The sequence below is a fragment of the Deltaproteobacteria bacterium genome, assembly GCA_012522415.1.
Classification (GTDB): domain Bacteria; phylum Desulfobacterota; class Syntrophia; order Syntrophales; family JAAYKM01; genus JAAYKM01.
In genome coordinates this window covers 1-50342 of sequence record JAAYKM010000044.1, presented here as the reverse complement: position 1 = coordinate 50342, position 50342 = coordinate 1, and the positions used below count along the sequence as shown (strand labels likewise).

38 protein-coding genes, 2 tRNA genes and 1 pseudogene are annotated in these 50342 nt (G+C 54.0%); 13 read left to right on the top strand and 28 right to left on the bottom strand.

The window, feature by feature from the left end; genetic code table 11:
• Positions 1–270: 270 nt before the first annotated feature.
• The 9 genes from GX147_04110 to miaB form a co-directional block, all read right to left on the bottom strand.
• Complete coding sequence (locus tag GX147_04110) at positions 271–1479, bottom strand: argininosuccinate synthase (protein NLN59882.1); 1209 nt, start codon at positions 1477–1479, stop codon at positions 271–273.
• Between the two features lies 1 nt (position 1480).
• Positions 1481–2401 carry an ornithine carbamoyltransferase gene (argF, locus tag GX147_04105; protein ID NLN59881.1) on the bottom strand — a complete coding sequence of 307 codons (921 nt, stop codon included), beginning with the start codon at positions 2399–2401 and terminating at the stop codon, positions 1481–1483.
• A complete protein-coding gene (locus tag GX147_04100) occupies positions 2398–3600 on the bottom strand; it encodes an acetylornithine transaminase (GenBank protein ID NLN59880.1) in 1203 nt (400 codons plus the stop codon). Before GX147_04100 ends, argF begins: the two co-directional genes overlap by 4 nt.
• A 170-nt stretch (positions 3601–3770) precedes the next feature.
• Complete coding sequence (gene argB, locus GX147_04095; GenBank protein ID NLN59879.1) at positions 3771–4664, bottom strand: acetylglutamate kinase; 894 nt, start codon at positions 4662–4664, stop codon at positions 3771–3773.
• A gap of 41 nt (positions 4665–4705) precedes the next feature.
• Positions 4706–6091 carry an ATP-dependent protease ATPase subunit HslU gene (gene hslU / locus GX147_04090; protein ID NLN59878.1) on the bottom strand — a complete coding sequence of 462 codons (1386 nt, stop codon included), beginning with the start codon at positions 6089–6091 and terminating at the stop codon, positions 4706–4708.
• A gap of 5 nt (positions 6092–6096) precedes the next feature.
• Entirely contained in the window at positions 6097–6693 is a 597-nt protein-coding gene (gene hslV, locus GX147_04085) for an ATP-dependent protease subunit HslV (protein NLN59877.1), read from the bottom strand.
• A gap of 32 nt (positions 6694–6725) precedes the next feature.
• On the bottom strand, positions 6726–7667 hold the full coding sequence (locus GX147_04080; GenBank protein NLN59876.1) for a tyrosine recombinase XerC: 942 nt from the start codon (positions 7665–7667) through the stop codon (positions 6726–6728).
• Between the two features lie 97 nt (positions 7668–7764).
• Positions 7765–8268 (bottom strand): bifunctional nuclease family protein, encoded by a 504-nt coding sequence (locus tag GX147_04075; protein NLN59875.1) that lies wholly within the window; start codon positions 8266–8268, stop codon positions 7765–7767.
• On the bottom strand, positions 8262–9608 hold the full coding sequence (gene miaB, locus GX147_04070) for a tRNA (N6-isopentenyl adenosine(37)-C2)-methylthiotransferase MiaB (GenBank protein ID NLN59874.1): 1347 nt from the start codon (positions 9606–9608) through the stop codon (positions 8262–8264). The genes GX147_04075 and miaB overlap by 7 nt, the downstream gene beginning before the upstream one ends.
• A gap of 260 nt (positions 9609–9868) precedes the next feature.
• Between miaB and GX147_04065 the strand changes: the two genes are divergently transcribed.
• From GX147_04065 to GX147_04045, 5 genes are all read left to right on the top strand, one after another.
• Positions 9869–10075 carry a zinc ribbon domain-containing protein gene (locus GX147_04065; GenBank protein ID NLN59873.1) on the top strand — a complete coding sequence of 69 codons (207 nt, stop codon included), beginning with the start codon at positions 9869–9871 and terminating at the stop codon, positions 10073–10075.
• A gap of 113 nt (positions 10076–10188) precedes the next feature.
• Positions 10189–10866 carry an adenylate kinase gene (locus tag GX147_04060; protein ID NLN59872.1) on the top strand — a complete coding sequence of 226 codons (678 nt, stop codon included), beginning with the start codon at positions 10189–10191 and terminating at the stop codon, positions 10864–10866.
• Positions 10867–10980: 114 nt separating this feature from the next.
• Positions 10981–12777: an elongation factor 4 gene (gene lepA / locus GX147_04055; protein NLN59871.1), complete on the top strand. Its 1797-nt coding sequence runs from the start codon at positions 10981–10983 to the stop codon at positions 12775–12777.
• A gap of 127 nt (positions 12778–12904) precedes the next feature.
• Positions 12905–14044, top strand: coding sequence for a radical SAM family heme chaperone HemW (gene hemW, locus GX147_04050; protein NLN59870.1), 1140 nt, complete (start codon positions 12905–12907; stop codon positions 14042–14044).
• Positions 14045–14363: 319 nt separating this feature from the next.
• Complete coding sequence (locus GX147_04045) at positions 14364–15566, top strand: M48 family metalloprotease (protein ID NLN59869.1); 1203 nt, start codon at positions 14364–14366, stop codon at positions 15564–15566.
• A gap of 205 nt (positions 15567–15771) precedes the next feature.
• Here the strand turns inward: GX147_04045 and GX147_04040 are convergent, their stop codons facing one another.
• Both GX147_04040 and uvrC read right to left on the bottom strand, forming a co-directional pair.
• On the bottom strand, positions 15772–17667 hold the full coding sequence (locus tag GX147_04040) for an ATP-binding cassette domain-containing protein (protein NLN59868.1): 1896 nt from the start codon (positions 17665–17667) through the stop codon (positions 15772–15774).
• A gap of 121 nt (positions 17668–17788) precedes the next feature.
• Positions 17789–19621: an excinuclease ABC subunit UvrC gene (gene uvrC, locus GX147_04035; GenBank protein ID NLN59867.1), complete on the bottom strand. Its 1833-nt coding sequence runs from the start codon at positions 19619–19621 to the stop codon at positions 17789–17791.
• A gap of 89 nt (positions 19622–19710) precedes the next feature.
• Between uvrC and GX147_04030 the strand changes: the two genes are divergently transcribed.
• Positions 19711–20340 carry a nitroreductase gene (locus GX147_04030; GenBank protein NLN59866.1) on the top strand — a complete coding sequence of 210 codons (630 nt, stop codon included), beginning with the start codon at positions 19711–19713 and terminating at the stop codon, positions 20338–20340.
• Here the strand turns inward: GX147_04030 and GX147_04025 are convergent.
• From GX147_04025 to galE, 5 genes are all read right to left on the bottom strand, one after another.
• Complete coding sequence (locus GX147_04025) at positions 20337–20510, bottom strand: hypothetical protein (protein NLN59865.1); 174 nt, start codon at positions 20508–20510, stop codon at positions 20337–20339. The genes GX147_04030 and GX147_04025 overlap by 4 nt on opposite strands.
• Positions 20507–21004: a hypothetical protein gene (locus tag GX147_04020; GenBank protein NLN59864.1), complete on the bottom strand. Its 498-nt coding sequence runs from the start codon at positions 21002–21004 to the stop codon at positions 20507–20509. The genes GX147_04025 and GX147_04020 overlap by 4 nt, the downstream gene beginning before the upstream one ends.
• Positions 21005–21262: 258 nt before the next feature.
• Positions 21263–22543 carry a nucleotide sugar dehydrogenase gene (locus tag GX147_04015; GenBank protein ID NLN59863.1) on the bottom strand — a complete coding sequence of 427 codons (1281 nt, stop codon included), beginning with the start codon at positions 22541–22543 and terminating at the stop codon, positions 21263–21265.
• Positions 22544–22594: 51 nt separating this feature from the next.
• Positions 22595–23602: an NAD-dependent epimerase gene (locus tag GX147_04010; GenBank protein ID NLN59862.1), complete on the bottom strand. Its 1008-nt coding sequence runs from the start codon at positions 23600–23602 to the stop codon at positions 22595–22597.
• A 53-nt stretch (positions 23603–23655) separates the two neighbouring features.
• Positions 23656–24636, bottom strand: a complete 981-nt coding sequence (galE, locus tag GX147_04005; GenBank protein NLN59861.1) for a UDP-glucose 4-epimerase GalE — start codon at positions 24634–24636, stop codon at positions 23656–23658.
• Between the two features lie 566 nt (positions 24637–25202).
• Here galE and GX147_04000 point away from each other — a divergent pair.
• Positions 25203–26018, top strand: a complete 816-nt coding sequence (locus GX147_04000; protein ID NLN59860.1) for a dihydrodipicolinate reductase — start codon at positions 25203–25205, stop codon at positions 26016–26018.
• A 90-nt stretch (positions 26019–26108) separates the two neighbouring features.
• Here the strand turns inward: GX147_04000 and GX147_03995 are convergent.
• The 3 genes from GX147_03995 to GX147_03985 form a co-directional block, all read right to left on the bottom strand.
• A tRNA-Met gene (locus GX147_03995) sits at positions 26109–26185 on the bottom strand.
• 75 nt (positions 26186–26260) lie between these two features.
• Positions 26261–26959, bottom strand: coding sequence for a hypothetical protein (locus tag GX147_03990; GenBank protein ID NLN59859.1), 699 nt, complete (start codon positions 26957–26959; stop codon positions 26261–26263).
• 96 nt (positions 26960–27055) lie between these two features.
• The gene (locus tag GX147_03985) at positions 27056–29143 is read right to left on the bottom strand and encodes an elongation factor G (GenBank protein NLN59858.1); all 2088 of its coding nucleotides are present in this window, start codon (positions 29141–29143) and stop codon (positions 27056–27058) included.
• Positions 29144–29470: 327 nt separating this feature from the next.
• Between GX147_03985 and GX147_03980 the strand changes: the two genes are divergently transcribed.
• The 3 genes from GX147_03980 (at position 29471) to pckA (ending at position 32900) form a co-directional block, all read left to right on the top strand.
• The gene (locus tag GX147_03980; protein ID NLN59857.1) at positions 29471–30412 is read left to right on the top strand and encodes a methyltransferase domain-containing protein; all 942 of its coding nucleotides are present in this window, start codon (positions 29471–29473) and stop codon (positions 30410–30412) included.
• Positions 30413–30738: 326 nt separating this feature from the next.
• A complete protein-coding gene (locus tag GX147_03975; GenBank protein ID NLN59856.1) occupies positions 30739–31011 on the top strand; it encodes a YkgJ family cysteine cluster protein in 273 nt (90 codons plus the stop codon).
• 287 nt (positions 31012–31298) lie between these two features.
• Positions 31299–32900 (top strand): phosphoenolpyruvate carboxykinase (ATP), encoded by a 1602-nt coding sequence (pckA, locus tag GX147_03970; protein NLN59855.1) that lies wholly within the window; start codon positions 31299–31301, stop codon positions 32898–32900.
• A gap of 89 nt (positions 32901–32989) precedes the next feature.
• Here the strand turns inward: pckA and hisF are convergent, their stop codons facing one another.
• From hisF to GX147_03950, 4 genes are all read right to left on the bottom strand, one after another.
• Positions 32990–33754: an imidazole glycerol phosphate synthase subunit HisF gene (hisF, locus tag GX147_03965; protein ID NLN59854.1), complete on the bottom strand. Its 765-nt coding sequence runs from the start codon at positions 33752–33754 to the stop codon at positions 32990–32992.
• Between the two features lie 321 nt (positions 33755–34075).
• Positions 34076–34705 (bottom strand): response regulator transcription factor, encoded by a 630-nt coding sequence (locus GX147_03960; GenBank protein ID NLN59853.1) that lies wholly within the window; start codon positions 34703–34705, stop codon positions 34076–34078.
• Between the two features lie 2 nt (positions 34706–34707).
• Positions 34708–36021, bottom strand: coding sequence for an HlyD family type I secretion periplasmic adaptor subunit (locus GX147_03955; protein NLN59852.1), 1314 nt, complete (start codon positions 36019–36021; stop codon positions 34708–34710).
• Between the two features lie 61 nt (positions 36022–36082).
• Positions 36083–38260, bottom strand: coding sequence for a type I secretion system permease/ATPase (locus tag GX147_03950; GenBank protein ID NLN59851.1), 2178 nt, complete (start codon positions 38258–38260; stop codon positions 36083–36085).
• Between the two features lie 187 nt (positions 38261–38447).
• On the opposite strand from GX147_03950, the gene GX147_03945 reads away from it, so the two are divergent.
• Positions 38448–38780 (top strand): hypothetical protein, encoded by a 333-nt coding sequence (locus tag GX147_03945; protein NLN59850.1) that lies wholly within the window; start codon positions 38448–38450, stop codon positions 38778–38780.
• 109 nt (positions 38781–38889) lie between these two features.
• Here the strand turns inward: GX147_03945 and GX147_03940 are convergent, their stop codons facing one another.
• From GX147_03940 to GX147_03920, 5 genes and pseudogenes are all read right to left on the bottom strand, one after another.
• A complete protein-coding gene (locus tag GX147_03940; GenBank protein ID NLN59849.1) occupies positions 38890–40860 on the bottom strand; it encodes an EAL domain-containing protein in 1971 nt (656 codons plus the stop codon).
• A gap of 14 nt (positions 40861–40874) precedes the next feature.
• A pseudogene (locus GX147_03935) lies at positions 40875–41384 on the bottom strand (sulfate adenylyltransferase).
• Between the two features lie 395 nt (positions 41385–41779).
• Positions 41780–43174, bottom strand: coding sequence for a TolC family outer membrane protein (locus tag GX147_03930; GenBank protein NLN59848.1), 1395 nt, complete (start codon positions 43172–43174; stop codon positions 41780–41782).
• A 234-nt stretch (positions 43175–43408) separates the two neighbouring features.
• A tRNA-Leu gene (locus tag GX147_03925) sits at positions 43409–43496 on the bottom strand.
• 164 nt (positions 43497–43660) lie between these two features.
• A complete protein-coding gene (locus GX147_03920; protein NLN59847.1) occupies positions 43661–46363 on the bottom strand; it encodes a glycosyltransferase in 2703 nt (900 codons plus the stop codon).
• 141 nt (positions 46364–46504) lie between these two features.
• Here GX147_03920 and GX147_03915 point away from each other — a divergent pair, with 141 nt between their 5' ends.
• Together GX147_03915 and hrpA are read left to right on the top strand one after the other, a co-directional pair.
• Entirely contained in the window at positions 46505–47458 is a 954-nt protein-coding gene (locus GX147_03915; GenBank protein NLN59846.1) for a patatin, read from the top strand.
• Between the two features lie 24 nt (positions 47459–47482).
• Positions 47483–50179, top strand: a complete 2697-nt coding sequence (gene hrpA, locus GX147_03910; GenBank protein NLN59845.1) for an ATP-dependent RNA helicase HrpA — start codon at positions 47483–47485, stop codon at positions 50177–50179.
• Positions 50180–50342: the final 163 nt, after the last annotated feature.

Genomic DNA, 50342 nt, shown 5'->3' with positions numbered 1-50342 from the left:
TTTTCCATGTCACTTCGAACGAACGTGAGAAGTCTTGAACGTAACGCCGCCTCCTAAACCTCAGGGGTTAAGATTTCTCCCCGGCATCCGCCGGGTCGAAATGACATGGGAGGCAACTCCTCGAAATGACCTGGGACGTTCCTTGCAATGGCCTGGGGCGTTCCTCCCAATGACCTGGGGCGCTCCTCGCAATGACTTGGGGCGTTCCTTGCAATGACATGGGAGCGTTCCTCGCAATGTCCGGCGTGGTCGCAATAACAACCTTTCCCGTCATTTCCCCTTCATGGCCTCGATGCGCAGGCGCAGGGCGTTGAGGCGGATGAAACCCGTCGCGTCCATCTGGTTGTAAACCTCGTCCTCCTCGAACGTCGCAAAATCCTCACGGTACAGGGAATGAGGCGACTTCCTGCCGACCAAGATGGCGTTGCCCTTGTAGAGTTTCATCCTGGCTGTGCCTGTCACGTTTTCCTGGGTCTGGTCGATGAAGGTCTGAAGCGCCTTCATCTCCGGAGCGTACCAGAAACCATTGTACACGAGCTGCGCGTATTTGGGGATCAGGGAATCGCGCATCAGCATCACTTCGCGATCCATCGTGAGGGATTCGATGCCCCGATGGGCCGTCCACAGGACGGTGCCGCCGGGGGTTTCATAAACCCCGCGCGATTTCATGCCGACGAAGCGGTTCTCCACGAGATCGATCCGGCCGACCCCGTTTTCTCCGGCGATCTTGTTGATCCGGTCCATCAGGTTCGCCGGACTGAGACGTTCTCCGTCGATGGCCACGGGATTGCCCTGTTCAAAGTCGATTTCGACATAGGTCGGTTTGTCCGGGGCATTTTCCGGTGAGGTCGTCAGAACGAAAATGTCCTCCGGCGCTTCCGCCCAGGGATCTTCGAGAATGGCCCCCTCGTGGGAGATATGGAGCGAATTGCGGTCGCTGCTGTAGGGCTTGTCCCTGGTCAGGGGCAGCGGAATGCCGCGCTTCTCCGCGTAATCGAACATGGCGTCCCGGGAATGGAGGGTCCACTTCGGGTCCTTCCAGACGGAAATGATCCGGATGTGCGGGTTGAGGGCCATGTAGGTCAGTTCGAACCGCACCTGGTCGTTCCCCTTGCCGGTGGCGCCGTGACAAACCGCGTCCGCCCCTTCGAGGGCCGCGATCTCCACCTGCCGCTTCGCGATGAGGGGCCGGGCCAGGGATGTCCCGAGCAGGTAGGTGCCCTCGTAGATGGCATTGGCCCGCAAGGCCGGGAAGATGAAATCCCGGGCGAATTCTTCCTGGAGATCGTCGATGTAGATCTTCGACGCCCCCGTTTCAATGGCCTTCTTTTCGAGACCGTCCAGTTCCTCCTTTTGTCCCACATCAGCGGCGAAGCAGATGACTTCGCATCCGTAGGTTTCCAGCAGCCAGCGCACCATGACCGAGGTATCCAACCCGCCCGAATAGGCGAGAACCACCTTCTTTACTTCATCCTTCACTTTAACTTCCTCCTGACATCAGTATTTCCATGACGGCTTTTTGTACATGCAGCCGGTTTTCCGCCTGATCGAAAACGATGGAATGGGGCCCGTCGATGACCCCGGCCGTGATTTCCTCACCGCGATGGGCGGGCAGGCAATGCATGACCATGACATCCCGGGCGGCCCGGCCGACCAGTTGTTCGTTGATTTGATAGTCCTGAAAGCGCTTCACCCGCTCTTCGTGCTCGTCTTCCCGGCCCATACTGGCCCAGACATCCGTGTAGATCACCTCCGCGTCGCGGACGGCTTCCACGGGATCGCGGTGAAGGGTCATACCCAGCCTTGCTTCTTCCAGCCCCCTGGCCAAAATCTCCGGATCGGGATCGTATCCCTCGGGACAGGCCAGGGAGAGTCTGAGGGGCAACTTAGCGGCCGCGTTGATCCAGGAATTGGCGATATTGTTCCCGTCCCCGACGTAGGCGACCCGGATTCCCTCATAAGTTCCCTTTTTTTCAAGAATCGTAAAAATATCGGTGAGTATTTGACACGGATGCAGGAGATCTGTCAAACCATTTATCACCGGGATGGGGGCGTTCAGGGCAAACTCCTCCACCATCTCCTGGCTGAAGGTCCGGATCATGATGCCGTCTAGGTACCGGGACATGACACGGGCCGTGTCGGCGACGGTTTCCCCCCTGCCGATCTGGGTGTCCCGGCCGCTCAGAAACAGCGCCATGCCGCCAAGCTGGTACATGCCGACCTCGAATGACAGGCGGGTCCTCGTGGAAGCCTTGTCGAAGAACATGCCGAGCACCTTTCCCGCAAGGGTCGCCGGGTGACGCCCGTTCCGGTGCAGGTCCTTCAGGACGGCGGCCCGGTCGAATATCCGGTCGAAATCGGCTTTTTCCAGTTCATATTCAGAAAGAAGGTCCTTTTTCATGCGTCCTCCAAAATCCTGTCCAAGGTGGTGATGAGGTGGTCCACATCCCGCGGTTCAACGATCAGGGGAGGCAGGAAGCGCAGTACGTGCGTCCCCGCCGAACCGATGAGGATCCCTTCGTCAATGCAGCGGCCGATGATGGGAGCCGCTTCCCGATCCAGTTCGACCCCGACGAGCAATCCCCGTCCCCGTATCTCCCTGATGCAGGCATGCCGGTTTTTGAGGGTGATCAATTTTTCTTCGAGGTAAAGGGCCGTACGGGCGCCCTTCTCGATGACCCCCTCCTCCGTCAGGGTTTTGAAAACCGCTTTCCCCGCGGCCATGGCCAGGGGGTTGCCCCCGAAGGTGGAGGCGTGATCACCCGGCGAAAAAACCGAGGCGACCCGGTCCGTCGCCAGCATCGCCCCGACGGGGAAGCCGTTCCCCAGGGCTTTGGCGAGGGTCATGACGTCCGGGGCGACCCCCTCGTGCATGTGCCCGAAAAGCTTTCCCGTTCTGCCCATCCCGGTCTGCACCTCGTCCAGGATCATGAGGAGGTTGTTTTCGTCACAGATCCGCCTGACCCCCTGCAGGTAGGTTTCACGGGGCACCCGGACCCCGCCCTCCGCCTGGATGGGTTCGAGGAGGACGGCGCAGGTTTTTTCGTTCACCGCGTTTTCCAGAGCCTCGAGGTCGTCGAAGGGGACATGGACGAAACCGTCTGGCAGGGGGGCGAAGCCTCTCTGGAACTTTTCCTGGCCCGTGGCCGTGACCGTCGCCAAGGTCCGTCCGTGGAAGGAATTCTTCATGGCGATGATTTCGTACTTTCCGCCCAGGATGTCGCAGCCGTACTTCCGGGCCAGCTTGATGGCCCCCTCGTTCGCTTCGGCGCCGCTGTTGCAGAAAAAGACCTTGTCGGCGAAGGAGTTCTCCACCAGGAGCCCGGCCAGTTCAATCTGGGGGGGGATGTTATACAGGTTCGATACATGGGCCAGGGCCGCCGCCTGGGCCTGTATCGCTTCGACGACCCTCGGGTGACAGTGCCCCAGGGCGCAGACCGCGATACCACCGATGAAATCGAGATACGCTTTCCCGTCACAATCCCAGAGCCGCATTCCCGACCCGTGGGTCAGGACGAGGGGGAAGCGTTTGTAGGTCGCCATCACATACTTTTCGCCCAGGGCGATCCATTCCTCTGTTGGTCTGTCCGATCTCTCCATGTCCTCTCCTTCGTCGCGTTTTGATGAACCCGTGAAAAGTCACTTCAGTCGTCACACCAGCGAGGGCCCGTATCCGGAGCATGTTGCTGCACTGGATTCCCCATCGGGTCCGGCATGACGAAAAGGTTGCTTTCCGGCGTATCAAGGGATCGCCGGTTCCGGATACGGGGTCACGCCTCCACGATTTCCGTTCCGATACCCCGGTCCGTGAACATTTCCAAAAGGACGGCGTGCTTCAGCCTGCCGTCGATGATATGGGATTTGCCGACCCCGCCTTTCAGGGCCTTCAGGCAGCACTTCACCTTCGGGAACATGCCCCCCCCGATCACCCCCTCGTCGATCAAGCGCAGCCCCTGGAGCCGGTCCATCGTGTTGATCAGTTCGTTCTTCTCGTCCATGACGCCGGGGACGTCGGTGAGGAGAACGAGCTTTTCCGCCTTCAGGGCCGCCGCGACGGCCCCCGCCACGAGATCGGCGTTGATGTTGTAGGTTTCTCCCCCGGCGCCGACGCCGGTGGGGGCGATGACGGGTATGAAACCGTCACGCACCAGGGAACGGATCAGTTCGGCGTTGATGGAGGTCACCTTCCCGACCAGCCCGATGTCGATGATCTCCGGCGGCGTATCCTTCGCCTTTTCCTCGCTGAGGTAGTACTTTTCCGCCTCGATCAGGTTGCCGTCCTTGCCGCTCAGGCCGACGGCCTTGCCGCCGTGACGGTTCATCATCCCGACAATTTCCTTGTTCACGGACCCCACGAGGACCATTTCCACAATGCTCATGGTCTCTTCGTCGGTGACCCGCATCCCCCGGATAAACCGCGAATCCTTCCCGACCTTTTTCAAAAAATCCCCGATCTGCGGCCCCCCTCCGTGAACGACCACGGGGTGGATGCCGATATACCTCATCAAAACCAGGTCACGGGCGAAGCTGTCCTTCAGGACATTGTCAACCATGGCATGGCCGCCGTACTTGACGACGATGGTCTTGTTGTAAAAACGCCGGATATAGGGAAGCGCCTCGAGCAGAATGTCGGCCCGCTCCATCGATATTTCAACATTGTTCATCGTTTCTTCTCCCTCTCATGTTTCGCCGCGCCCCACCCCGCCTACAGGATGTACCGGCTCAGATCCTCGTCCTCGATGACGTCCCCCAGTTTTTCAGCGACGTACTGCTCGTCGATGACCAGTTCCCTTATCTCCAGGTCGGGGGCGTCGAAGGAAATATCCTCCAGGAGGGTCTCCATGATCGTGTACAGCCGGCGGGCGCCGATATTTTCCGTGCGTTCGTTGACGAGGGTCGCATATTCAGCGATTTCCGCGATGGCCTCTTCCGTAAACGACAGGACGACATGCTCCGTCGCCATCATCTCGATATACTGCTTGATCAGGGCGTTGTTCGGCTCCTGCAGGATCCTGATGAACTCCTCCTTGCCCAGGGAATTGAGTTCCACCCGAATGGGGAAACGCCCCTGCAGCTCCGGAATCAGGTCGGAGGGTTTGGAGGCGCTGAAAGCGCCGGCGGCGATGAACAGGATGTGGTCCGTTTTCACCATGCCGTATTTCGTGTTGACATTCGAACCCTCGACAATGGGCAGCAGGTCCCGCTGGACCCCCTCACGGGATACATCGGGCCCCTGGGGATTGTCGGCCCCGACGATCTTGTCGATCTCGTCCAGGAAGATGATACCGGACTGTTCCACCCGATCCAGGGCGATCCGGGTGACCTTTTCCATGTCGACCAGATGCTGGGCCTCCTCCTCCTTGAGAACTTCCATGGCCTCAGGAACCTTCATGCGGACCTTTTTTTTCTTCTGGGGGAAGAAGTTCCCGAACATCTCCTTGATGTTCAAACCCATGTCCTCCACGCCGGAGGAGGAAAAGACCTCGATCATCGGTCCCTGACGGGCCTCGACCGTTTCGATGTCCACCAGCCGGTTGTCGAGACGCCCGTCGTGGAGGAGTTTTCGGAGTTTCTCCCGGGTCGTGTCCGACATGGGCAGCGATTCCGCCGTGGCGAAGTCTCTGGAATCCTGCATGGCCGGGACGGCGCTCTCCGGTTTTTCCGCCTGCCTGAGGGGCAAGAGGATGTCGAGAATCCGCTCCTCCGCGTTCTCGGCGGCCTTGGCCCGGACCTTTTCCTGTTCCTCCACCCGGACCATGCCGATGGTCGTATCCACGAGATCGCGGATCATCGACTCGACGTCGCGCCCCACATAACCGACTTCGGTAAACTTCGACGCCTCGACCTTCAGAAAGGGCGAATTGTCGAGCTTCGCCAGGCGGCGGGCGATCTCGGTCTTGCCGACCCCGGTGGGGCCCATCATGATGATGTTTTTCGGTGATATTTCCTCCGCCAGATCCTTCCGTACATTCTGCCGCCTCCAGCGGTTGCGAAGGGCGATGGCGACGGCCCGTTTGGCCTCGTCCTGGCCGATGATATGCTGATCCAGTTTCTCCACGATCATTCGTGGCGTCAATACGTTTGATGACATTATACCTAACCCTGCGATCCTTTCTTCCTGTTCCTGAGGTTTTTGACGTTCTGAGGCGGTTCCTCCGACAAGTCCAGTTCCTCAATCGTGATGTTGTCGTTCGTATAGATGCAGATCTCCGCGGCGATTTTCATGGCCGCCAGAGCGATTTCAGAGGACGACAGGTCCGAATGGCGGATGAGAGCCCTCGCCGCGGCCAGGGCGTAAGGGCCGCCGGAACCGATGGCCATGACCTCGTCGTCCGATTCGATGACATCACCGTTTCCGGAGATCATGAGAAAATGATCCCGGCTCACGGCGATCATGAGCGCTTCCAGATGGCGCAGAACCCGGTCGGTCCGCCAGTCTTTCGTCAATTCCACGGATGCCCTCAGAAGATTCCCCTTGTACTGTTCGAGTTTCTGATCGAAGCGATCGAACAGGGTGAAGGCGTCCGCCGTCGCGCCGGCGAAGCCGACGATGACCTGGTCGTTGTAAAGGCGGCGCACTTTCCGCGCCCCGTGTTTCAAAACCGTTACATCGAACGTCACCTGCCCGTCACCTGCCACGGTGACCCGTCCCTCCCCGCGCACCGCCAGGATGGTCGTCCCTCTTATCTGCATGATTTCAACTCCCCGCGCCGGTACGGCGTCTGCTATTCATTTTTCTTGCCATCCCTCCTCGATCGGGGATGGGCCGCGTCGTATATTTTCACGAGTTTCGCCACGCTCACGGATGTGTACTTCTGTGTCGTGGACAGGCTCTCGTGGCCCAGCATTTCCTGGATCACCCGAAGATCGGCCCCCCCGTCCAGGAGGTGTGTGGCGAAGGTGTGGCGGAATACGTGAGGCGTGATTTTCCGATTCACCCCTCCCCGGGCGGCCACGTCATCGACGATACGGGAAATCGTTCTCGGGCTCAGACGCCGTCCCTTCGGGTTTGTGAAAAAGGGATCCTCCGGACCCCGCGACTCCTCCGGCAGGGGTTCCACGCGCTCCCGATCCCGATAAGCGGCCATGGACTCCAGGGCCTCGGCCCCGACGGGAACGATCCTTTCCTTTTTACCCTTCCCCCTGACCTTCAGCAGAGCCCCGTTGAAATCGATATCGGCGCAGTTCAGTCCGACCAGCTCGGCGCGACGAATGCCCGAGGTGTATAAAAGCTCGATCATGGCCCGGTTTCGCAGGGCCGCGCGTCCCTCGGGCAAGGGTTTGTCCAATATGGCGAAGACCTCGTCCACTGTCAAGAAGACGGGAACGTGCTTTTCCTTTTTGGGGGTCCCGATGAATTCAGCGGGGTTCCGCTCCAGAAGACCCCTCTTGGCCAGATACCTGAAAAAGGACTTGAGGGCCGCCAGTTTTCGCCCGATCGACGTCCTCTTCAACTTGTCCCGATGGAGCTGGGCGAGGTACTTCCTGATAGCGACGGGATCGATCCCCCGGGTCCTTCCCAGACCGTCAAGCTCGACGGCCCAGCCGTTTTTTCCCAGAAAAGCCTGAAATTGCAGGAGATCGGATCGGTAGCCTTCCACCGTCCGGGGGGAATAGCCCTTTTCCAGATCGATATATCGAATGAATTCTTCCAGTTCCCTGTTCAGCATGGCATCGGCCCGACTACCGCCCTCCCCTTCAAAAACAAGAACCGCGAAAGCAGGGTGTCGATCTCGCGGCCCTTGGAGAGGATAGTGGAGCAATCTACATTTTATACTTTCCGAAATCCTCGAGAGGCAGGTTTTCGAGAAATTCCTTCAGCTTTTCATCCGTCAATTTGTCCTTTTCCATCAGGTTGACTTCGAAATCGATACTCCGTGATTTTTCGATCACTTTCTCCTCGATAAAGATCGGGGAGTCCATGCGCAGCGCCAGGGCGATGGCGTCGCTCGGGCGCGCGTCCACCGTGCGGGTCTCGCCGTCCTTCCCTTCCATAAAAATACAGGCAAAAAACGTGTTGTTTCGCAGATCCTGAATTTCGATCCGCGAAATTTTCACCTCCATCGCCTGGAGCATTTCCTTCAGCAGATCGTGGGTCATGGGTCGGGAAAACCTGATCTTCTCCAGTTCCGTGGCAATCGCGCTGGCCTCGAAGATACCGATCCAGATCGGAATGGCTTTTTTCTCCTGCAAGTCCTTCAGGATAACAATCGGCATGCCCGTAATGGGGTCAAGCGTCAATCCGGAAACCTTCATCTCTATCAACATGATCCCTCTCCTGCAATCTTAAACCTTTCTCCGTGAAGCGAGTGAAGGTAGGCTCCGGTTATTCTGACCGGAACGACCTTCCCGACCAGTGACGCTTCCCCCGGGAAATTCACGATCCGGTTGGTTGTCGTTCTTCCGGACATGTCTTCCCTTGCGTTTTTACTGTGCCCCTCCACCAAGACGAGAACATCCCGTCCCAGCATGGTCCTGTTCTTCTCCAGGGTATGTTCGTCCTGGAGTTTCTGGAGAAATCGCAGCCGCTCCCTCTTCCGGTGATCGGGCACCTTCCCCTGCAAAGCCGTGGCCGCCGTCCCCTCCCGTTCGGAATACTGAAAGGAGAAGAGGGCGTCAAAGCGAACCCGGCGCATCAGGTCGAGGGTCTGTTCGTAATCCGCCTCGGTCTCCCCCGGGAAACCCACAATCATGTCGGACGTGATGCTGATCTCCGGACAGGCCGACCGCAATTTTTCCACCTTTCCCATGTAATCCTCCCGGGTGTAACGCCGGTTCATCCTCTTCAGGATCCGGTTCGAGCCCGACTGAACAGGCAGGTGTATGTGCGGGCAGAGTTTGGCCTCGGAAGCAAAACACCCGATCAGGTCGTCGGACAGATCCTTGGGGTGAGAGGTGGTGAAGCGGATCCTCATGAGCCCGTCGATCCGGTTGATTTCCCTGAGGAGGCGGGGGAAACCGGCGCCGTCGTCCAGGGTTGATCCGTAGGAATTCACATTCTGTCCCAGGAGGGTGACCTCCCGGATGCCCCGGTCAACAAGCCACCGGATCTCTTCGAGGATCGCCCCGGTCCGCCGGCTCTCTTCCCTGCCCCGAACATGGGGGACAACACAGAAGGAACAGAAGTTGTTACACCCCTGCATGATCGTCACGAAGGCGCTGACGGCGTCCCTGTCCGGTTCCGCCGGAAACCCGATGGACGGCACGCTTTCCCTGAATGCCGTCTCGACCACGGCGGATCGTCCCGCCGCGGCTCTGGCCAGAAGGTCCGGGAGAAGATGGTTGTTGTGTGTGCCAAAGATCAGATCGGCAAGGGGAACCCTTTTCAGAATTTTTCTGCCGTACTGCTGGGCCAGGCAACCGCCGACCGCGATAAGGAGTTCAGGCTTGCGCTTTTTCAGCAGGGAGTAGCGGCCGAGCTGGCTGTAGGCCTTCTGGGCGGCTTTCTCCCGGATGCTGCAGGTATTGACGAGGATCACGTCCGCTTCGGCGGGCCGATCCGCTGGTTCGTAACCGTGGGGCCGCAAAAGGGTCGCGATCTGTTCCGAATCGTGAACGTTCATTTGGCAGCCGAATGTCTGGATGTAGAGTTTCTTAGTCGCCAACAGCCGAATTTTCCTGAATGCTTGTTCCTTGGGTGTCCATTAGTATGTCCCCCGAGGATAGTCAACTGATTTTTAGAGGATGGTCTTCCCCCTTCCCCGATTTTGACGTCCCTTTGTCAAAACGGATAAATCTGGTATGGTTACGTCATCGAGGCTCCGTTCCCTTGACAGAAGAAATCTTTTCGCCTAGAGACGTTGACGAACGTCAAAGGGTCGTTACATTTCAACCAGACCCATATGAAGACAAATTCGAGGTGACCCCCATGCCTATTTTCGAGTTCGAATGCGGGAAGTGCCGGCATCATTTTGAACATCTTTGCCTTTCCGGCGGGGAGGCGGAAACCCTGACCTGTCCGGAATGCGGATCGGCAAAGATCACAAAACTCATGTCCGCCTTCGCCGGCAGAACGGGAAGCGCTTCGGGCGCCGGTTGCGGTTCCTGCTCCGCCACGTCATGCCCCCCCTCCTGAGGACACGGATAACGGGGCGGCCGGCGGTCGTCTCTAATTTCCATTGCCAAATCGGGAACAATCCATTATAAGAAGGACCATTTCAACGTCCCCTTGGAAAGGAGTTTTTTTGTATGAATATTTTGATTTTTGGCCCCAACGGCAGCGGCAAAGGTACACAGGGCGCGGTAGTCCAGAAAAAATTCGGAGTTCCCCACGTCGAGACGGGGGTGATCTTCCGCGAAAACATTTCGAAGGGCACTGAACTGGGTAAGAAGGCCAAAGGCTTTATCGATCAGGGAGAACTGGTGCCCGACGACATCACCGTCCCCATGATCCTGAACCGCCTGAAGGAAGCGGACTGCGCCAAGGGCTGGCTCCTCGACGGGTTCCCCCGCAATCTGGCGCAGGCGGAGGCCCTGTGGGACGCCCTTGCGGCCGCGAACATGAAACTCGACTACGTGATCGAAATCGTTCTGGATCGGGACACCTCCAAGAAACGCATCATGGGGCGCCGTCTCTGCGCGACCGACAACAACCACCCCAACAACATCTATATCGACGCCATCAAGCCGGCGGAAAAAGACGGCAAGATGGTCTGTCGGGTGTGCGGGGACGAGAGACTGACCACCCGCGCCGATGACCAGGACGAGGGGGCCATCGACAAACGTCACGGCATCTACTATGACACGACGACGGGCACCCTGGCGGCGGTCAATTTCTTCAAGGCCAAGGTGAAGGTTCTGGAAGTGGACGGCCTCCCCGGCGTGAAGGAAGTCTCCGACGCACTTCTGAAGATGTTGGAGACCTGAGTACAATCTTAACCTTTTACTGCCAGAGCCCTCTGGGCTTTTCGGAGGGCTTTGTGTACTTGACATCATTCCCCGCAGGCGCCCGGAGTAAGGGGGCCCCCGGCCGTACCAACTATGAAACACATTCGTAATTTCAGCATCATCGCCCATATCGACCACGGCAAATCCACCCTGGCGGACCGGCTGATCCAGCACACCGGCGTTGTCGATGCCCGCACGTTCCAGGACCAGATCCTGGACAACATGGATATCGAACGGGAACGGGGCATAACGATTAAAAGTCAGGTCATTGCGCTTCCCTATCGCGGAAAGGACGGACTCGACTACACGCTGAATCTCATCGATACGCCGGGCCATGTGGATTTTTCCTACGAGGTATCCCGTTCCCTCGCCTCCTGCGAGGGAGTCCTCCTCCTGATCGACGCCGCCCAGGGGGTTCAGGCCCAGACCCTGGCCAACCTCTACCTCGCCATGGAAAACAACCTGGAGATCATCCCCGTCATCAACAAGATCGATTTGCCCGCGGCCGACGTGGAAAGGGTTATCGAACAGATCGATTCCGAACTGGGCCTCGACCCGGATTTGCACCTGACCTGTTCGGCCAAGGAGGGCATCGGTATCGAGGGCATCCTCGAAGCGGTCGTGAAACGCATCCCCCCGCCCAAAGGCGATCCGGAAGCACCCCTGGCCGCCCTGATATTCGACGCCAAGTACGATTCCTTCCGCGGTACGGTCATCCACTGCCGTATCATGGACGGCACGGTGAAGAGCGGCGACATCATTTCCTTCATGCACAACCGGGCCACCTACAAGGTCGAGGAGGTGGGGCATTTTCTCATCGACCGCCGGAAGGCGGACCGCCTTTCAGCGGGGGAAACGGGCTACATCATCGCCGGGGTGAAGACCGTCTCCGACGTCCACACGGGCGATACGATCACCCACGAGAACCGTCCCTGCGACAAACCCCTTCCCGGCTTCAGGGAGGTGAAACCCGTCGTTTTCGCGTCCATCTACCCGATTGCTTCCGACGACTACGAAGATCTGGCGGGGGCTCTCGACAAATACAAGCTGAACGACGCCTCCTTCGTTTACCAGAAAGACTCCTCCGTCGCCCTGGGCCAGGGCTTCCGCTGCGGCTTCCTCGGCCTGCTCCACCTCGATGTCGTGCAGGAACGGCTGGAGCGGGAATACGATCTCTCCATCATCCTGTCCGTTCCCAGCGTCCGTTACCGTTTCACCCTGAAGGACGGAACGGTCCTTTACGTGGACAATCCGTCGGAATACCCCGATCCCATGGCTGTCGAGAAGGGCGAGGAACCCTACATCCGGGCGTCGATGATGCTGCCGGAACGCTACGTCGGCACGGTGATGAAGCTCTGCATGGAAAAACGGGGCGCCAATTCCACCCTGAACTACCCCAGTCCCGGACGGGCCGAGCTGGTCTACGAAATGCCCCTGTCCGAAGTCATTTACGATTTTTATGACCGTTTCAAATCGGCCACCCAGGGTTACGGCTCCTTCGATTACGATCTCATCGATTACCGGGAAAGCCATCTCGTCCTTCTGGATATCCTCGTCAACGGGGAAAAGGTCGATGCCCTCTCGCAGATCGTTCATCGAGAAAGGGCCCGCGCCCGCGGCGTGCTGGCCTGCGACCGCCTGAAGGAGGAGATCCCCCGGCAGATGTTCAAGATCGCCATCCAGGGCGCCATCGGTGGGGAAATCGTCTCCCGATCAACAATCAACGCCTTCCGAAAGGACGTGACATCCAAGTGTTACGGCGGCGACATCTCGAGGAAACGAAAGCTCCTGGAAAAACAGAGAAAGGGGAAGAAACGCATGAAAATGATCGGCCAGGTGAGTATTCCCCAGAGTGCGTTTCTCGCGGTCCTGAAAACAGAGGGCACCTGACCGGATACGGCCCCGCCCTCCCCGGGCGGTGACGTCCGTGGTCCGCTGAGGCTGTGTGCGTCCAGCCGGATCGACTCAGCCGGGGGAACCCGGCCCGGACGGGAAAGACCCCTCCTCTTCGCAACATATGAATCGAGTAACGGAAAAGCCATATCCGGGACTTTACGTCCATATCCCCTTCTGCAAGACCAGGTGCCCTTATTGCAGTTTTTACTCGACGACGGACCTGGCGCAAATCGACCCGTTTCTGCACGCCCTGTCCCTGGAGGCGGCTTCGTACCGCGGTCTGTTTCCCATGTTCGACACCCTCTATATTGGAGGGGGGACCCCGTCCGTCCTGAATGAAAATCAGTTTGAAACCCTGTTTCACCTCCTGAGGAATTGCTTCCCCCTGACCCCCCATGCGGAGATCACGGTGGAGGTGAATCCGGCCGATTTGAGTGTCCCCATGGTTTCCCTGCTCCGATCCTGCGGGGTCAACCGCCTGAACATCGGTGTGCAGTCCTTTCATGACGACACGCTGGCCTTCCTCGGCAGGCGCCATCGGGCCGGGGAGGCGAAAGAGGCCCTCTCTTCGGCTTACGGGGCAGGCTTCAGGGACCTCGGCCTTGACCTGCTCTACGGGGTTCCGGGACAGACGACGGCTGCCTGGATGAAGGATCTGGGCGAAGCGACGAAGCAGCCCGTGAATCACCTGTCCTGCTACGAGCTTACCATCGAGGGGGGGACTCCCCTGGACGGACGTTTCCGGAAGGGAGAGTTCAACCTGCCCGACGAGGGACTCCAACTGGAATTCTTCCTGGATACGTCCCAATTCCTGGCCGCCGCCGGATTCATCCATTATGAGGTCTCGAATTTCGCCAAAGGCGCCGCGGCCCTGGCTCGTCACAACCGGAAATACTGGCGGCACATTCCCTACCTGGGGCTTGGACCGGCGGCCCATTCCTTCGACGGAAAAAGACGCTGGCACAACCACGGATCACTGGATGCCTATCTGGCCGATCTCAACGACGGCAAAAAACCGGTGGCGGAAGAAGAACGTCTGACCCGGGAACAACGGCGCCTGGAAGTCCTTTTTCTTGGTTTTCGCACGGCGGAGGGGATCGATGTCGGGGCCTTTGACAAGCGTTTCGAAACGGATCTGCTCGCTGAAAAGGCCCTCATCCTGGCCGACCTGAAGCAGGAGGGGCTGATCACAATCGAAAACGGTTTCATCCGCCCGACCCTGCGGGGCATGGCCATAGCCGATCAATTGGCCCTCATCTGACCGACCTATGGGGTGGGTATTCGGGGAATCCGTTGACAGGCACATGAAAATGGATTACAAGAATCACTCTTGAAGTCCTCGAATATCGCTAAGTTTTGGCATGGAATAACATCAAAGAATTTGGGGTCGCGCCATGCAGAAACCACATGAATCCTGTCGCAATGATTTCCGGCAGGATTTTTTTGTCCCCCCACCGGGAAACGGCGGCCCTTCCCTTTTTTGATTTTACCGAGGCGGCTGAAACAATGGCGGGCTGCCGGATGACAATGGCTTGTATGCGGGATCAGAACAGGGTGTTTCACGGGTGGAGCCAATCGGAATGAGAACAAAAACCGCAATGACCCTCTTGTCTCTTCTCTTACTGTCGGCATGCACGACGATGACGCCCCTGACCAAAGCGGCAAAGCGTTGCGATGTGGTGACGGCACGAAACCTCATTGACCGGGGTATGGACGTCAACGAAGCGAGCACGGGCAAATGGACCGCTTCGCCCCTCCATTGGCCCCTGTACGCCTGTGATGACGAAAAGGCCCTGGAAATGACCAAAACCCTTGTGGAGGGCGGTGCAAATTTGGATGCCGAAGATACGGTCGGCAGCACGCCTTTGTCCCTTGCCGTTTCATACGGCAAACCGAAAACCGCCGTGTACCTGATTGACAAATACAGAACCACGGAAAGGCCACCCGCTTTCTGGGCCGATTTACTCTTCGAAGCGGTCATGTTTACCGATAAAGGGTTAATCAGGGTCCTGGTCGATGAAACGAAAACGACAAATGTGCAGAACGATCGGGGGGCCACACCGCTGATGTATGCCGTCATTTACGGTGAACCCGCCATTGTCGAATACCTTCTCGACCTGGGGGCAGACCCGACATACCGTGACGTATACGGGAAATCCGCCCGTGACTACGCCATGATTTACAAAAATAAAAAAGCCCATGCTCTGCTGAAGCTTGCCGAAAGCAGACCGGAGTTCGCCCTGAGTCAACCCGACCCATTGTCAAGGATCAGGACCATTGTAAATCGGGTGAGGGATTGTATGGTACCCGGCGGAAAGGATTATCATATAACGATCAGCGACGACGACAACGCGAACGCTTTCATCAATATCTCCGGCCACATCACCTTTACGCGTGAAGCCCTCAGGCAGTGGGATGACGACACCCTCACCTTTGTTGCGGCCCATGAAATGGCTCATGATATAATGGGACATGTCAGAAAAAAGCTCGCCGTCAGCGGGGCAACAACAACGGCCATGATCGTCGCCAACATATTCCTTCCCGGTGTGGGTTATCTGAACCACGCCTTGAACCCGGCAGTGGTCAACAATTACAGCAAGACCCAGGAATATGAAGCGGATAAGCTGGCTTCAGAGGCATGTGAAAAATGTTTTGGTATAACGAAGGAAAAACAAATAGAAATCATGGAGCGAATACGAGAGAGTTCAAAACACGGGGATGGCGGTGGTTTCTGGGCGACCCACCCTTCATGGAGCAATCGGATAAAGAACATAGAACAATGAGATTTTGTGTGGGGGGGAGAATCCGGGGTGCTTCCCGGATTATTTGTTAATCAGCACAAAGATACGCGACGTGTTCCGGGTTTCACCTGGAAAACGCTATTTTCGTATGGTCTGCCTTCAGGGGAAGCCTACGATAACAAGGCTCAATTGTTCCTTTATAAGCGAATGCTCCGTCTCGCGGAATTCCGGGTACAGGATTCCTAATTCATCCTTTTGACTGCAGATCAATATCCTCCAGTCGTTCCCACCGGTTGTAGGCGACCTGCAGTTCCCCCTCCAGTTCATCCAGGCGGTTTTGGAGGCGGGCCACGTCGTGGCCTGCCGTTTTGTACAGATCCGGGTCGGACAGGGCCGCAAAGAGGTCCTCTTTTTCCGTCTCCAGCGATTCGATCTCTCCGGGCAGGGACTCCAATTCCCGCTCCTCCTTGTAGGTCAGTTTCCGGGGGCCGGTCGGGGCACTTTTGGGTTTCTCCTTCTTCGGCTTTTCCGGCGTCGCCTTTTTTTCCGGCATCCGCCCTTTCATCCAGTCCTCATAGCCACCGACGTATTCCTGCACCCTCCCCTCCCCCTCGAAAACCAGGGTGGACGTCGCCACATTGTCCAGGAAGGTGCGGTCATGGCTGACCAGCAGGATCGTGCCCTCGTATTCGACCAGCATCGCTTCCAGAAGTTCCAGGGTTTCCACATCCAGATCGTTGGTCGGCTCGTCGAGGACCAGCACGTTGGCGGGGCGGGTGAAGAGTTTGGCCAGGAGGAGCCGGTTCCGTTCCCCGCCGGACAGGGCCGTAATGGGCGCCCGCGCCTGGATCGGGGTGAAAAGAAAGTCCTGAAGATAGGCGATGATGTGCCGGGCCTTGCCGTTGACCATCACCATATCCCCCCCTTCGACGACATTTTCCTGGAGGGTCTTCGTTTCATCGAGCTGCATCCGCAGTTGATCGAAATAGGCCACCTCCAGGTGGAGACCGTGGCGGACCGATCCGTCCCGCGGTTCGAGTTCTTTCAGCAGAAGACGCAGAAGGGTTGTCTTGCCGCACCCGTTCGGACCGCTGACGCCGATCTTCTCCCCCCGCATGACGGTCAGGGTGAAGTCCCGGATCACGGGCAGGTCCGTGTAGGCAAAATGCACGTTTTTGACTTCCATGACGAGGCGGCCGGATTTTTCCGCCTCCTGCTGCGACAGGCGTATGTTTCCGGCCCGGGCCCGGCGTCCGGCGACTTCGGCCCGCATGGCCAGAAGCGCCCGGACTCGACCCTCGTTACGGGTGCGGCGCGCCTTGATACCCCGGCGCAGCCAGGCCTCCTCCCGCTTAAGGACCTTGCCGAATTCGCCGTTCCGCTTCTCCTCGATTTTCAGGAGTTCCTCTTTCCGGCTGAGGTAGCGGTCATAGTCGCCGGGAAAAGAGGTCAGAACCCCCCGGTCTATTTCCACGATCCGGGTGGCGAGCTTCCTCAGGAGGGCCCGGTCGTGGGTGACGAAGACCATGGTTTGGACGGAGCGCAGAAGAAACTCTTCCATCCAGAGGATGGTGTCGATGTCGAGATGGTTCGTCGGTTCGTCAAGGAACAGAATGTCCGGGTCCGTCACGAGGGCCCGGGCCAACAGAACGCGCCGCCGCATGCCCGCGGACAGGGCGGCACAGTCCGCGTCGGGGGCGAGCTCCATCCGGGAGAGGACCATCCGGATCTCCTGATGGAATCCCCAGGCGCCCGACGCCTCCAGGTCGTGTTGGGTGTGATTGGTCCCGTCGAGCAAAGCCCCGTTACGAGACGCTTCGGGGGACGAGGCCTGACGCCGGTAGTCCGAAAGGCAGGATGCGTGCCGGGGCACGGCGCCGGCGACGACATCGTAGATGCTGCCCGTCAGTTCGGCGGGCACCTCCTGGGGAAGAAAAGCGGTCCTGAGGCCCTGGGCCCGGGTCAGGGTTCCACTGTCCGGGTTCAGGTCACCGTTTAAGATTTTCAGGAGGGTGGATTTCCCCGTCCCGTTTCGGCCCACGAGGCAGATACGTTCGGCCCGTTCAATCTGCAGGTTGATCCGGTCCAAAAGGGGCGGGGCGCCGAAACCGAAAACCATATCTTTCAGGGCGATCAAAGCCATGACGATCCCGTTTCATTCATGATAATTCTCTCATCTCAGCGGAGCTGAGAGGAAATTCATGCTTTTCCTCTCCCCTCCCCGCAACAATCGTTAACCTGCCGGAAGCAAGGGGGCATATCCCTTATCTTGAATGCAGGAAATTGTAAACAATCCGCCCCTGCTTCGGTCCGATCCCCTTGACCGCGCTGATCTCCTCGACACACGCGGATTCGACGGCCTCGAGATCACCGAAGGTTCCCAGCAAAGCCTTTTTCCTCTTCTCACCGATTCCCGGTATGTCATCGAGGATCGAGTGGAAATCGCTTTTTTTCTTGACCTTGCGATAATAGGCAACGGCAAAGCGGTGGGCTTCGTCCCTCAAATGCTGCATGATGGCGAGGGCCCGGGGGGATCTCGTCAGGTAAACCGGATCTTTTCGTCCAGGCAGATAGAATCGGTCCTCTTTTTTGCGCACACCCCTGGGGGGATATTCATGCCGTTCCTCGGCCATGGCAACGACATCCTGATCGGCGATGCCCAGATCCCTCATGACGGACAGGGCGACCCCCAATTGACCGCGGCCGCCGTCCACCACCAGCAAGTCGGGCAGGGGGTCGGGCCGTTCTCCGTCTCTTGCGAAGCGGCGCTTCAGGGCTTCGAACATCATGGCGTAATCATCGACGCCCTTCACGGCCCGAATTTTGAAACGCCGGTATCCCTGCTTCCAGGGTTTCCCCTCCCGAAATGTCACCATGGACGCCACGGGGTTGCTCCCGCCCATGTGGGAGATATCGAAACAGGCCATGGTGGAGGGGGTTTTGCTCAACTGGAAGGCCTCCCGGAGAACCGCCAGATTTTCAGCGACCCCTTCCCTTGCGGCGAGGCCGCTTTTGAGGTTTTCGGCGGCATTCCTTTCGGCCATTTTCAGGAGTGAAAACAGCCTGCCCCGCCGGGGAAGAGACAGCCGGACCGTTGCGCCTTTTTTTTCGGAAAGCCATTCTTCTATCAGGCCACGATCCTCCGGCAAAAACGGGAGAAGGATCCATGCGGGTACATCGGCTTTGTCATCGTAATATTGCGTGACGAGTGACGATACTTTCTCCTCCGGCTCCAAGGGCACCGTTTCGAGGGCGAAGGCCCGTTTCCCCAGAAGCTTGCCACCGCGAACATGAAGAATGCAGACTTCCGTGCGTCCCGCATCATACCGCAAACCCCAGACGTCCTGATCCCTGGCGACGCCGGAATCGACAACCTGTTTTTCGATGGTCTGGCGTATCGCCGCAATCCTGTCCCTCAGGGAGGCGGCCTCCTCGAAACGCAATGTTTCGGAGGCCCGGGCCATGTCCCGGTTCAGTTGCCGCAGGAGTGTTTTCCCCTTTCCTTCAAGAAAACTCACGGCTTCCATGACCAGGCTCCGGTAAGCCCCCCTTTCGATGAGTCCCACACAGGGAGCACAGCAACGCTTGATCTGGTATTCCACGCACGGACGAGTCCGATTCTTCAATTCATTGTCGCTGCAGGTTCGAAGGGGAAAGATCGCCTGCAGAAACCGCAGGGTTTCCCTGGCCGCAGCACTCGACGGATAGGGGCCGAACGTGCGGGCACCGTCCTTTTGCGGTTTTCTGACCATCTGGAATCTCGGGAAGGGGGTTCCTAAGTCGATCCGGATATGGAAATAGGCCTTGTCATCGCGGAAATTGACATTGTACTTGGGACGATGTTTTTTAATCAGGTGATTCTCGAGGATCAGGGCGGCCTTTTCCGTTTCCGTAACGATGAAATCGATGTCCCGCGTTCGGGCAACGAGGAAGGGAATCATGAAGCGGGAATCGGTACCGCTGAAATAGGCATGGATACGGCTCTTCAGATCCTTTGATTTGCCCACGTACAGGATCGTTCCCTGATCGTCCTTCATCAGGTAAACCCCCGGTGCTCTCGGGGCATGGGCAAGTTTCTGGTGGATGATTTCGGTCATGAGGTGTTTTTGCGCTCGTTATCTTTTCGGTTTTTTATGCCACCGGGGGCCAGATTTGTCAATCCCGGCCGGTCAAAGGGAGATGGCCCATGGGCGTCAAAATTTTTTTGCCTTTTATCGGGGTTTATGAGAATTATGGTCGGAACGATGAAATAAATTCGGAGGTGACGGTAATGACCATGATCGATCACATTAAAAACAGAAGGAGCGTCCGTGATTTCAAGTCCGATGAAATCCCCGCGGAATCCCTGCGGACCATTCTTGAGGCCGTGCAGCACTCACAGTCCTGGGCCAACAACCAGTGCTGGGAAATCATCGTCCTCACGGACCCTGTAGTGAAAAAAGCCGTTCAGGACGCCCTGCCCCAGGGAAACCCGTCCTTCAATGCCATCGAAAAAGCGCCGGTTGTCCTGGCGCTCTGCGCCAGACTCGAGGTTTCCGGTTACTATCAGGGCGTGACACCGACCAAGTTCGGAGACTGGTTCATGTTCGATTTGGGCATTGTCACGCAAAATATCTGCCTGACCGCTTATGACCTCGGCCTGGGCACCGTCGTCGTCGGCCTTTTCGATCATGCAAAAGCGGCTAGAATCCTGTCGTTGCCGCCCAAGCACGAACTGGTCGCCCTGGTTCCGATCGGGATACCGGTTCCCGATGCGGCTGTCAGAGATTCACCTCGGAAGGATATGGAGGAATTCATTCATTACAATGGATTCTAGGTCAGACACGCCGGATCCCGACGCCCGGCAACCGACCCGGGAACGGCGGCAAGGCCGTCCCCGGGTTTTTTGTCCTCCCCCCATTCCCGGACATACCCTGACTCTGCATACCTTCTTCCGAAATGAGCGGAAGGGGTTCTCGCCTTCAGCCAGCGGTCGATGAACGTCAAATCCGGGCTTTCCTGCAGGCTTCCAGGGCGAAGGCCGCCGCATCCTCCAGATCGGCGGTGGTCGGATGCTCATGGGCGCTGTGGGCTTCCTCTACCCATGCTTCATGCTGGGGCTTTTTCCCGAGAGCGGCAATAACCTCTTCCTTGACCCTGCCCCGGCAGGTAAATGTGCTCACAATTTTGGCATGCTTCGTCAGGCCCATGGCATCTTCCAGGGCCTGTCTCGGAAGGCTGCCGCCTCTGAGGGAACCGTGGGTCGTGAAAAAGGCGACTTTCTGATCCTTTGGGAGTTTTTTCAGATAGAGGACAACCTGGGCGGGTACGCTGTGCGCCTGAACGGGAAATCCGCAGAAGATGAGTTCATACCCCTCGACGGGCAGAGTCTCGTCGATCCGTCTGATTTCCTTTTCACATTCCAGAGCATCGCAAATTGCCCGGGCGACCTTTTCGGTATTTCCGGTCTGGGAAAAGAAAGCGACTAAAACTTTTTTCATCGTAATCTCCTTTTGAAAATTGATTGGTGCAAAAGTAGCGTAATTTTCGATTCATTTCAAGATGGAAAGTCCCTCAAACAGGTCCTCTCCCGTTATATTGTATTATGAGGCAACCGACCTGTCGGAGCCGGGTTGGAACAGGACCTCTTTCCGCCTGCTTCGCCCTTTCACGGTCGGTCCCGGAAAAGTTCATGGCCCCGGGTGAGATCCTGGGCAAAAGCCCCCTGCCAGCCAGGACGGCAGAATAAAAACGGGACCTCATGCCGTCCAAAGCTTGTCCACCGGCAAACCGCGCCGCTTGATGATATTACGTGTATCCACGATTATCTTCGCCTTTTTCAGGATCCGGGCGTAATCGACGCGGCTATGGTCGGTAACGATCACGGCGGCGGCGTAATGGTCGTCTCCGATTTTCATGAGATCGACCGACTTCATGCTGAATTCACCCTTACGGGTGGGCGGCACGGAGGGGAAATAGGGATCGTGATAATCGACTTCCGCCCCCTCCTTCTGCAGGAGTTCAATGATTTTGATGGCCGGGCTTTCGCGCATGTCCGCGACATCGGGTTTGTAGGACAGGCCTACAACGAGTATCTTCGCACAGACGAGAGAAAGACCCTCGTGGTTCACGGCCCGAATGAGGCGCTCGATGACATAGTAGGGCTGCTGGGCATTGATATCACCGGCCAGTTCAATGAACCGTGTGTTGAAATCGTACTCCTTCGCCTTCCAGGTTAAATAGAAGGGGTCGATTGGAATACAGTGTCCGCCGAGACCGGGACCCGGATAGAAGGTCTGGAAACCGAAGGGTTTCGTCGCGGCCGCCTGAATGACCTCCCAGATATCGATGCCCATCCGGTCGAACAGCATTTTAAGTTCGTTCACAAGAGCGATGTTCACGGCCCGGTAGGTGTTTTCGAGAATCTTTGACGCTTCCGCGACGGCGGTGGAGGAAACCGGCACAATGTCGACGATCTCCCCGTAAAGCTTGATGGCCCGCTGCAGGCACCCGGGCGTACAACCGCCCACCACCTTGGGAATCTTCGACGTGGAAAAGGAGGGGTTCCCCGGGTCCTCCCGCTCCGGGGAAAAGGCCAAATGGAAATCCACGCCCGCTTTCAGACCCGATTCTTCGAGAATCGGCTTCATGACTTCCTCCGTCGTACCCGGATAGGTGGTGCTTTCCAGCACAACCAAGTGGCCTTTTCTCAAGTTCCGTGAAATGCTCTCGCAGGTGCCGACGATGAAGGATAAATCGGGCTGATCGTGACGGTCCAAAGGGGTGGGAACACATATGAGAATGGCGTCGCTTTCCCGGAGCCTGGAAAAATCCGTCGTGGCCGAGAAGCTTTTGCCTTTCACCCATGAGTCGATCAATTTATCGGGAATATGCTGGATATAGCTTTTCCCGCTGTTGAGCGTATCGACCTTGATGGGGTCGATATCGAATCCGATCACACGGAATCCTTTTTCCACAAACGCACGCACGAGGGGGAGCCCCACATAACCCAGCCCGATCACCGCGACATTCCTGTCCACCCATCTCTCCTTTCAGAATCCTTTCAAGTTGGTTTCCATATCCGGCATTGCTCAACCATAATAATCCCGGTACCAGTCGAGAAATTTTCTGATCCCCACCGAAACCGGCGTCGCGGGCTTGAAGCCCACATAGGCCTCCAAGTCGTCCACATCGGCCCACGACACCGGAACATCCCCCGCCTGCAGGGGCAGGAAGTGCTTCTTTGCCGTTTTACCCAGATACTTTTCTATCTGTTCGATGAATTCCATGAGCAAAACAGGGTTGTTGCCGCCGATGTTCCAGATTCGGTAGGGAGCGAAACTGGAAGCCGGGTCCGGCTCTTCGCCGTTCCAGGCCGCATCTGGGACGGGAACCCTGTCCGCGACACGCACGACACCCTCGATTATGTCGTCGATGTAGGTAAAATCGCGTTTCATCTTCCCGTTGTTAAAGACCTCGATGGGCCGGTCGGCCAGAATGGCCCTGGTAAATAGGAACAAGGCCATATCGGGACGTCCCCAGGGTCCATAGACGGTGAAGAACCGGAGACCCGTACAGGGGAGGCCGTAAAGGGCGGCATAGGTGTGGGCCATGAGCTCATTCGCCTTTTTTGTCGCCGCGTAGAGGCTGACGGGATGGTCCACGTTTTGATGCGGTGAAAAAGGCATCTTCGTGTTGGCGCCATAGACGGAGCTGGAGGACGCGAAGACCAGGTGTCCGACTTGATGATGACGGCATCCTTCCAGGACATTGATGAAACCGACAAGGTTGCTGTCGACGTAAGTCCGCGGATTTGTAATCGAATAGCGGACGCCGGCCTGAGCGGCCAGATTGACGACGATTTCCGGTTTTTCCTGTTCGAAGACATCCTCAACCGCCGGGGGGTCGGCCAGATCGGCCCGGTAAAAACGGAAGCGACTTTCCCTGGAAAGAATGGCCAGACGCGCCTCTTTCAGGGACGGATCATAATAATCGTTCATATTGTCCAGGCCGATCACACAGCGCCCCTCGTCCAGGAGCCTTCGGGAAAGATGAAAACCGATGAACCCCGCGGCACCGGTTACCAATACGTTTTTCACTGTTTTCTCCCTGTCGTTGTGAATGTATCCTTGAACCCCACTGAGGATACTTCCTACGGTCTCGAGGCCAGTTTTTGCTCCCAATCCCAGGCCGTTTTGATGATGAATTCCAGATCGTCATGGCGAGGCCCCCAGGACGTGAGCGTCCTGATTCGCTCACCGTCAGCCACCAACGTCGCCGGATCCCCCGCCCGGCGGTCCGCCTCCACCGTGAGAAAATCGACACCCGTTACCCGTTTGGCCGCGTTGACAACTTCCTTCACGGAAAATCCGTGGCCGTAACCGCAATTCATCACATCGGAGCGGCCCGTGGCCATCAGATAATCCAGAACCAGCCCATGGGCCCGCGCCAGATCATCGACGTGGATGTAGTCGCGGATACATGTCCCATCGGGGGTTCCGTAGTCCGTTCCGAATATGGCGAGTTTCTCATATTTACCGATGGCCGTCTTCAGGGCCCGCGTGATCAGGTGCGTGGGGTTCCCGTAATCCTGGCCGATACGACTCTCCGGGTCCGCCCCGGCCACATTGAAGTAACGCAACGCCACATATCGAAAATCCCCGGCCGCAGCGAGATCCTGAAGGACCTGTTCGATCATGGCTTTCGTGGCTCCATAGGGGTTGATCGGTGCCAAGGGGGCCGTTTCCTTCACCGGGATTTCCTCAGGATTTCCGTAAACGGCGGCACTCGACGAATAAATGAAGTTTCTGATACCCAGGCCTGTCATGACGTCGAGCAAATTCAGGGTGTTGACCACATTGTTGTTGTAATACTTCAGGGGGGCACGGACGGATTCCTCAACTTCTATGGACGCCGCGAAATGAATGACCGCATCCGGCATGAATTCCTTCAAGGTTTGATGCAGCCTGTCTCTATCGGACAACTCCGCTTCAACCAACCGGCCCTGCGTAACCGCCCAGGGATGGCCGGTGGACAGGTTGTCTAGGATCAGTACATCGTGTCCATCACCGCCCAGAAGTTTGACCGTATGGCTGCCGATGTAACCGGCCCCCCCGGTGATGAAGATTTTCATAAGCGCACTCCCTTCGAACCTCTCGGGTTCACTTCGTCGAATCCTGATTGAATTCTTGTTCTCGGCCCAGGCAAGGCATTTCAGAAAAATGATCCCTGACGGGTTTTTTCTGATATTTTTGGGATGTCGTCTGTTTTAATCGGCAGGTCCCCAAAAATTGCAGAACCGCCAGGCATAATGGAAAATATTCTTCCCCGACGCCCGTTTTTCCCCTGCCGAAAAGACCGGAAAGCGGGGAAAAACACGGGGTTTTTTTACATTGAAGACATTCTTCATGAGGGCCGGCCGGGCTGACGGTCCCCTTGTTATCACGAAATGCCGGGCAGGGAAAGTCCAATTCATCCTGATTCCCCATGCAGCATTTTCTTTACATTTTGAGAAAAATAGTATTGGATTACTTCCGGTAATCGATAAAACGAAGCTGCTGCACGACCCGTTGGCGCTGCGGCTCCATCCATGGGGAGCATGAAACGCCGTGTGTCCCGACAGACTTCGGGCCGTAGCCGGGCTCCGCCATTGGGTATCCAATACCGACAAAAACGAATCGGGTATTAGAGGAGGAAGATTTGAAGGTTGGTCTCATTGGTTTTGGCAGAACAGGACGTTCCGTCGCAACCATTCTGCTCGAGTCAAATAAAACGAACTTGCAGTGGGTCATACGGCAATCGTCCCAACTTGAAAACCGGTCGATACCGGAGTTTCTGGGAATCGACTCGGATAATCCCGCCTTAATTTACAGGAAAGATGATCTTCCCCCAGGGGAACTCCTGAACAGGCATCCTGTTGATGCGATCATCGATTTTTCTTCCGAAATCGGCCTCGATTATTATGGAGATGAGGCGGCAAAGAGAAAGATCACCATTGTCAGCGCCATTTCTCACTACGAGAATATCAAACTGAAAAAACTTGAGGAGCTTGCAAAACATACCGTGGTCATGCACTCGCCAAACATCACCCTGGGCATCAATTTCATCATGATAGCGGCCAAAATATTAAAGAACATAGCCCCCCACACGGATATTATTATATCGGAGGAACATTTCAAGGCCAAAACCGAAATTTCAGGTACTGCCAAAATCCTCGCACGGGAACTGGATGTACCCGATGAAGACATCAAGGCCGTGCGGGCGGGAGGGATTACGGGTGTTCACGAGATCCTCTTCGGTTTTCCTCACCAAACGGTGCGTCTGAGGCATGAAACGATCGCTCCGGAAGCTTTCGGGAACGGCATACTGTTTGCGATTGAAAATTTGAAGGATAAACCCAGGGGGTTCTATCGGATGGAGGACATCTTCATCCCCTACTTCAAGTTGCAGGAAAGGAAAAAAAGGAAAATCCCCGAGATGCACAGAAAGCCATGGTGGCAGTTCTGGAAGAACTAGGACATGCCTCGACCAGACCCGAACCGGCTCAACTGATCCGTCCGGGGCAAAAAAAAGCACTTAAGGGATCACCCTAAGTGCTTGTTTATTTGGTAGCGGGGGATGGATTTGAACCATCGACCTGTGGGTTATGAGCCCAACGAGCTACCGGACTGCTCCACCCCGCGATGTAGTCTTTGTCCAGCATGGACCGCGTGAATCCACTGTTTATGCCATCCCGATGCGCTTTGTCAAGGAGTTTTTCAAGTGGCGATCAACATCGTCGTGGGATCGAGACGTGGCTCAGCCTCAACGGCCCTGCTCGCATCCCCCCCCTTGATTGTCTTCAGAAAAAAGGAACCGTTCTTTTCATCAATCTTAAGGAGTACTTGAAAATATTGCTCTAACCCCTCGACGGATAAAGGGATTCCCGATGAATTCGCTTGTTCGTTCCGATGGATGTGAATGGAAAACCAGACGAACAAACCCCGTTCGCACGCCAGGGTTTTCATTTCTTTCAAGACACCTTCGCATTTTTCATCAAAATACAGGCCGTCTATGATTAAAATGTGTGGTTGAAATATATTCTGTACAATAAGATCATTCAGGCGCTCCGCGAGTTTGGGCACGGTGAAGTTGTCCTCCCGGAACGTCATGATGAAGCGATGCAGAAGCATTTTTTCCCTCAGTTCGCTTACACTTTCCGGTGGCATACTTTTTCCTAAATCCTGAAGGATCTCATCATACCATAAAGTAACCTTCTGGATCGGATCCTGAAGACTCACATAAAACACCGAAGATTTCCTCACCATGGCCTGGAGGGCGATCTGGACCAGCAGGGCCGTTTTCCCAACTCCGGCCGGAGCCATCACCGCACCAAATGTGCCGTTCTTCCTGAGTGCTTCCAGGTCCAATTTCAGTTGTCCCAGAGGATTTCTTTCGTCCAGTTCTTTCAGCATCATGGCATCGCTCCTATCCGACGGGTGAATGACTTGTCCCGGGCAGTGTACTGCGTACCCGATGGAATATTCTTTTAATGATATCCGCCAACCTTTATATTATGCGGCACTTTCCTTGCGCAAGGCAATCTCTTCAAGGATCTTTTCGGCAATGGATTGGGGTACCTGCCGGTAGACTGCAAATTCCATTGTGAATTGGGCCTTACCCTGTGTTGCGGAGCGCAAAATGGTAGCAAACCCGACCATCTCCGCCAAAGGAACCTGGGATTCGACCTCGCTCACGACGCCTTCGTCCTGAACGCCGACGATGATCCCCCGCCGTTGATTGATAAGTCCCATGACCGCGCCCTGATATTCGCTTGGGGTTTCGATGACCACCTTCATGATGGGTTCATGGATGACCGGGGCCGCCTTGGCGTAGGCTTCCCGAAAAGCACCCTTTGCCGCGGCGATGAAGGCAATTTCGGAGGAATCGACGGCATGGAAAGCCCCATCGTTTATAGACACCTTGAGCCCCGTTACAGGAAAGCCCATTTTCGGTCCTTTTTCCAGGGACTGCCGGAAACCCTTTTCACAAGCTGGAATATAGTTGGAGGGAACAGCGCCGCCCGTGATTTTATTCTCGAAGAGAAAATCCCCCTCCCCATAGGGCTCCAGAAAACCGGCAACCCTGGCAAACTGGCCGGCTCCGCCGGTCTGTTTCCGGTGGGTGTAGTTGAACTCGGCATGGCGGGTAATCGTCTCCCGATAAGCCACCCTTGGACTGCCCGTCGTTACCTCGGCGCCATATTCGCGACGCATCCGCTCCACATATATTTCCAGATGCAGCTCACCCATTCCCTCGATAATCGTCTCGTTGGTTTCCGTATCGACATGGGTACGAAACGTCGGATCTTCTTTCGTGAAACGGTTCAGTGCCTTGGACATACTGATTTGGGCCTTCTCGTCGCTGGGTTTGAGGGCCAGGGAGATAACCGGGTCCGGAACGAACATGGGAAGCATGGTCAGGTTCACCCCCGGCATGACGAACGTGTCGCCCGAGGCGCATTCGATACCGAAGAGGGCGCCGATGGAACCGGCGCCAATAGAGTCGATGTCCTCCATCTGTTCGGCGTGCATGCGGACCAGACGACCGACCTTGACTCTTTTCCGTGTCCGCGTATTGACAATCGTATCGCCCCGTGCGACGGTGCCCTGATAAACCCGGATGTAGGTCAACTGCCCGTAAGGGCCGTCTTCCAGCTTAAAAGCCAGCGAAACGAGCTGATCGCCCGCCTCACCGGTCAGAACGACCGTGCGGGTCTCATCTTCCGTATCGATCGCCTCGTTGATCACTTCCCTTGGGCTCGGCAGATAGGAACTCACGGCGTCCAACAGGGGCTGGATCCCCTTGTTCTTATAGGCGGATCCGAGAAACACCGGGGTCAGCTTGCGCTCGAGGGTTCCTTTGCGCACAGCTTCCATGATCAATTCCGTGGAAACATCGCTCCCTTCCAGGACCGCGTCTGTCAATTCGTCGGAGAACATGGATGCGGCGTCGATCAATGCCTCCCGTTTTTCGTGGGCCATGGGCAGAAGGGCGTCGGGGATGGGGCTCCGTCGTACAACTTCTCCTCTTCCGCCGTCAAAATAAATCGCCTCCATGGCAACCAGATCGACAACACCCTGGAATTCACTCTCGAGACCGATGGGGATCTGCATGGCCACGGCGTTGTGCCCCAGCTTCGTTCTCAACTGGGAAATGACACGCAGGGGGTTGGCACCGTTGCGGTCACACTTGTTGATAAAGGCGATGCAGGGTATTTTGTAACGTTTCATTTGCTGATCCACCGTGATCGACTGGGACTGAACGCCCCCTACGGAACAGAGAACGAGAACGGCCCCGTCGAGGACCCGAAGGGATCGTTCCACCTCAATCGTAAAATCGACATGGCCGGGGGTATCGATGATGTTGATGACATGGCTGTTCCAGTTGCAATAGGTCGCGGCCGAGGCAATGGTGATGCCGCGTTCCTTCTCAAGATCCATGGAATCCATGGTCGCACCGACGCCATCCTTCCCCTTCACGTCATGGATCGCGTGAATTCGTTTCGTATAGAAAAGAATGCGTTCAGTCAGGGTCGTTTTTCCCGAGTCGATATGGGCGCTGATCCCGATATTCCTTATATTGTTCGTTGTTTGTGGCATAGTTGTTCCTTCTTTACTCAAAAAACGGCTCCCCCTGGTGCCTGCATGTCCGACCCTTGGGAAGCAGACTGCAACTTGAATGGTTGTCTGATGAATTGGATTCGGGTCCGGCTGCACGGCATGTTCCGTGGGTGGGATTCCCTTCAAGAAGCCGTCTGGAAATCAACCACCGTCTGCAGTATCTGCGACCGTGATCCGGACGGCCTGCGGTAAAGGTGAGGAAGCTACGCCCTTTGATCGCGTTTGTCAAGAAATATTTGTTCAATACCGGCGATATTCGTGGTATAGAAGCCAAAATCGTCTTCATTACCTACGGGGACCGGGACAATGGCCTATTTTATCAACTCGACACGGATGTACCACATCCGGGATATGAATTCTCTCGGCTGGGAGTTGACCGTGTGCAACAGCCTTTACCCGGACCGGAGTCCTTGCCGAACCGTTTTGGCCAACCGTGTTTCTTACGGGTGTCATCTATACGATTTTTTGAGGAGCACCCTGCCTATTGCGAATATTTCATCGGTCCTGGAAATAGGGGGCGGCTATGGATACCTCATGCATGACCTGCTCAAAATGAACCCGGATTTTCAGGCGACCATGATTGACATCTCCCCGTTTTTACTGGAAGAACAGAAAAAAATTCTTCACGGCTACCCCGTGCAGTTCCAGCTCGCGGATATATTTGATATTCCCGGGGATAGCCTGCGGAAATTCGACCTGGTGATTCTCAATGAAAATATCGGGGATTTTCCAACAGGAGTGAATATCGCCGTTTCCTCCCTCATGGAACGGACTGGAGGCGACACCGATCTTCAAAGAATGCGTTCTCTTTTCAGGTATTACGCGTTTCCCCTTCCAGAGCGGGATACATTCAACTTCAATCTCGGAGCTGTGGAAGTAACGGAGAAGCTCTGCAAGGAAGGCATTCCTTATATTTTCATGAGCGAACACAGTTGCGAGGCAACGGTTCCGGACGAATACCGGGACATTATACCCGTTTCGGCCCCCGGGAATCCGGAGCGGATTGTTCTCAAAGGGCATGATGAATACACGATCAAGTTCTCCCTCCTGGAAATCGTGGCCGCCCATCACGGCTATCACGTCCGCAGGGGCCCCCTGGCGGATTTCGTGAGGGCCGATTTCAGCGATTCCCTTCTGTGGCTGCTTAAGCGTCGCCATTCCACCAGGCACGAGCACGAGGTTCTTCGACATTTCGTCGCGGATCTCTTCCAATACGAATACCTCCTCCTGACGAGGCAGGTGGGTTGACGGAAAGAACGAAAATCATGCAAAGGAATGAAACCGAACGTTTTTAAAGAATTCTGAGGCCGGAAAGATCTAACAGGAAAAAAGTTCTGGCACAACGCCGATCCCGGCGTTGTGCTGAACCCGTTCCCTCTGATTGAAATCCTCTTACATCACGCTTCGCCATATCCCACAACCGCAGGGGCGAGACGCCCCAAGGAAATGTCTTTCGCGTGATGGTCCGAAAACGTGCTGACACCCTCTGTGTCTTTGACGTTCTTTGAAATGGCAAGCAACTATCTGAAGAAAGGTTGATTTCGTTGATTTGCAAACGTTGTGGTGTGTGCTGCATGGTCGATTTTATCGCCTACGTGACGGAGAAAGATATGGCACGCTGGCGGCGGGAAGGACGAAAGGACATCCTGGACATTATCGATCATGAAAAGGCATTCTGGGCTGGAGACCACCTGATTTCCGATGTGGACGGGCGTTACCTGAACCGATGCCCGTTCCTTACCTGGGAAGGCACGGTTCATTCCTGTGCGATTCATGAAACCAGGCCCGATGTGTGCCGGAATTATGAGCCGGGATCTTCGGAAATCTGTTCCCAGTTCAAGGACTGAATGCCGGTAAACTTAAACCGAACCGACTGATCAGACCAATTCCTGAAGGGGCCCTCTTTGTCATCTCTGTTACACCTTGTCATGCAAATTTAATCCGTCCATCTTTTCGGACGACAAAATGACGAGATGAGATCGTTTTTTGAACCGCCCATTTCGAATTGGAAACCAGTGCGGGATGATGTTTCTTTTTTTCAGATATACTGATACAGTGCAATGATTCATAGATACGGATACTTGAAACATTCAGAGGCCGAACATGGCCGGCCGTCACAGAAAAAGGAGAAATCATGAGCAACCAGAGTATGATCGAAAGTCATTACGGTCTTGACATGCACGGTATTCATAACCTGAACACCATCTACTGGAATTTGCCCACCCCCCGACTTTATGAAGAGGTAATCCACCGTCGGGAAGGGAGGGTTGCCCATATCGGTCCCCTGGTCATTCGTACGGGACACCACACCGGACGCTCTCCCCAGGATAAATTCATCGTCCGCGAACCGACGAACGAAGGAAAAATCTGGTGGGGGGAAGCAAACCGCCCCATGTCTCCCCAGCACTTCGAGACCCTGCGCCTGCGCATGCTGGCCTATCTTCAGGGTAAAGACGTCTATGTTCAGGATTGTTTCGCCGGTGCGGCAATGGAGCATCGCATCCCCATCCGGGTCATTACGGAAACGGCCTGGCATAATCTGTTCGCACGGAATCTTTTTATTCAGGCCCAGAGGGAGGAACTCACGAACCATGTCCCTGATTTTACCCTGCTCCATGCGCCGAATTTCCACGCCATTCCTCAAATAGACGGCACCCGTTCCGAAGTTTTTATCGTCATCAACTTTGCCGAGCGCCTGGTCCTCATCGGGGGTACCCATTACGCCGGTGAAATGAAGAAATCCATTTTTTCGGTCCTCAACTATATTCTGCCTCAAAAGAACATTCTCTCCATGCATTGCTCCGCCAGTATGACCAGGACAGGGGATGTGGCCGTCTTTTTCGGGCTTTCAGGAACGGGCAAGACAACCCTGTCCACGGACGCCACCCGTGTTCTCATCGGAGACGATGAGCACGGCTGGAGTGAAGAGGGAATCTTCAACCTGGAAGGAGGATGTTATGCGAAAATTATCCGTATTTCCGCCGAAGCGGAGCCGGAAATTTATGAGACGACAAGGAAATTCGCCACAATTCTGGAAAATGTGGGATTCGACAGCACGACATGTCGTATCGATCTCGACGATGACACCCTGACGGAAAACACCCGGGCCGCCTATCCCATCAGCCATATTCCCACAGCAACACGGAAGGGTATAGGGGGGCATCCGAAAGACATCATCATGCTGACGGCGGATGCTTTCGGGGTCCTTCCTCCGATTTCAAAGCTTACTCCGGAGCAGGCAGAGTATCATTTCCTTTCAGGCTATACCGCCAGGGTGGCGGGAACGGAGAAGGGAGTGACCGAACCCGAAGCAACTTTCAGTTCCTGTTTCGGCGCGCCTTTCCTGGCTCTTTCGCCACTCGTCTATGCCCAACTCTTTCGGGAAAAGATCAACCGGCACAATGTTCGCCTTTGGCTGATCAACACGGGATGGACCGGCGGGCCCTACGGCATAGGGAGCAGGTTCCGGATCCAGGATACGCGAACCATGGTTCACGCCGCCCTCAACGGTTTGCTGGATGACGTCCCTTTCCGAAATGACCCGTTTTTTGGCATCGCTGTACCGACAACCTGCCCCGGTGTGGCGGACGACGTACTCGATCCGCGGGCGAATTGGGCAAATCCGGAAGCCTATGATGCCCAGGCGAGCAAATTGGCCTGGCTGTTCAAAGAAAACTTCAGAAAATATGCGGATGCGGTTCCCCCGGGAATTCTCGCTGCGGGTCCGACGGTTTGAGGGAGGGGCTTACCGGCCGATCGAATTCAACCCGTACAGATCCTGACGGATATTGGATGGGGAAAGGCGGGGAGGTTAAATCACCGAGTTTATAAGTGTACGGGAACCCCTCTTTCACTCAGGTATTCCTTGACCTCACGAATACGAAACGTTCTGTAGTGAAAAACCGATGCGGCCAGAAGTATTCGGGCACCCCCTTTGACAACGGCGTCATAAAAATGTTCCAGTTTCCCTGCGCCACCGGACGCCACAACCGGTACAGACACGGCTTCCGAAACGGCTTTGATGAAACGGATGTCATAACCGCCCAGGGTCCCGTCGCCGTCCATGCTCGTCGGAAGTATCAACCCCGCCCCAAGTTCCTGACAGCGCTTTGCCCATTCGACGGCGTCCTCCCCGACGGGTTTCGTTCCACCGGAAATGACCAGTTCGAAACCTGACGGCATCCCCGCATTCCTCCTGGCATCAATGGCTACGGTGATTTTTTCCGCCCCGAATCGTTTCGCCCCCTCCAAAACCAACTCCGGGTTGATGACCGCCGCCGTGTTCATCGAAACTCTGGCGGCTCCCGCACTCAGCACCTGTTCGATGTCGTTCAATTCGTTGATGCCTCCGCCCACGGTCAGGGGGATCCTCAAGACGAAGGACACCTGCTTGACCCATTCGAGATGCGTTTTACGGTTCTCCGTCGCAGCGGCGATGTCGAGCATGGCCAGCTCATCAGCCCCTTCTTCCTGGTAAAACGCGGCGTTCCCTACAGGATCTCCCGCGTCTTTGATATCGGCGAAATGAACGCCTTTGACGACACGACCGTTTTTGATATCCAGACAGGGCATCAGTTTTATCGGTTCCATGATCATTCCTTCCCGTTGCATTTTGATTCGAAGTCTTGGTCTATTCCAACCGTGATGTTTAACCCCCTGTTTTTCAATAAGCCTGGAAAAATAGGGGCTGTAAAAAATGTCCTTGAGGCCTTTTGGATCGCGGGAACGACATGAATACCTGCAAAGTTCCAACGGCCATTTACATGCGTTGACGCCATATCCACACCCCGGTAAATTTCTGATGGTCAACGACCAAAATGAAAAACCATTCTTCTTCACCAGACAGAACCGGTCCGACAGGTATGCAGCGGTGCATGAACCGATTTTCTGAAGAACGATGGAAAGAAAGGCTTATTCCAGCTTATTGATCAACAGGGCCAGATTCAGGCGGCTCCCTGTTTTTGTTTTCTCGTAGATTGAGGTCAGGTGGGCCTTGACCGTCCGTTCGGTGATCCCGAGATCCGCTGCAATTTCCAGGTTGGAGCGTCCCATGGCAACCATTTCGGCGATGCGCCACTCCGCTCTGGTCAAGCCATCCAGAGAGGTCCTTTCTTTTTTTTCGGAGGATCCTCTCTTTGTCCGGTTATAGGTCTCCTGGATCAGAAACTGAATGACTTTCTGCCCCAGCCAGACACCGCCGCCGGACACAACGCGGATGGCATCCGCCATGCGGTTCGGAGAAATATATGTATTGCCGTATCCGACGATGCCCAGTTTCAGAAAGGCAAGCCCTTCCTCTTCGTTGGGTTCATCCGAAAGAAGAAAATATTTGAGCATGGGGGTGAGTTTTTTGAGTTCCATGAATGCCTTCACATCGATGAACGAACGATGGACGATGACCAGATCGTGGTTTTTCGAAACACATTTTTGCAGGAACTCCGACAGGGTCATGGCCGTGTCGGTTTTTGTATTTTTCGGTAATAATCCGAGCCAGCGCTTGATAAGAGCCCTGTTTGAAGCTCCGAGCAGAATGTTCGCCATATTTATCTCTCCCTTAATGCCGAGGACTTTGCTCTTAAAACCGGTTTTAGAATATAGGAAAGGATGGTCTTCTTGCCGGTCAAAATATCCACGGTTGAAACCATGCCGGGAATGATCGGCAATTGATGCTGGGTGGTGCCGAGGAAGTTCTTTTTTGTCCGAAGCCTGACCAGATAAAAGCTGTTTCCCCTCTCGTCGGTAATGCTGTCTGCGCTGATATGTTCCAGTTTGGCCGGCAGACTGCCGTAAATCGTATAATCGTACGCCGTGAATTTGATATTAGCATCTTGGCCGGGCCGGAGGAAAGCGATATCTGAAGGTTTGATCTGGGCTTCGATCAGAAGGCTGCCTTCCCGAGGTACAATTTCGACAAGGTCCATGCCCGGCTGCACGACCCCCCCGATTGTAGTGACCAAAAGACGATTCACGGTACCGTTCACGGGAGAGCGCACCGCCGTGCGTTCCAGGCGATCCTTCAGGGCCAGGGAGGTGCTGGAGGATTCATCGACCTGCGCCAGCACTTCGTTTAGTTCAGCCTTGGATTTGTTCGAATAGTTCAGATTCAATTCCTGGATGGCCATCATGGCCTCCTGGTATTTCGATTGGGCCCTTGGGATTTCATGGCGAATAGAGACAATTTCTCCTTCCTTCTGGCTGACCTCCCGTTCGAGCCGCAGGATTTCCACATCTGACACGGCGCCTTTCGCAACCAACGGTTTGGTCATCCTCAACTCCTGTTGCAGCAGGGCGTTTGTACGTATCAGTTCCTCCTGTTTGCTTCTCAGTTCCTGTAACTCGATCTTTCGCTGGTGGGCCTGCTGTTTCTTGATGCTCAAACTGGACTGAAGCTCGAACATTCTGGATTGATAAAGTTCCTGTTCCAAAGCCGCTATTTCAGGTTTTTCCTTCAGAACCTCTTCCGGCACACGAAACGGCGTTCCCGAAGCCTCCGCCTCCAAACGCGCCGCTTTCGCTTTATCGGCCAGATATTTGGCACGGTTTTCCTGAAAGGACGAGGCGAAACGGGTTTCATCGATTCTCAGGAGAAGCTGGTCCTTTTCGACCAGCTCCCCCACGTTGACCAGAATTTCCGCGATGATTCCACCTTCGAGATTCTGTACGACCTGGATATGGCCGGAAGGAATCACCTTCCCTTCCCCGCGCGTTGATTCCTCCACTTCGGACAATCCCGCCCAGATCAAAAAAATCACAAACAGAAGCGTGGTGGCGTATAGAATCAAACGGCCTCCGCGTGGTGACTGAGCCATGATTGCATGCCGGATGTCGGTGATGTAATCGGGCACATCCTCAGGCATCCGGCGGAACAGTTCATTGATTTTTCGTTTCTTTTCGGTTTCGGCCAATTTTTTTCTCCCGCTAAATATTTAGTTGGCCTTTCTTCATGGCCTCAATGACAAATGATTTCGGTCCATCAGCCACAATCGTGCCGTTGTCGATGACGATCAAGCGATCCACCATTTCGAGAAGCGATGCCCGATGGGTAATCAGGATCAGGGTTTTATTTTTAATGATCTTCGACAAATTGTTCTTTAACCGAATCTCGCTTCGGTTGTCCATATTGCTGGTCGGTTCGTCCAAAACAAGAATCGGGGGATCCATCAGGAGTGCCCTTGCCAGGACCACGCATTGCCTTTGGCCGCCGGAAAGCCCCCTTCCAAACTCCTGTACCTCCATATCGAAACCCAGAGGATGATTCTTAACAAAATTATAAACACCCGTCAATTCGGCGGCCCGGAGCACAGTCTGATCATCGATGTCGTGGGTTCCCATGGTGACATTATCTCGCACCGTTCCCTTGAACAAAACAATATCCTGGGGAACGTAACCGATGAAGTGGCGCAATTCAGCCGGGTCGATCTGGCGGATATCCGTTCCGTCCATCGTGACCATGCCGTTCGTCGGCTCGAAAAGACCTAAGAGCAATTTTCCCAGTGTCGTTTTTCCCGAACCCACCGGGCCGATGATCCCCACTTTTTCTCCGGCGTTGATCTGGAGGCTGATATTATTCAAAACCTTGTTGAGCTGGTTGGGATAGGCAAAAGAAAGGCTTTTAACGCCGATGGCTCCGTCAAAATGGGATCTTAAAACAAAATTCTTGCCGTCGGGACGTTCAACGGGCAACTTCATGATGTCATCCAGCGTTCTGAGGGCTTCCTTGCAGCGGTGATAGCGGGTGGCGAGATTGACCACCTGAGCCATGGGCGCCAAGACCTGCCGGGAGAGGATGACCAGAGCAATCAAACCGCCCTGGGTCAGCCTTGCGTCGCTTATCATGTAGACGCCACCGATAACGACGACAACGACCACCGTGCTCTGAATAAAGAAAGCCACATCCTGTACGGATGAAGAAAGAAAGCGGGAACGACTGCTCCATTTTGCAATAAAACTGACCGCTTCTTCCCATGCACGCTGAATCTGGCTTTCCGCCCCGAGCATCTTGATTGTTTCAAGACCGGCGACTCCTTCCACCAAAATAGCGTTCTTCTGCGCCGAGGCTTTGACGGACCTTTCCACTGCATCCTGCAGAGGTTTCTGAACAAAATAAGCATAAGCGAGGAGACAGACAATGGCAACAGAAAACGGAAGCACCAGGATACTTCCGATGTACCAGACCACCAGAAGACCCAGAAGCATGAAAGGAATATCGATGAGGGCCGTAATGGAGAACGACGTAATGAAGTCCCGGATGCTTTCGAATTCCTGTAAATTGTTGGTAAAGGAACCAATGGATTGGGGTCGCGCCTCCATTTTCAGATCCAGCACCTTTTGCAGAAGCATCGAGGAAAGTTTCAGGTTCGTTTTTTTACCGGCTTCATCAATAAAATGACTGCGTAACCCCCTCATGACGACGGAAAAGATGTACACGATCGTCACACCGACTGACAGCACCCAAAGTGTTTCGTAGGCGCTGTTTGGAATCACCCGATCATACACATTCAACACGTAAAAGATCCCGACAAGCCCAAGAACATTGATGAGAAAGGCGGCCAACAGTACATCCCGATACACCCGCCAGGATTCCCAGATTGTCCCCCAGAACCAGTGGGTCGTCTTGCCTGCACCGGCATCGTCCAGAGATTTGTTCCCCACGCGGTACTTGGGGTTGACAAAGATGGCGTAACCCGTATAGATTTTCTCCAGTTCTTCCTTGGCGACCACCTTCTCGCCCATACCCGTTTCGGGCAAAAGGACTTTAAACCGGTTGCCGCCATCGATGACGTCGATCAGGACACAGGCCTGCCTTTCATGGAGCAGCAAAACCGCAGGCAACTGGATGGACAAAATTTCCGCAAGGGGTTTGCCCACAATGCGTGTTGATAAATCCGCCCGTGCAGCCGCCCTGGCGAACAATCCCACGGTCAGCCTGTTGTTGACCAGGGGCAAGCCTGAACTGAGGCCCGTTCTGGTGGATGGCCGGGCATGAATTTTACTGATCTGCACAAGGCAGTCGAGTAATGGATCGGCATGACCATCCGTTTCTTTGCCAATGCCCCATTCTTCCACGACGGATTCAATCATTTTATCTTCGGACATAGATTTCTACTTTCCTTTTTCCTTTTGCCGGTACATGTATTTTCACAACTGAAAGTCACCGGACCCTGTGATCTCTTTGGCATCGGTGTCCGGGTTAGCCCTTATTTTGAACTGGCACGAATCGTAGTAATTGTATATATACAAATATCCTGAAAAATCGAATCAATAAAACACCGGAGTAAATGCCATGTTGTATGTTGAACGGGATAAGGAAGGAAAAATCATCGCTTTACACAACAAGCCGAAACACAATGCCACGGAACAGAAAAAATCGATTGACCAGGATATCCTGGATTTCCTGGAACAAAATGCCACAAATGAATCCTGGCAAACCCTGCTTGCCATATCTGATATGGGCTTCATCCGTCTTCTGGAAGACATGGTCGATCTTCTGATCCGCAAAAACGTCATCATCTTTACCGAACTTCCTGAAAAAGCACAGGAAAAAATCATGGAACGGAAAAAAATCCGCGAAAAACACGCTTCCCACAGCATCCTCACCGTTGACGATATTATATGACGGCACCGGGGTGCCCCTGACTCAGGAAACCCTCCCATGCGCATCGGATACGGGAACAAGCATGCTTACCCGCGTGTCATCCCGATGCGATACCACTCCTCAAAACAGGCTACACCAAAAACGATTCAAGAGATCTTGGTTTTTCAATCATATAGCCTTTGACACCATCCAGATTCAAGTCTTTAAGAAGTCTGTACTGTTCCTCCGTTTCGACACCCTCCGCTATGACGGAAATATCGATACTGTGGGCCACACTGCAAAGAGCGCGAATATAAAAGCGGCTGTCATTTTCCTCTTCCTTAATCTCGCTCGTATAGGCGCTGTCAATCTTCACATATTCGGGTTGTAACGATTGTAAATAGGCCAGATGGCTGAAGCTTTGTCCGAAATGGTCAAGGCCCACCGCATGGCCGTGTTTTCCCGCCAACGTTTTGAATTGTCGCAACAGATCCATATTCTGCATCACGCCGAATTCGGTAAATTCGAAAACCAGGCGCGGGGCGGAAGGCGTCAATTCATCCAAAATCGTTTCTATCCATTGAAAGAAGGAGGAATCCCGGAGCGATGCCGCAGAGATATTGAGGGCGACTGTATCGACGGGAAGCCTTCGGCGGTCGATGGAGGCGATTTTTTTAATGACGAGACGGTCCAATGCCGATACCATCTCCAGGCGTTCGGCAAAGGGCATGAAGGACGCCGCGTTCAGCAATTCACCGTTCTCCTGAATGATCCGGGCAAAAACCTCGAGATGCAAAAGCTGATCCTTTTCCTGTGCCCTGACGACGGGCTGCGCATCCAGAGTGATTTTCTCTTCCCTGAACGACTTTTCCAGAAATTCTTTCCACTGCTGCCGTCCCAAAGGTGTTTCGGCGCTTTCAATTCCGATTGCCCTGCTGCGCCAGGTGTTCGGACCGCTTTGAACCGCCGAGGCCAGGGCCGCATCGGCCTCCGAAAGAAGGCGGGAAAGACTTTCGAACCCGTCAAAATAAACAACCCCGACGTGCCCCACGTTTTCCGATAGGGAAATCTTTTCCGTCGCTATCTGCTTCAGGTGGTCCGTAATTCTTCTTGAGAGCGATTCCGCCTCAAATTGAAACGCATCTGGAAGAAAAACGGCGAAATCACCCCCCGTAAGCCGTGAAAGCACGCTGTTTTCGTAAGAGATGAAGCAATCTCTCAGCAGAGTCCCCACCCTTCTGAGCAGTTCATCACCGGCCTGAAATCCTTGGCTCCGATTCAGGCCGGACAGATCGTGGAGCTGAACGAGGAAAAGCATGCCTTTTTTCTCGATTTCCCGTTTTTCCAGATAGGCGGTTGTCTGACTGTCAAAATAACGCCGGTTACCCAGACCTGTGAGGGGATCCGTGTAAGCGCGTTTTCGCAAACTCTCGGCGTTGGCCACCTGTTCCTCGAACATTTCCCGGACTTTCAGGGTCATCCGGTTCATGGCCTGAACGACCGACCTCAACTCCTTCGTCCAGGGCAGATCCTCTTGAACCTCGTATTCCTTCCGGCAAAGGGCGTTGGCCTGTTTTTCCACACGGATCAGGGGCTTCAAAAGAACCCGGAGGCCAAGAGCGCCGCCGACCAACACGAGAACACCGCAAGCCGTGAACCACAGTGTCATGTGCCCGACATCGTTCCAGAGGGTATTGTAGGCGTAGCCCGGATGACTCTTCACGTGGACGGTACCGACCTGACGCCAGCCCGACATGAGCTTTGCCGATGCCTCCGGTGTTTGCAGGCGGACGAGGGCAATAAACCATTGAGGAACCGTTTCCACGGTTATCTTCAGATTCCTTTCGAGCGTCGTCTCATTTTCATTGTCAGCCAGACGAATCGATTCATAGAATCCCCGATCAAAAACGGCATTGATCATGCTTTCCACGGTGGGCATGTCTTTGTTGACCACTGATGTGGTAATGGAAAGACCGAGGGAAGTCGCCGTATCCTGGGCATGAGATTCGAGCTGGTTCATCAGAAACGTCCGGGTACTCTCGAATTTGGCCAGCCAGCTTCCCATAAAAAGGAGAAAGAAAAGACAAAGTGTAAAAATAAATAATTGTCGGTATAGGGTCATGCACTTCCCCCCGTTTAAGGATCGTTTTCCGATATTCTTTTCAGCAGGTCATTCCAGGGCGTGATTCTGCTGCTGGAGCCGGCGAGTTTTCCCTGTCCTCGTTAGTGAGCCAGCCAAAGCCCCGTGCCGTTGAATGTAAAAACGGGCACCAGATCTGTTCTCTTCGAAGCCAACTCAACCGTATCGATCAAATTGTCAAGAATCATCGGTTCAGATCCGGGTTTACCATAGTATGTCACTACCATGTGGGGCATGTTATAGCGAACAGCTTTTACATAGGTGATGTTCAGTTTGCTCTCGGAAACCCCCATGGCTTTCAAGGTAAAATATTTTGCGATGGCAAAATCCTCACAATCTCCGGCGTTTTTACAGATGAACTGAACCGGAGTGGCCCAGTAATCCCTCACCCCCCAGAGGTCCACGTCATTCGCAAACGCCATTCTGTTAAAGAAACGGTTGGTTTTTTCCAATTTTTGAAGATCGGTCAACCTCTTACCGATACGAATCAGTTCCTCCCATTGCATAAGCCTGTCCACCGCCGCTTTACCGTATTTTTGTTCCACTTTGACCAAGAGCTCCTGATTCAAACGAAAATTTTCTTTGGTGAATGCGGAACACAAAATAGCGAAAAAGAACAGGCATATCTGGAAAAGTATTATCCATCTAAGTATGTTGTTGTTCCCAGTCAATTTCCTTCAGTCGCAGTTTCTCGTGAAAGTCATCATAATGAATTTTCCGTATTCATCAAATCGGTCAAATGTTGTTAAAACTTTAGAAGAATTGGTAAATATGGGGAAAGTGCCTAAAGGGTTATAATTGACAGAAGATAAAGAAAGTGATCCGGATAGCATAAAAAAAATACTCCCCGGTGTTTACCGGGGAGTATTGCCGTCTGGTGGATTCATTTTCGGATCCGTTGTTAATCTTCCTGATCCATCTCCGCCTCTGCTGCCGATGCTTCATCCGGTGCCGCCCCCTCTTCGGAAGCCGATTTCTTCACCACCGCGACCTGATCTCTTTCGACGACGCTCTCTTCCGGCCATTCAAGCTCCATCGTTTTTGTCAAAAGCCCCATTCCGCTCAGAACACGGTATTCAGCATACCTCTTCTGGTATTTTGCCGTCACGAGATCCGATTTTGCATTGATATATTCCGCCTGCGTATCCAAAACATCAAACATCGTCCGGCGCCCGATTGTCCACTGTGCCGTAAATGCTTCCGCTGTCAAGCCGGCGGCTTTCGCGTATTCCTCGAGATTCTTGACACGGTCCTGGGCCGCCAGATAGGCCTCATAAGAGAGGCGAATGGAATGAACCAGTTGGCGTTGTGTGCTGTTCCTTATCTCTTCGGCTTCATTGATCAGGTATCGGGTTTCGTCAATCCGCCCTTTGTCCTTGAAGCCATTAAAAATGTTGAAACGCACATTCGCCATGGCCGTCAGATCTTCCTCGTAGGGAATGGAATCAACATCATCCGCCCATCGATAATCCACGGTGAGATCAAGGCTTGGATAATTGACTCGTTTTGCCGTCTCGTGCTGCTTTTGACGCGCCTCCAGGTCTGCCTGTGCCGATTTCAGGAGAGGATAATTTTTGATGGCAGTCTGTTCCGCTTCTTCCTTGGTGGGAGGAATAACCGCTTCAACCGATTCCGGCCTTTCCAGTTCTTCCGGAAGATGGCCGATGACGGCCTGATAATCCGTCCTCCCATCCTCAAGATTCGCCTTGGCAACGACCAGATTCGATTGGGCCAGGGCCAGACGGCCCATAACCTGTTCGAGATCGGCCCTCCGATCAATACCGGCCTGACTTCTCATTTTCATTTGATCGTAAATTCGTTCATGAATCAGGAGATTTTCTTTCGCCAGATCCAGCAGGTCTTGTTGCTGCAAAACACTCAGATAGACTTTGCAGGCCTGTAAACCGATGACCTCCGACTGGGCCTGCAGCAAGTAGGCCTGCGATTTGACCCGCGCCTGCTGGCGTTGGACTTCGGACAAGGTGGCGCCACCTTCAAACACATTCTGCCTGAGACTCAGGATCGCTTCCCTCGGCCAATCGTGATCCTTGAAGGGATGCTCCTTTCTGTAATATCCTGCCCGACCGAGGGCATCCAGGGTTGGAAAGAACCTGGATTTAGCCTGCACAACCTCCTGCTCTCTCGCCAGCCTGTTATAGGCGGCGGCACGAATATCCGGATTCGATTTCAGTATGGCCTGAACGGCGTCCTGAATCGTTTCCCCTTGGACGGGTTCAAATCCAGAAAAAAGAAATAACACAACAAGGGAAATGGCGTACCTCAAAAATAATCTCATTTTCCTTATTCTCCTTTCTCGCTGAGAAAATACCTGTGGAAAAACAGAGTTATCAAACATTTACAATCCTCTCCCACTTCTGAAAATCGGCAACTCAATGAAAACTGACAATGAGGAACCCTGCTTTCTAAAGATTTTAATGTCACGGATAACTTACAACGAACGTGTAAGATGTATTTAACGATGTATTATAAACCATGTTTTTGTATATGCAAACATTATCTCATTGAAAAATGGTGCCTAGGGAGAGAATCGAACTCTCACGACTACGAAAGCCGAGGGATTTTAAGTCCCTTGCGTCTACCCGTTCCGCCACCCAGGCAACCAAAAGCAAAAAATGGTTTAATCGATTCGTAATCCGTTTTCAAGGAAAATCTGCTCTTCTTGTACTGTAGAACGGTTAATGCAATTTCCAGGCGTTGCCCGGGAAAAGCGACTTCATGAAATTGAAGAGGTCGTCGAGATCACCGTGTACACCGTTTATGATCATGCCAACGGACGACCGGCGTTGAGCTTTTCATAAAGACGCAGGTATTCCGCGATCATGTTATTCAGATCGTAACGCTCCCTGGCTTCCCGCATAATCCTTTCAATTTGCTCGTTCCGAACAGCAAGCGGTTTTCGGTGAAAATGAACGCTTTTCTGCATACCATACCAAAGACCGCCCGCATCATAATCCCGAAACAAAAAACCGTTTCCCACATCAACGGGGGCCCCGTCGATTTTCAGGAGCAATTCCCTTATCTTGTCATGATACCCGCCCGTGTCCCTGTTCGTGGCCGTGGCGCCGAAGAGGTTGCCAACCTGATCGATCTGGCCGCAGGGCTCATACAACGATGCGCCGAACACATCACTTGCCGCGGCAAACCCCAACATGGAAAGACTGTCGCTGAAAGGATGGTAGGCGATTCGCCCTTTCGAGGAATAGGCGATTCGTCCCATGATATCCACATGAGTCCGATCACTTCCGACACCGTCCGCGACAACGGCAATCTGCGTATCAGGAAATGTGTCAACAAAGGGTCCGGCTATCTCTTCGAGAAGCTGGACGCCCTTTTGCGTCGGATCAAGCCGTGAAGGCCAAAAAAAGAGAATCGCGTTTGGATCCACGCTCAGGCCCGTTCTTCGTTGAAATTCCACGAGATTGGCTTGCTTGGCTTCATAAAAATTGTCCGGATCGTATTTTTGAATGAGGTATTCGCAATTCTCCGGATACATAGCGGAGGCCGGTGCATTGATAATGTACCTGGCTGAATCACTGTAATATTTGGCCTTGACCTCGTTGCGAACGCTCCATGGAATGATGTTGCGGTCCATGAAATAGCCTTCCACGACCTCGCGAAGAAACCGCTCACCAACAAAATTGATCAACGTCGAATTTTTGATGGCCGTAGCCTGGCAATCGACACAGCGCCTCCCGTCCATGAAGCCGAAATATAGATTTTCGGACAATTCCTCCACAGCGATCCCCGTGTAGGTGTCAAGGGGGATAAGAGCGGTGAAATCATTGTGTACAGTATGAAGCAATGGAATACCCGCGGCCTTGGCGTAAGCGGAAATCATCCCCCCCGCCATCCAGTCATGACTGTGCATGATCATGTTTCCCTTGTGGCGTGCCCGAACATTTTTGATAACGTGCTGAATGACCGCCCCCTGAAACTCAGCGGCCGTCAACAGCGGGTCGCCGGAATAGGCGCTCAAATGGTCCGCGAAGGTGGAAGAACTGACAAGATGAATGTTTTTCGAATCCATCTTGTAGCGGATCTCCCTCCATTCTTTTTCATCAACCTGCGACTCTTTCTGAAATCTTTTCTTTAAATTGAGCGTGGCGATATGTACGTCGATGCCTCTATCCGTCAAACCTTCACACAAGGCCGACACCACTTCTCCCTGCCCGCCGCTTTTTCCGGAAATATACCGGGCCAGTTCGCCCATATCTTCCGGAAGCTTTCCCGTCTCCGGAGTAATCAAAAGGACCGCCGTTCTTTCCGCCCTTTTGAGTATTTCATAACGCCGTATTGAATTTTCGAGGTCATCAATTTTACGGGTCAGGACATGTGTGGGCTGAGCGATGGAACCGCCGTATGGATTGAAATAGGAGTGAACGGCGTGATCCTCACCTATATGTTCATGCAGGAAATAGACATGATCGGATGTGGTCAGGTAGCGCCATTTTTCCAAATGATCGCCGCCCGCTTTTTTGACATCCCTTTCCATTATTTCGATGTCCCGGAACAAGCTGTACTGCGTCGGGTTGCCGAGCCAGCCGAAGGTATCCCTTCCCGCGTCCGCCCATGATGATGTCGAAAGGGCGTGAATGTCGATAACCGGACAGTCGACGTTGTTTTGAAAGGACTCGGCGATTTCCGACGGGTTTTGTAAAACAATGCTTGGCTTTCTCATCAGCGCCTCTGGCAGGTTGCGCCAGAATTCAAATATTCCCCGCTCCTTCCAGATATGTTCGCCGATGTGTTCAAAATCGTAACCGAGGATGACCGCCTCGCCGTCAACCTGGGCGATGTATTCCGCATACTGATCCGGACTGATCGGCATCTGGGGAAAACGGAAAGCGATATCGTCGCTCAAATCACGATTTCGGGGGAGCACCAGGATGTCCGTGCCTTTCGCCCGGAAAACCGCATTGGGAGAAATGGGGTGGTTTCCCAGGGTGTACATATCGTTTCTTTTTTCGCAGAGCATGGCCATATAGCCCATATCCGCCACCACCTCGGCGATTTGATTGTTGAACATGAGTTCTGTATTCCGAAACGATGTCGGAAAGATACCGAACAACCTGCGCATTTTGTCACGATGCAGACTGACCTGATCACGAAATTCCTTCTTGCGCGGGTCCTCGAACAGACTGCTCAATGAGTGATAGTAGGTCTCTTCAAGATACTCGACTTGACGATGCTTTTCTCCCGTTTCGATCAGAGTTTTCAGGGCTTTGATGACGTCGGGCTTGTATTTTTCAGCCTGTTCCAAAAACGTGCCGGACATGCTGAGGGTGATCTTGAATGACGGATAATTCCTGATGAGCTCGTCGAACATGGACAAGGCTGGCATGTAGCATTTTTCTGAAACCTTGAGAAAAACATTGCGGTTCATTTCCTCCCAGAGGAAACGATCCCGGTCCGGGTGAAGGCGCATCGGCTGATGAAGCTGAAAGTAAAGGGTTAATATCGGCATAAATCCTCTGACCCGCGGAAAAGTTAATGATGAAGGGACAACGTGTTCATGGACTGGAAAACACAAGAAAATATCGTTATAAAACGATGCCCATGGAAACAAACCCTCATGTTGTGGTAGTAGAGGTATATTAGACACATTATGGATAATCTTCAACATCATATTGACCACGGGAAAAAGGAAAAGAGAATCGGTCTGGCTCTCGGCAGCGGTTCAGCGAGGGGATGGTCACATATCGGCGTGATCCAATGTCTGCTGGATGCAGGGATTCCCATCCACCTGGTCTGCGGTTCCTCGATGGGCGCTGTTGTCGGCGGAGCCTATGCCGCCGGTATCCTCGACGCTCTCGAAGATTTCGCCCGGGAATTTTCATGGATAGATTTTCTTAAATTCATGGATGTAAGTCTGTCACGCCGGGGTCTTCTCGAAGGCGACAACATAACGAATTTTTTTCGGGAAATAATTTCCGACAAAATGATCGAAAATCTCCCCTTACCCTATGGTGCCGTTGCCGTGGATCTGCTCTCGGGAGAGGAAATCTGTTTTCGCAAAGGTCCGCTTCTGGATGCCATGCGGGCCAGCTTTTCCCTGCCGGGTCTTTTTACACCATTTGAAAGAGGACAACAGTGGCTCATCGACGGGGGATTGGTAAATCCCGTACCGGTTTCGTTGTGTCGCGCCATGGAGGCGGATCTGGTGATCGCCGTGAATTTAAACGATGATATTCTGGGGAAGAATTTTTCAAGGAAAAACAGTCGGATCAACAACGGCCTGCATGACAAATTGTTCGATGTCCTCCACTCCGACTTCCTCAGAAACAACCTTTCATTCATAAAGCGCTTTGAACGCCCCGATGAGAAAACAGAAAAAACACCAAACATGATCGAGGTCATGGCTAACGCCATCTATATCATGCAGGACCGGATCACACGGCAGAGATTGCTCGAAGACCGTCCCGACATCCTGATTTCACCCCGCTTATCCGCGATTGGGCTGCTGGAATTTCACAAGGCCAGGGAAGCCATCGAGGCCGGATGGGAGTCGACGAACTCTCTCATCCCCTCCATTCTGGAGCAACTTGGCCAAATAGGATAAACCCATCGGAAAAACGGTTTAACTATGCGAAACAACGCTTCACTCCACCACCGGGTCAACATACGCTATCCGCCAGCGCTACCGATTCTCCGGGAAAAAAAGGCCATTCAACTGGCCATCCTCAAAAATCAGGTGATCATCATCTGTGGTGCCACCGGTTCAGGCAAATCCACGCAGATACCCAAAATGTGCCTCGAAGCGGGACGGGGGAAAAAAGGGAAAATCGCTTGCACCCAGCCAAGACGTATTGCCGCGGTCACCATCGCCCATCGCATCGCGGAAGAACTTGGGGAAACCGTGGGAGGGACTGTAGGTTACAAAATTAGATTCGAGGAAAAAATCAGCCGTCGATCAATCATTAAGATCATGACCGACGGTATCCTCCTGGCCGAAACGCAACATGATCCACAACTCCGGCAATACGACACAATTATCATTGATGAAGCGCATGAACGGAGTCTCAATATCGACTTTATTCTGGGAATCCTGGTTGACCTCCTGAAGCGAAGAAAAGATCTGAAACTCATCATCACCTCGGCCACCCTCGATAGCGAAAAGTTTTCCCGGGCCTTTTCCCATGCCCCGGTCATTGAAGTATCGGAACGAATGTATCCGGTCGAAGTGCGTTACCGGCCCCCTGACCACGAATCGGAGGAGAAGGGTGATTTAAATTATATTGACACAGCCGTTGATGCGATCGAGGAGCTTCTGATGGAAGAAACCGTCGGTGACGTCCTTGTTTTCATGCCCACTGAACAGGATATCCGTGACTGCTGTGAAATGCTGAAGGGGAAAAATGACACAGACGTACGAATTTTGCATCTTTACGCCCGCCTGCCCTGGTCAGACCAGAAAAAAGTCTTTCAGGGAACGAAAAGAAAAGTCATTGTGGCGACAAACGTTGCGGAAACGTCTTTGACCATACCCGGCATCCGTTTTGTCATCGACACCGGTTTGGCCAGAATACTCTGTTTCAATCCCGGAACTGGAACCACCAGTTTACCCATCCTTCCCATTTCCCAAAGCAGTGCAAACCAGCGGGCAGGCCGCTGCGGACGGATTCAAAATGGTGTCTGCGTAAGACTTTACGATGAAGACGATTACCATAGGCGCCCAAAATTCAACACACCGGAAATACTCCGTTCAAACCTGGCGGGCGTCATCCTCCAGATGTTGTCGCTGAATCTGCCGAAAATCCAGATATTTCCGTTTATTGACAGGCCTGCTGAAAAAGCCATTCGGGACGGGTTCAATTTGCTCCACGAACTGGGGGCCATCGAGTGGACCCGAGGAAAAACGACGAAGGGGGCTTTTCACTGCAAATTAACCGATTATGGACGGTTGATGGCGCTTCTGCCCATCGATCCCCGTGTGTCGCGGATGATCATTGAGGGACGCCGCGAAAAATGCCTTCATGAGGTCATTGTCATTGCCTCGGCCCTGAGCATTCGGGACCCCCGCGAAAGGCCTGCGGAAAAGGAAAAATCGGCGGATGAAATACATGGCCGCCTGAAAAATACGCAGTCGGATTTTCTGACTATGCTCGATATATGGCGGCTTTACAGGGAGGCATGGGAAACCCGCCGGTCTGAAAAGAAAATGAGGGTCTTCTGTCGGGAGTTCTTTTTATCCTATCACAGGATGCGGGAATGGCGGGACATTTATCATCAGATCGTCACCATCCTGCAACAGCATCGGGAGTACCGATTGGCCCTGGACTCTTCTTCGGCCCAAACTTCTTTGGAAACAGCCGCGTTTTCTGAGCTGACCCCGGACGATCCACCCTACGAAGCAATCCATAAATCGATTGTATCGGGCTATCTTTCGAATATTGCACAGAAAAAAGAAAACAAATTGTTTCTGGCGGCCAGGAACAGGAACGTTTTCATTTTTCCCGGCTCAGGCCTTTTTTCGAAAAGCGGCAGATGGATTGTGGCAGCAGAATATGTTGAAACATCGAAGCCATACGCCAGAACCGTTGCGAATATCAAGGTAGAATGGCTGGAGAAACTCGGTGACCATCTGTGCAAACGCACTTACACGGATCCTCACTGGGACGCTGAAAAGGGGGAAGTCAGGGCCTACATGCAGGTTAGCCTCTTCGGTTTGGTCATCGTTCCCCGAAGACGCGTTGCATACGGGAACATAGATCCGGATGTATCGGAGTCGGTGTTTCTCGAGGCACTCGTTGACGGGGATGTTTCCCGAAAGATGCCTTTTCTTGTTCACAACCAAAGACTGATCGCACGCATCAGGCGCTATGAGGAAAAAATCCGGAAAAGAAACCTGCTGATCAGCAGAGACGGGCAAATCGCATTTTATCGCCGCCGAACCTCGGGAACGACGAGTGTTCATGCACTGCGGAAACTAATTTTCCAACGGGGTTCAGATGATTTTTTGAGAATGTCGGAGCGGGATCTGCTGATCAAGGAACTTCTGCCCGAGGATATACAGGTCAATTTTCCAGATTCGATGCAGATCGGGGGGATCCCCCTTCAACTTTCTTATGCCCTTGCGCCGGGTTCGGAACGGGACGGGGTAACCATGAAAGTACCGATCAGCGCCCTGTCCATGGTGGTTTCCGCTATGAATGACCCGATAATACCTGGCCTGAGGGGAGAAAAAATCCATGGTCTTCTCAAAAGTTTGCCCAAAGCCTACCGTGTTCAGCTCCACCCGATCAGGGCAAGGGCCGCTGTTATTCATGCGAAGTTTAAATAGTCGTATCTGAAAAACATCATAACCATTTAATATTACTTGACAATGATCATTTTTTATGCGATGTAATTTGCAAGATTTTAACCCTTAACCCCTATTTTTCTTGCAAATTACACAGATGAAACCAAAACAATCAGAAAGTAAAAAACGGCAACGTGACCTTTTT

Bases quoted from the DNA above. Each gene is read 5' to 3' on its own strand.
- argB (NLN59879.1), bottom strand. From the start codon at position 4,664: ATGAACAATGTTGAAATATCGATGGAGCGGGCCGACATTCTGCTCGAG.
- hisF (NLN59854.1), bottom strand. From the start codon at position 33,754: ATGGAACCGATAAAACTGATGCCCTGTCTGGATATCAAAAACGGTCGT.
- GX147_04065 (NLN59873.1), top strand. From the start codon at position 9,869: ATGCCTATTTTCGAGTTCGAATGCGGGAAGTGCCGGCATCATTTTGAA.
- lepA (NLN59871.1), top strand. From the start codon at position 10,981: ATGAAACACATTCGTAATTTCAGCATCATCGCCCATATCGACCACGGC.
- argF (NLN59881.1), bottom strand. From the start codon at position 2,401: ATGAAAAAGGACCTTCTTTCTGAATATGAACTGGAAAAAGCCGATTTC.
- GX147_03980 (NLN59857.1), top strand. From the start codon at position 29,471: ATGGCCTATTTTATCAACTCGACACGGATGTACCACATCCGGGATATG.
- galE (NLN59861.1), bottom strand. From the start codon at position 24,636: ATGAAAATCTTCATCACCGGGGGGGCCGGTTACATCGGCAGCCATACG.
- hslV (NLN59877.1), bottom strand. From the start codon at position 6,693: ATGCAGATAAGAGGGACGACCATCCTGGCGGTGCGCGGGGAGGGACGG.
- GX147_03930 (NLN59848.1), bottom strand. From the start codon at position 43,174: ATGAGATTATTTTTGAGGTACGCCATTTCCCTTGTTGTGTTATTTCTT.
- GX147_04100 (NLN59880.1), bottom strand. From the start codon at position 3,600: ATGGAGAGATCGGACAGACCAACAGAGGAATGGATCGCCCTGGGCGAA.
- hslU (NLN59878.1), bottom strand. From the start codon at position 6,091: ATGTCATCAAACGTATTGACGCCACGAATGATCGTGGAGAAACTGGAT.
- GX147_04075 (NLN59875.1), bottom strand. From the start codon at position 8,268: ATGTTGATAGAGATGAAGGTTTCCGGATTGACGCTTGACCCCATTACG.
- pckA (NLN59855.1), top strand. From the start codon at position 31,299: ATGAGCAACCAGAGTATGATCGAAAGTCATTACGGTCTTGACATGCAC.
- uvrC (NLN59867.1), bottom strand. From the start codon at position 19,621: ATGACCGAAATCATCCACCAGAAACTTGCCCATGCCCCGAGAGCACCG.
- GX147_03985 (NLN59858.1), bottom strand. From the start codon at position 29,143: ATGCCACAAACAACGAACAATATAAGGAATATCGGGATCAGCGCCCAT.
- GX147_03945 (NLN59850.1), top strand. From the start codon at position 38,448: ATGTTGTATGTTGAACGGGATAAGGAAGGAAAAATCATCGCTTTACAC.
- GX147_03920 (NLN59847.1), bottom strand. From the start codon at position 46,363: ATGCCGATATTAACCCTTTACTTTCAGCTTCATCAGCCGATGCGCCTT.
- GX147_03940 (NLN59849.1), bottom strand. From the start codon at position 40,860: ATGACCCTATACCGACAATTATTTATTTTTACACTTTGTCTTTTCTTT.
- GX147_04030 (NLN59866.1), top strand. From the start codon at position 19,711: ATGGGCGTCAAAATTTTTTTGCCTTTTATCGGGGTTTATGAGAATTAT.
- GX147_03915 (NLN59846.1), top strand. From the start codon at position 46,505: ATGGATAATCTTCAACATCATATTGACCACGGGAAAAAGGAAAAGAGA.
- GX147_04060 (NLN59872.1), top strand. From the start codon at position 10,189: ATGAATATTTTGATTTTTGGCCCCAACGGCAGCGGCAAAGGTACACAG.
- GX147_03990 (NLN59859.1), bottom strand. From the start codon at position 26,959: ATGATGCTGAAAGAACTGGACGAAAGAAATCCTCTGGGACAACTGAAA.
- GX147_04045 (NLN59869.1), top strand. From the start codon at position 14,364: ATGAGAACAAAAACCGCAATGACCCTCTTGTCTCTTCTCTTACTGTCG.
- GX147_03960 (NLN59853.1), bottom strand. From the start codon at position 34,705: ATGGCGAACATTCTGCTCGGAGCTTCAAACAGGGCTCTTATCAAGCGC.
- GX147_03975 (NLN59856.1), top strand. From the start codon at position 30,739: ATGGTCGATTTTATCGCCTACGTGACGGAGAAAGATATGGCACGCTGG.
- GX147_03955 (NLN59852.1), bottom strand. From the start codon at position 36,021: ATGCCTGAGGATGTGCCCGATTACATCACCGACATCCGGCATGCAATC.
- hrpA (NLN59845.1), top strand. From the start codon at position 47,483: ATGCGAAACAACGCTTCACTCCACCACCGGGTCAACATACGCTATCCG.
- GX147_04040 (NLN59868.1), bottom strand. From the start codon at position 17,667: ATGGCTTTGATCGCCCTGAAAGATATGGTTTTCGGTTTCGGCGCCCCG.
- hemW (NLN59870.1), top strand. From the start codon at position 12,905: ATGAATCGAGTAACGGAAAAGCCATATCCGGGACTTTACGTCCATATC.
- GX147_04020 (NLN59864.1), bottom strand. From the start codon at position 21,004: ATGAAAAAAGTTTTAGTCGCTTTCTTTTCCCAGACCGGAAATACCGAA.
- GX147_03950 (NLN59851.1), bottom strand. From the start codon at position 38,260: ATGTCCGAAGATAAAATGATTGAATCCGTCGTGGAAGAATGGGGCATT.